The organism is Flagellimonas marinaquae, assembly GCF_023716465.1.
Lineage (GTDB): Bacteria > Bacteroidota > Bacteroidia > Flavobacteriales > Flavobacteriaceae > Flagellimonas > Flagellimonas alginolytica.
Genome location: NZ_CP092415.1, coordinates 1,714,902 through 1,772,572, shown reverse-complemented (window position 1 = coordinate 1,772,572; position 57,671 = coordinate 1,714,902). Strand labels below are relative to the sequence as shown.

Sequence of the window (57,671 nt, the reverse complement as noted above, 5' to 3'; positions counted from 1 at the left end):
GCTTGGTCAAATTATGATGCTCAAGGACGCTGACTCGAAACGCGTTATCGAGGCCGTAAAAGAAAGAGTAGCGGCCATATCCAAATCTTTGCCAGAAGGGGTTTACATTAATCCAGTAGTAGATCGCAGCGAACTAATTGGAAGAACAACCTTCACCGTTACCGAAAATTTAGTTTTAGGCTGTTTGATCGTGATTTTCGTCGTGGTTTTATTGTTGGGCAATTGGCGTTCCGGTCTGGTAGTAGCCTCTGTAATCCCACTCTGTTTACTGTTCGCTCTTATCTTAATGAACCTTTTTGGCGTTGATGCCAACTTATTGAGCCTGGGAGCCATCGATTTTGGAATCATAATAGACGGCGCAGTGATCATCGTAGAGTTTATTGCATTCCAGATTACCCAAAAGCAAACTGAAGTTTCCTCATTGGGCAAAGATCAAAGTCAGACCATGAAAGATAAAATTACAGTGGAAGGGGCTTCTAAAATGATGAACTCAGCTGTATTTGGCCAACTTATCATTCTTTTGGTTTTTATCCCCATACTTTCGTTAAGTGGTGTGGAAGGCAAAATGTTCAAACCCATGGCTATGACTTTTAGCTTTGCCCTTTTGGGAGCCATTTTGCTCTGTTTCACCTATGTCCCTGTAGCATCGGCCTTGTTTTTAAAACCTTCAAAAGCAAGCCCCAAGAATATTTCCGAGCGACTTATGCGGTTCATTAATAAAATATACGATCCTTTGATCGATTGGGCCATGAAAAGCAAAAAATTGGTATTGGGCGTTGCTGCCGCATTATTGATAGGGGCCATTTTACTGTTCTCCTCAATGGGCGGCGAATTTGTACCGACCTTGGATGAGGGGGATTTTGTAATTCAGCCTGTTTTAAAAACAGGTACCTCCTTGGCCAAAACCGTGGAAACCACCACCAAAATTGAACAAATATTATTAGATCGGTTTCCAGAAGTAAAGCAGGTGGTAAGCCGCATTGGTGCCGCAGAAGTGCCAACGGACCCCATGTCCATGGAAGAAAGTGATGTAATTATCACATTAAAGCCTAAAAAAGAGTGGGTGTCGGCTACATCTAAAGACGAACTGGCAGATAAATTCAAGGAGGCATTGTCCGTGGTTCCCGGCATGGAGGTTGAATTTACCCAACCTATTGAAATGCGTTTCAATGAACTGATCACAGGGGTACGTGCCGACATTGCAATTAAAATTTTCGGGCAAAATCTTGAAACCTTGAACCGAAAGGCCAATGAGATAAAGGACCTCATCAAAGAGGTAGAAGGCGCATCGGATATTGTAGTGGAAAAAGTTGAAGGCTTGCCACAGATGAACGTTGCCTTTGATCGCGCCAAAATTGCAAGGCACGGGCTCAACATTGCCGATCTCAACGAAATGATTTCCATGGGCTTTGCAGGTAAAATTGTGGGCAGTGTTTTCGAAGGGGAACGACAATTCGACCTGGCGGTTCGTTTGGATGCCGCTGACCGACAAGATATTTCCAACCTAAAAAATCTATATGTGGATATTCCCAAGGGCGGAAAAATTCCATTGAACGAACTGGCAGAAATCACCTATCAAAAAGGAGCGGCCAAAATATCAAGGGACGATACCAAACGTAGGATCGTTGTAGGAATAAATGTTCGGAACCGTGACCTACAATCCGTTGTGGACGATATACAATTGTTAGTGGATGAATATATCACCCTACCTCCTGGGTACACCATCACCTATGGTGGTCAGTTCGAAAACCTGCAAAATGCCAAAGACCGTTTAATGGTTGCGGTCCCCATCGCATTGTTGCTCATTTTTATAATGCTCTATTTTGCCTTTGGATCGGTAAAGGAGGCTTTGCTTATTTTCTCGGCCATTCCACTTGCTGCCGTTGGAGGCGTACTATTGTTGTGGCTTAGGGACATGCCCTTTAGCATTTCTGCCGGTGTTGGGTTTATTGCTCTTTTTGGGATTGCCGTCCTGAACGGAATTGTACTGATCGAACATTTTAAAGAATTGAAATCCAAAAAATTCAACACCATGGAAGAGCTGATCAAACAGGGCACCAAGGATAGGCTCCGCGCCGTTCTACTTACGGCATCTGCTGCAGCGCTGGGCTTTTTGCCCATGGCAGTTTCCACCAATGCAGGTGCGGAGGTACAAAGACCCCTGGCCACTGTTGTTATCGGTGGATTGGTATCGGCCACACTGCTCACCTTGGTAGTGCTGCCCGTTTTATATGCATACGTGAACAACGCTAAACTAGGTGTGATGAAAAGCAACCTTAGCATTAATAAAAAAGCATTAACAATTCTCCTACTTATTTCTTCCTTTAGTGGTTTTTCGCAAACCAAGTTAAATCTGGAAGACTTAATGGTTCTCTCCTTAGAAAACAACAAAGGAATCCAAGCGGGCGCTTTAATGGTTGAGCAGGCGGAAGCACTCAAGGGCACTGCATTTGAATTCGACAAAATGGATATTTATTATCTATACGACGAAAACAACCTTGCCATAAACGGGAATCCTTTACGGGTTTTTGGGGCACAGCAACAGTTCGAGTTCCCCACGGTGTACAGTGCAAAAAATAGATTGCAGAGAACCAACCATGAGCTTCAAAAGTCTTCTTTCGAAATCAAGAAAAAACAACTCTTCCAGTCGCTTAGCACTGCGTATTACGAATATCAAACCTTGCAACAAAAAGCTAAAATGTATGGTACTTTAGACAGTATCTACGAAAAATTTGCCCATGCGGCCAACCGACGATTTGAACTAGGCGAGACCAATTATCTCGAAAAGGTAACTGCCACAGCAAAACAACGACAGATTGCCAATGCATACGCCAAGTTAAAACAGGAAATTTTAACCACTCATGTCCAAATTATGAGCTTGGTGCAGTCTGGGGATACGCTATCGATCTTAACCGAAAAACCGGAAAAGCTCAAAGTGCTCAACCAACAAGGAATGATGTCCACCGAGGCTTCATTTTTGGACAACCGCCAGGCCATGAGCCATGCAGAAAAAAGCTTGGAGGAAAATAGGTTGCTTCCTGATCTAAGCCTTGAATATTTTCAGGGCACCAACAACAATCTGGGAACATCGCTCTACGGTATCCAATTTGGGGTTCGTATTCCTATTTTCTTTTTTGGACACAGCAGCAGGGTAAAGTCTTCTAAAATTCGCACCAAAATAACGGAGATGGAAAATACGGAAATTACCGTTGTCGTGAACCAACGCTACAAAACCTTATTGACCCAATTGGAACAGCAGACCAAGGAACTCTCCTACTACGAAGAAGAGGGCAGGCTGCTCTCCGACCAAATTCTGAAAGCGGCCATTGGAAATTTTCAGAATGGGGAAATCGATTTTTTCCAATACATCCAAAGCTTGGAAAACGCATACGACATCCAACTCAACTATCTGGATGTCCTCAACGAGTACAATAAAACTGTAATAGCCATTAATTATTTGACCATAACACTATAACCATGAAACATATATTTTCACTCGCCGTACTTTTCCTCCTTTTGATGGGATGCGGTAACAATAACAAACCTGAAACAGAATCCGAAACACAAGAGGGGACATCCGGAATTGTGGTAACACAGGCGCAGTTCCAATCCAATGGTTTTACATTGGGAAAACTGGAAAAAAGAGCGTTCCCAAAAATTGTGGAGACTTCCGGAACAATAGATGTTCCCCCGGAGAATCGTGCCAGTATCACTGCATTTATGGGCGGTTTTGTAAAAACCACCTCTTTACTGATCGGAGACCAAGTAAAAAAAGGGCAATTGGTGGTCACCTTGGAAAATCAGGAATTTGTGAAGATGCAACAAGAGTATCTGGAGGTTTTTAATCAATTGGATTTTTTAAGATCAGAATTTGAAAGGAACCAGACCCTTTTTGAAGAGAAAATCGCTTCACAAAAAAATTATCTTCTGGCCAAGAGCAATTACGAAACGGCGAAGGCCCGTTACCAAGGGCTAAAAGAGCAATTACAAATGCTGAACATTTCGCCCAGCAAGGTGGAACAGGGCAACATCACCTCCGTAACTCCTATTTACGCCCCAATTTCGGGCAGTGTTACCCAAATGAACGTGGCCAAAGGAAGCTATGTCTCCCCTGCTACGGAAATCTTGGAGATTATGGACAATGATCATATCCACTTGGAACTTACCGTTTTTGAAAAGGACATTTTAAGAGTAAAAAAGGACCAAAAAATACGTTTCCGAATTCCAGAAGCTTCGGAAAATGTATTCGATGCCAAGGTATATCTGGTCGGGAAATCCATAGATGATGATACACGAACCATCCAAGTGCACGGTCATTTAGAACACGAGGAAGATACCAACTTTCTGCCTGGGATGTTCGTAGAGGCCATGATTTTGACAGATACCGCACAAAATACATCGCTTCCCGAAGAAGCCGTAATCGAGTCGGAAGGCACCTTTTATGTACTCCGTTTAATCGAACAAAAAGATGGAAACTATGTTTTTGAACGTCTCCCGATAGAAAAAGGCAACACATTCGATGGCTACACCGAACTGAACTCTTCCGGACTAACGGAAACCGATCGGTTTTTGACCAAAGGTGTTTTTGATTTGATCGGTGGGTAACGATCAGCTCAACCCAACATCCAAGGTCATCATAATTATAAATCCACCGATAAAGCCCATGGTGGCAATATCGGTGTATTTGTCCTGCTGTGTTTCGGGAATAACTTCTTCCACGACCACAAAGATCATTGCTCCAGCGGCAAAAGCAAGGGCATAGGGCAAAATAGGCTCAAAGGTCAATACCGCCCATGCCCCCAATACACCAGCAATGGGTTCCACTATGGCAGAAGCCTGACCGTACATCCAACTTTTTCTTCGGCTAAGTCCATGCCTGCGCATGGGTACGGCTACGGCGAATCCTTCCGGGAAATTTTGCAATCCAATACCCAGTGCCAATGCGACGGCCCCGCCAATGGTAGCACCCTCAAAACCAGAAGCTACACCACCGAACAAAACCCCGACCGCCAATCCTTCGGGAATATTGTGCAATGTAATGGCCAAAACCAACAGCGTGGTGCGGTGCCAAGGGGTCTTCACACCCTCGGCCTCATCCATTTTAAAATTAATATGGATATGCGGCAATACCTTGTCCAATCCAAAAATAAAGAGCGCACCCATTAAAAAGCCCACAGCTGCGGGAATCACTTTAATAAAACCATCGCCAGGGCTCATTTCGATTCCCGGTGCCAAAAGGCTCCAAAAACTGGCTGCGACCATTACGCCACCGGTAAATCCCAACATTCCATCCATCAAAGCCCTGTTTGGGCTTTTAAACAAAAAAACAAGACCCGCTCCGGCAGCTGTCAGTCCCCAAGTGAACAATGTGGCGTAAAGGGCCGCCAAAATTGGGTCAATGCTTTTAAAGTATTCGATTACAACTTCCATTAACTATTCTTTTTTACAAATAAATTTGATGCTATTTGGTGCGATATACGCATTTCGTTCCCATCCATTAGAATACGTAGGGAATTATCAAAATCTTCTTTGTCCACTACTTGAATTGTATTTCCCAAAGCTATTTTGTTCTTGTCCAAAAACTTGAGAAACGGTACGGATGAATCCTTCACCCCTACACAAACTCCTTGGCCCCCTACAGGCAACTCACTCAACAATTGCTTGTCTCTTTCCTGAAATTCGCCATTTTTGGTAGGTATTGGGTCTCCGTGCGGGTCATACTTTGGAAAATCCAAGAGCTCATCTATTTTATCGATGAGCTTTTCGCTTTTAATATGCTCCAATTGTTCGGCCACTTCGTGTACCTCGTCCCAGGTAAAATCCAATTTCTCCACTAAAAAAACCTCCCATAACCGATGTTTTCTAATAATGGACAAGGCCGTTTTTACGCCAAAATCGGAGAGGGACACTCCTTGATACTTTACATAATCCACCAAACCTTTTTCGGCCAATTTCTTTGCCATATCGGTAACCGAAGAGGGTTTTGTATCCATTTGTTCGGCAATGGCATTGGTGCTGATGGATTTTGATCCTCCCCCTCCCAAATGGTAAATGGTCTTTATATAATTCTCTTCCGATCGGGTCATCAAAAAAATATTTTTTCAAAAATACATTTTTATTTGACAAAATCTATTTTTAGTTTTGTCTAAATTTATATTTATACAGCCATAAAACCATGTGCAAACACATTACTTTATTTATAATCGGATTACTTGGAATGCTAGGATTCTCTCAAACAGCATCCATAAGTGGAACTGTTTCGGATAGCGGAGAACCTTTGCCTTTGGCGAATATTATACTCAAGGGGACCAAAATGGGCACGGCCACCGATATTGACGGCCTATATGAGATTACAGCTATTCCGCCAGGAGACTATATATTGCTGGTTACTTCTTTAGGGTATTTGCCCTACGAAACCACGATCAGTTTGAGTCAAAACGAATCTAAAACCATCAACATACGGCTCGAAGCATCGGCACAGAATCTTGAAGAAACTGTGGTAACAGGCACCCTAAAACCCGTTAGCCGATTGGAAAGCCCTGTTCCAGTAGAGGTTTACTCCCCTACTTTTTTAAAAAAGAACCCAACAGCCAGTGTGTTCGATGCGCTTCAAAATGTGAACGGGGTTCGCCCACAGATCAATTGTAACGTATGCAACACGGGCGACATCCACATAAACGGATTGGAAGGGCCGTACACCCTTGTGCTTATCGATGGCATGCCCATTGTGAGCGGCTTGGGTACTGTGTACGGTTTAACAGGTATTCCCAACTCCCTTATTGAGCAAATTGAAATCGTAAAAGGCCCGGCTTCCTCACTTTATGGTAGTGAAGCGGTCGGTGGATTGATCAACATCATCACAAAAAATGCCTTGAGCGCTCCCGAATTTTTTGCCGATGCCTTTGCCACAGACTGGGGCGAGTACAACTTGGACATTGGAAGCAGAATCGGTATCGGTAAAAAAACAGACCTGCTTTTGGGCGTTAATTACTTTAATTATGATAACCCGATCGATAACAACAATGATAATTTTACAGATGTTACCCTTCAAGATCGTATTTCAATCTTTCAAAAATGGAACTTTAAGCGCGCAAACAACCGATTGTTTTCTTTAGCCGGACGTTTTTTCTATGAGGATCGCTGGGGCGGCGAAATGCAATGGACACCAGAGTTCCGAGGCGGCGACGAAATTTATGGGGAAAGTATTTACACGCGTAGGTGGGAAGTTTTGGGAAAATATCAGTTGCCTGTTGAGGAAAAATTTCTTTTATCGTTTTCCTACAACGACCACAACCAGAACTCGGTATATGGCGACACTGAATATTTAGCGGATCAACGCATAGGTTTTGCCCAGTTGACTTGGGACAAAACCTCCGGAAATCACGACCTATTGTTCGGCAGCGCCGTTAGATACAATTATTACGATGACAATACTCCGGCTACCATAAAAGCTGATAATATTTGGATTCCCAGTTTTTTTGCCCAGGATGAATACTCGTTTGCTCCCAAGCATTCATTTTTGGCTGGATTACGATATGATTACGATAGGCGACATGGAAATATTTTTACGCCGAGGGCCGCTTACAAATGGAAGATTTCCGATAACGATATATTTCGTGTAAACGCAGGCACTGGTTTTCGGGTTGTGAACCTATTTACCGAAGATCATGCTGCTCTTACCGGATCAAGGGAGGTTATAATAACCGAAGAACTAAAGCCCGAAAGATCCGTTAACCTGAACCTCAACTATTTAAAGAAAATTTATAGCAATAACGGAACTTTTGTGGGAATCGATGCCTCTGCATTCTACACCAGGTTTTCCAATGTAATCCTACCCGACTACGAAACCAATCCCAACCAGATTATATACGATAACCTTGATGGCAAATCCGTTTCGCAGGGAATCAGTGCCAATTTGGACATCGCTTTACCAAGTGGCCTTAAACTTATGGCCGGTGCAACGTGGCAAGATGTCAGCAGCACAGAAAACGGCATTAGCCAACAACAGATCCTTACCGAAAGCATTACCGCTACTTGGGGCATTACCTATAGCTTCCGCCAGCTCAATTTAACTGTAGACTATACAGGGAATTTATATGGCCCTATGCGATTACCGTTACTGGGGGAGTTGGATCCCAGGAATGAATATTCCCCGACTTGGAGCATTCAGAACATCCAATTTACCTACAAGGGTCTTTCCAATTTCGAGTTTTATGGAGGTATAAAAAATCTTTTGGATTGGACCCCGAACCGAGGCAATCCGTTTATTATTGCCCGTGCCAACGACCCATTCGATAAAGAAGTCACCTTTGATGGCAATGGTAATGCTGTGGCCACTCCCAACAACCCTTATGCCCTTACTTTTGATCCCAGTTATGTTTACGGTCCCAACCAGGGCATCCGTGGGTTCTTTGGTTTAAGGTATACTGTTTATTAGGGTGAAGAAAGTTTGGTTATCTTTAAACCCATGCCCCACTTCGACTACATTATTATAGGTGCAGGAGCCTCCGGCCTTTTGCTTGCAAATGCCCTGGGCAAAGATGCGTTCTTTGCTTCCAAATCCATCTTGGTATTGGACAAAGCGGACAAATCCAATAACGACAGAACATGGTGCTTTTGGGAACGTGGCAAAGGTGAATTCGACCATCTCATCCATAAAACATGGGATTCAATCCATGTGGGCGGGCAGCAGCTTCAAAAATCAACTTCAATTGCCCCGTACACATACAAAATGCTCCGCGGTATTGACTTCTACAATTACTTTTTACCAAAGGTAAAAGCCTTCCCCAACATTACTTGGATTCAGGAAGAAGTGCAACAGATCGAAGAGCAAGAGAATGAGGTCTTAGTGACCACTTCTTCTCAAAAATTTGGCGGACAAACGGTATTTTCCAGTCTTTATAATCCGTCCATTCCACTACAACAACAGAAATACCCAGTTTTACAACAACATTTTGTAGGGTGGCAAATTAAAACCAAACAGTCGGTATTTAATAGTGAAGAGGCGACTTTTATGGATTTTTCCGTGCCCCAAAAAGGGAATACCCGATTTATGTACCTGCTTCCCTTTTCAAAAAACGAGGCTTTATTGGAATACACACTTTTCTCTGCCAATCTATTGGAAAAATATGAGTATGAGGATGCCATAAAAGCATATATTAAAGATAATTTTGGTGATATTGACTACCGTGTAACAGAAACGGAATACGGAAGCATTCCCATGACCTGCTACCCGTTCCATCAAAACAACACCGATCGTGTTTATAATATCGGCATTGCTGGTGGATGGGCCAAACCCAGTACGGGCTATACTTTTTACAACACTGCAAAGCAAGTGCCCAAGTTGGTCGAATATTTGAAATCGGGAGAGCCATTGTCCGGTTTTTATCAAAAAAACAGATTTTTGTTTTACGACATGCTTCTGTTGGATATCTTATTCGAACACAACCATTGTGGACACGAGATTTTTGAATCCATGTTCAAAAGAAGAAAGGCATCCTTAATACTAAAATTTCTGGAAAATGAAACCAATATTTGGGAAGAACTGCAAATCGTAACGGCTCCTCGACCATTACCTTTTATAAGAGCTTTGTTTAAACGATTGTTTTAAACGGTCCTTTCCATTAAACTTTCCCCAAATTGTTGTAGCAGCTCCTTACTTTGTTCCGGCAGTTTGGTTTCGTCCAATGCACGGAATGCCATTTGTGTATACTTTTTTATGGCCTTTCCGGTTTCTTCGACCGCTCCACTTTCTTCAAATATGGTTTTCACTGCCTCTACTTTTGTCGAGGAATCCTCAGGTTTAATGGAATATAGGTGCAACAAGCCTTCTTTGTCATCTTTGGTGGCGCCTTGGAGGGCCTTTAGGTATAAATAGGTCTTCTTGTTTTCTATAATATCCCCGCCTATCTGTTTTCCAAAGGTCTCCGGGTTGCCAAAGGCATCCAAAAAATCGTCCTGTAACTGAAAAGCGATCCCCAAGTTTCTTCCGAACTCGTAAATGGCATCGGCGTCTTTTGGGTCCGCATCTGCAACGATTGCCCCCATCTTCATGGCCGCAGCGACCAAAACGGAGGTTTTATACTCGATCATTTTTAAGTATTCGGGGATGGTCACATCGTCCCGTGTCTCAAAATCAACATCGTATTGTTGGCCTTCGCATACTTCCAAAGCGGTTTTGCTGAATAATTTAGTGAGCTCGAAATAGGTTTTTACCGGGTAGCCCTCAAAAAACTGATAGGACAGTATCAACATAGCATCCCCAGAGAGAATTCCAGTATTTATATCCCATTTTTCGTGCACCGTGGTCTTTCCCCGTCGTAACGGGGCATCATCCATAATATCATCGTGAACCAAGGAGAAGTTATGGAACATCTCAATGGCCAAAGCAACATCCATTGCTTTTTCGGCCTTGCCCCCAAATGCTTCGGCCGTCATCAGCGCAAGTATTGGGCGTAATCGTTTACCGCCCAATCCCAGAATATACTGGATCGGTTCGTACAAATTCCGTGGGTCCGTAATTTGTGTTCTGGCTTGGAGATGCGTAACAAACTGCTCTCTATACTTACTAATGATATCGATATCTGACATGGGGCCAAAAATACGCTCAAAAAATTGATTTTGGCCAAAGGCCCAACCCAAAATCCGGTTTAGGGTAAACGCATTTGACATGAACAGGATTTAAAAAAATATAGAAATACTGCAATAGAAAACTTTTTCATCGTCTCTATAGATGCAGCGCAACCTGATTTGACCGAATGGCAGCCAAAAACGACAACCATAACAATTTGACCACCTTTTTTAACGAGGAGTATGGTTCGTTGCGGTCATATGTAAAATCCAGGATCAGGGATACATCGGAACAGGACGCAGAAGATATTGTACAGGATGTTGCCCTACGGATATTTTCCCGGCCCGAGGATGCCATTCCCATAACCAATGTGGGCGGGTTTGTTTACAATGCAATACGGAACAGGATCATTGATATTATGCGAGGCAAAAAAGAGAAAAAACTCCCCAGCGAAGAAATCGACAGGCAATGGAGGGAATTTGCGGAGTTTTTCTACGGAGATGCGGACAATAGTTATTCCACAGAAATGGAGCAGGCCCTAAAAAAGGCCGTGGAAGACCTTAAACCCGTGTACCGCGACATTGTGATCGCCATAGATTTTGAAGGTTACAATTATAGACAGATTGCAGAAAGAACCGGAATACCGGCAGGCACTTTAATGTCCAGAAGGCACAGGGCCATGTCGGAGCTATCAAAAAAATTAGAAAAAATAAAAGAACCTGAATATGGAAACTAATCAAGTGTTTGAAAAACAAGTAGAAAAAAAGGTGGAAAAATATGTCAAAAAAGGAGTGAAGATTTTGGCAATAATCGTTCTTGGAGGAATCCTCTTCCTTTTGGCCAATTATGTATTAATGCGTTTATGGAACTGGCTTATGCCCGACCTGTTCGGCGCGGGTACAGTAACCTACTGGCAAGCGTTGGGCATTTTTGTGTTGGCTAAACTTTTGTTCGGCTTTGGAGGTGGAGGCAGCAAAGGCAAAGGCAAATCCTCCCATAAAAAGAAATTAAGGTCTTCGCATAAATGTGCAACATGGAGAAGGGATTTTGATGAATGGAAGCATTACGATCAATACTGGAAAGAAGAAGGCGAAGTAGCTTTTAAAGCCTATGTAGAAAAAAACGAAAATCATGGTACAACAAAAGAAGAGTAAGGAAAAGAAAAAATACGTGTTACGGTTTAGCCCTTTTTTTTGGAGACTGGGACATATTGCTAGCGACAGTTCCAAAAAGAATACGCAACTGAGCCCATTGGTTATTGCCAGCAAGGACCCCGATTATAACAAATAGACAATCTCTCGTTAAAAAATTGTAAAACCAAGGAAACTTTTTTTGTTTTTAAAGTTTCCGTGTTTAACTTTGCCCCTGATTATGAGGGAAAAAATAATTCAGAAAGCGACCGAAATGTTCTTAAACCTAGGGTTTAAGAGCGTTACCATGGACGATTTGGCGCACGAAATGGGCATTTCCAAAAAAACGATCTATTCCCATTACAAAAACAAAACCGATCTGGTACAACAAACCGCAATGGCCATGTCCGATTTTATTGTCTGTGGCATAGACGATATCGTGAGCTTACAAAAGAACCCTATTGAAGAGCTGTATGAGATCAAGAGGTTTGTAATGACCCATTTAAAAGATGAAAAATCATCACCCTTGTACCAGCTCCAAAAATATTACCCAAAAATACACTCGGCCCTTAAAGAAATCCAATTCGAAAGCACCCATCGCTGTGTAGCCGACAATGTAAAACGTGGCATGGAACTGGGCATTTATAGAGACAACCTTAACGTGGAATTTGTTTCCAGAATTTACTTTATGGGCATTACCAGTATCAAGGACAACAGCATGTTTCCCACAGAAATATTTAGTAAAGCCGAAATACTAGATCTCTATTTAGAATATCACTTAAGGGGCATTGTAACCCCCGAGGGAAGAAAAATACTCAATTCAATCATCAATTCAAACAAAGAATAAATGCGAAAAACGTTATTCAGCCTGTTATTTATAATGTCTTGGCTGGCATCTGCTCAAGATGCACCGCCAAGCTTTAGCCTGGATCAGGCCATTGCACATGCATTGGAGCATAACTACAGTGCCCAGAATGCCGAAAGAGATGTCCTGGATGCGCAAAAACAAAAATGGGAAACCATTGCTACAGGACTTCCCCAGATCAATGGTGCCGTTAGCTATCAGAACCAGTTAAAACAACCCGTATCGCAGATTCCCGCCGAGTTTTTTGGTGGAGAACCCGGCACATTTCAAGAAGTGGTGTTTGGTCAGGCACAATCCATGTCGGCAACAGCTACCTTGACACAGCAAATTTTTGACGGATCATACATCGTAGGAGTACAAGCCACCAAAACATTTTTGGAGTATAGCCAGAACAACAAGGAGAAAACCGAACTGGAAGTAAGGAAGTCGGTAGTAGAGGCCTATGGCAACGTTCTATTGGCACAAGAAAGTGTATTGATCTCCGAAAGGAACAAAGCCACATTGGAGGAAAACCTCTACGAAACCAAACGTATTTATGAAAATGGTCTTGGTGACGAAGAAAGTGTGGATCAATTGCAGATTACACTATCCACAGTGGATAATCAACTCAAAAATGCCCGTCGAATGGAGAAGATAACACTCCAAATGCTCAACCTTGTATTGGGACTCCCGATAGATACCCCAACCATACTGAGCGAGAATTTGGACGACCTTACCCAAAAACAAATTGACCTTGCCCTGATCGATACCCCATTCGATATAGAAAACAATGTAGATTACAAAATGGCACAGAACCTTAACGAACAAAGAGAGTTGGAGCTAAAATTGGCCAAAAGTTATGCCTTGCCCACATTGAACGCCTTTGTAAACTATGGCGGAAACTCTTTTAGCGATAGTTTTAATTTTTTAAATAGCGGGCAGCAATGGTTCGGATCATCCATTTTAGGGATAGACCTCAATATTCCAATTTTTAGTTCTTTTAAAAGAAGTGCGGGCACTCAGCGTGCCAAAATTGCCTTGGACAAGGCCAAAACACAATTTACAGAAGCTCAAGCACAGATACGTCTACAATTGGAAAGTGCCAAAAGTGATTATATCCTTGCCATAGAGCAATACGGCACCTCCAAGGACAACCTGGAACTGGCCGAGCGTATCGAGAAAAAAAATCAAATAAAATATTCCGAAGGATTGGCCACCAGTTTTGAACTGAGACAGGCGCAGACACAATTATATTCCAGCCAACAGGAGTATTTGCAATCCATGGTCGATGTAATCAACAAAAAGACCGAATTGGAAAACATCATAAACAAATAATAAAGAAAACCATTCCATCATGAAAAAAGCAATATATATAACACTAACCGCAGCGGTTTTGGCTTCATGCGGGGGCAATGGCAACAAATCTTTGGAGAAAGCACTTAGCAGCCAAGATGTTGAGGTAATCCGTGCCAAGCATGCCGAAATTTCAATAGAAAAGAAAGCGTTGGAGAGCCAATTAAAATCCTTGGATTCCGCCATTGCACTGTTGGATGGTTCTGCCAAGTTACCATTGGTGACCACCATAGAAGTACATCCTCAAAGGTTTGATCATTACCTGGAATTACAAGGAGATGTAATGACCAAGCAAAATGTACTTATTTATCCAGAAATGTCCGGAACACTGAACAAAGTGTATGTAAAGGAAGGACAAAAAGTAACCAAGGGACAGCTATTGGCCACTATTGATGATGGAGGCTTATCCAGCCAATTGGCACAACTTAGAACACAGGCCGAATTGAGCAAAACCACTTTTGAACGCCAAAAAAGACTGTGGGAACAGAACATTGGTTCCGAAATACAATACCTACAGGCAAAAACCAATTACGAAGCGCAACAAAGTGCCGTAAAACAAATGGAAAGTCAGGTTGGCAAATCCAGTATACGGGCCCCTTTTACAGGAATTATAGACGACGTGATCAAAGATCAGGGCACAGTGGTAAGCCCAGGTCCAGGTTCCGAGGTATTCCGCATAGTAAATCTATCCAATATGTACATCGAAGTTGAAGTACCGGAAAGCCATTTGCAAAACGTAACCCCAGGAAAAGATGTAAAAGTATATTTCCCGGTACTGGGCGATAGCGTTAACACAAAAATTAGACAGACCGGTAATTTTATAAACCCCAGCAACCGTTCGTTTACCGCAGAAATCCCCGTGCCAAGTCACGATGGCAAAATAAAACCGAACCTTACCGCACGTGTAATGATCAACGATTATACCAGCGAAAATGCCATTTTGATCCCACAAAGTATATTATCCGAAAATGCGGATGGAGAACAATATGTGTTGTTGGTAGCCGCAGATTCCATTGAGAATAATCCAGTGGCCAAAAAAGTGGTCATAAAAACAGGAAAAACACAAGGCGATTACGTAGAAGTACTCTCCGGCATCAACGAAGGTGATGCCATAATAGACGAAGGTGCCAGAAGCGTAAAAGAAGGGCAACAAGTGAATATAAAAAATAGCTAGACAGCCAAAGTACAGACTATGAGCAAACAAAAGAAAAGCGTAGACAAGGAATTTGGGCTGTCGTCATGGGCCATAGATAACCAGACCACAATGTATGTGCTAATTTTGGTTATCCTTATTCTGGGCGGTATGGCATACTTTAGTATGCCCAGGGAAAGTTTTCCCGAAGTAAAGGAAACCAAGATTTACATTAGTTCCATATACCCGGGCAACACCGCAGAGGATATCGAAAAACTGATTACGGATCCTTTGGAGGACGAGCTCAAGACCGTAAGCAATCTTGTAGAAATCACCTCTACCTCGCAGGAGGATTATTCCATGATCATTGTTGAGTTTGATGAGAACATCTCCGTAGAAGCTGCCCTGCAAAAAGTAAAAGACGAAGTAGATTCCAAGACCGCCGGCGAAGATTGGCCCACATTTAACGGTGCCAAGGTCGAGCCAAACGTATTCGATCTTAGTCTTTCCGAAGAAATGCCCATCCTTAACATCAACATCTCCGGAGATTACCCCATTGAAAGACTAAAAGAATTTGGGGAATATCTGGAAGATGAGATAGAAGGTCTCCAAGAAATCAAACAAGTAGATATTCGAGGTGCCCAAGAAAAAGAGGTGGAGGTTGCCGTGGACATCTATAAAATGATGGCGGCAAAAGTGAGCTTTAACGATGTGATAAATAGCATCAACAACGAAAACCTAACCACATCCGCAGGTAACCTAATTGCCAGTGGACAACGCCGAACCATCAGAATTGTAGGGGAAATAGACAAACCCCAGGACCTACGGGACTTTGTGGTAAAATCGGAAAATGGAAACCCCATTTACCTAAAGGACATTGCCAAAATTTCGTTTAAAGAAGAGGATAAAACAACCTACGCACGTGAATTTGGCGAACCCGTGGTAATGCTAGATGTAAAAAAACGTTCCGGAAAAAACATGGTGGCCGCGGTTGACCAGATCAAAGTAATTGTAGAGGATGCCATAGAAAACGAATTTCCACAAGACCTTAAAGTTACCATCGCCAACGACCAGTCCTCCAAGACCATTGGTCAGGTGGACGATTTGGTGAACAACATCATCTTCGGGATCATATTGGTGGTAACGGTATTGATGTTCTTCTTAGGATTTAAAAATGCCCTGTTCGTAGGTTTTGCCATCCCAATGTCCATGTTTATGTCGCTAATGATCCTGGATGTAATGGGGTATACCATGAACACCATGATCCTTTTTGGTTTGATCATGGGACTAGGTATGTTGGTGGACAACGGTATTGTGGTCGTAGAGAACATTTACCGACTCATGGATGAGGAAAAAATGCCTCGGATAGAAGCGGCGAAAAAAGGAATAGGCGAGATCGCTTTTCCCATTATTATATCCACATTGACCACAGTAGCAGCATTTGTTCCGCTCGGCCTATGGCCAGGGATCATGGGGCAGTTTATGAAATATTTCCCCATAACGCTTTCCGTGGTTTTAGGTTCATCCCTTTTTGTGGCCATCTTCTTCAACTCGGTATTGGTATCCCGATACATGACCACCGAAGACAAGGAAATGCCATTAAAGCAGATTATTCGGATCACTTCTATCATCTCGGTGATCGGAATACTCATAATTATTTTTGGAGGGGCATATCGATCATTGGGGACTTTAATGGTGGTAACCGCCATTATGCTCTGGATCTATCGCCTGTTTCTTAGAAATTGGGCCAATACTTTTCAGAATAAGATCCTGCCCAATTGGGAAAGAATGTACGAAAAAACCTTGCGGTATGCCTTATCTGGGAGAAAACCTATCTTTATTTCGATCATCACTTTTGTATTGCTTTTGATAGCCTTTGCAGGATTTGGCGCATCGGTAGGAAGCCAACGGACCAAAGTAGAGTTCTTCCCGGACAATAAGCCCAACCAAATCATAGTGTATATTGAATATCCGGAGGGTACCGATATTGAAAAGACCAACAAAATAACCAAGGATATTGAAGGTAGGGTCTACGACATTATCAACTCCGAAGCTTATATGCACGGTGATTATAATTTTATGACAGAAAGTGCGGTATCTCAAGTAGGGGAAGGCGCCGGTAACCCACAAACCGATGGTGGTTCCAGTGCCGAAATGCCCAACAGGGGTAAAATTACCGCTACATTCCGAGAATTTAAGTACCGTGAAGGAGCAGATAGTGAGGAGTTGCTCAAAAAAGTGCAGACAGCGCTTAAAGATGTTTATCCAGGGGTTGCCATTTCTGTAGAAAAGGATGCGGTAGGACCTCCAGTAGGTTATCCCATCAACATAGAATTGGAAGGTGAGGATTATACGGAGCTGATCACCACAGCGGAACGCATGCGAAACTTTATCAACTCTCGAAATATTCCGGGTATAGATGAATTAAAAATCGACGTTAACAAATCCAAACCTTCCCTTTTGGTTCAAGTGGACCGCAAAAAAGCAGGTGAGTTAGGGGTTGCCACCGGGCAGGTGGGCCAACAACTGCGAAGCTCCATTTTTGGTTCCAAGGCAGGAATCTATAAAGAAGGTGGCGAGGATTATGATATTTATGTGCGGTTCAACAAAGATGACAGGTACAACACCAGTGCCCTGTTCAACCAACGAATAACTTTTAGAGACCCTTCCAGCGGGCAGATCAAGGAGGTTCCTATTTCAGCGGTCACCAAACAAACCAATAGCACCGGGTTCAGTGCCATTAAGCACCGCGATGTAAAACGCGTGGTTACCGTGTACTCGGCTTTGGCATCGGGGTATACAGATGCAGGAGCGATTGTTGGAAAAATACAAGAGGAAATGAACGATTTTGAGAATCTTCCAAGTGATATCAAAATAGATTATACCGGACAGATCGAGGAACAAAACAAGCAGATGGCTTTTTTAATGGGTGCTTTTTTCACCGGTCTTGGACTTATCTTTTTTATTCTGATTTTCCAGTTCAACTCCATAAGCAAGCCAGGTATTATTATGTTGGCCATATTCCTAAGCTTGATCGGGGTTTTTGGTGGAATTGTTGCCACAGGCAGCGCATTTGTTATTATGATGACCATGATGGGGATTATCTCCCTTGCGGGTATTGTAGTGAATAACGGTGTGGTGCTGTTGGACTACACCCAACTGTTGATCGACAGAAGAAAAGTAAACCTGGGACTTGAAGAAGAAGATTTATTGGAGTCCGAAGATTTAATGGAAGCGGTGATCAAAGGCGGAAAAGCAAGGCTTAGACCTGTATTACTTACGGCCATCACCACAATTTTAGGTCTAATACCATTGGCCACAGGATTCAACATTAACTTTTTTACCTTGATGAGCGAGTTCAATCCCAACATATATTTTGGTGGGGACAATGTAATATTCTGGGGACCTTTGGCATGGACGGTAATTTACGGTCTGTTGGTAGCTACCTTCTTAACATTGGTAGTGGTGCCTATCCTGTTCAGTTTGGTCTACAAACTTAAGATCAAAATTCGAAACGGCAGATTAAAAAAACAAGATCGTAAACAAACACCAATTCCCGAGCAAGCTTAAAGAGATATAATAAAAAAGCAGCGGCCAAATTTGGCCACCGCTTTTTTTAAACACTGATTTTAAATTATTGGTTCACCGTAACGGCATCGCCTTGGCTCCAATTCTTTACTTGGGCAATACGATTGTCCGTAAAATCGACCTCACTTAACACATCGTTCTGCCAAAAAAACCATTTTCCGGCCTTTTGTCCGTTTTCGTATTGGCCAGTGGCAATTTTTTTACCTTGAACATTGAACATTACCCAATCACCATGTAACTTTCCGTTCAACATATAACCGGTCTGGGCAATTTCGCCATTGTCATGAAAATAAGTGGCTTTCACCATTTTTCCCATTTTTTCAAAGGTCGGCTTTGTATCTTGAGCCGATACGCTAACCGCAAACATCACCGCCAAAAATAATACTGCTTTTTTCATATTTTATGGGATTTTAATATTGTTAGTACTTAATGATAACGATACAAAGTTACTTAAATTTTACTTTAAATACACTTTTACATAACTTTTTGTTTACGTTAAATTAACTTTAAAGTCTTTATTAGCTGTTTTTCAGTGTTTTATGATGTCGTCAATTACGGGTAACACCCCTGATTATCGAACATTTTAACCTTTAATCCCCTTAATATTACTCAAGAATTTATTCTAATGTTAATTTAATGTTACGTAAAATTGATCTGGTCAGCTCTATTTGGGTCCAAAAAAATACTTACGTCAGAAAATCCACATATCCCCTTTAAAATACGCACATTACTATTAAATTTGCGCTCTTATACTAGGTAACATGTACAGAAGTAATACTTGTGGTGCATTAAGGGCATCGGATATAGGTTCAGAAGTAATTTTAAGCGGTTGGGTCCACAAAGTACGCGACAAAGGCTTTGTTGCTTGGGTAGATCTTCGTGATAGATATGGTATCACCCAATTGGTTTTTGATGAAGAACGTTCGTCCAAAACACTTTTGGAACAAGCCCGCGAGCTGGGTCGTGAAACCGTAATCCAAGCAAAGGGCGAGGTAATCGAACGTGCCTCAAAAAACCCCAATATTCCAACAGGTGAAATTGAAGTGCTTGTCACCGAACTTACCGTGCTGAACCATTCCCTACTCCCTCCATTTACCATTGAAGATGAGACCGATGGCGGAGAGGACATCCGAATGAAATACCGATACTTGGATATTCGTAGAAACCCGGTAAAGAACAAACTTATTTTTAGGCATAAGGTTTCCATGGAAGTTCGAAAATACCTTTCCGACCAAGGTTTTATCGACATTGAAACCCCATATTTGATCAAGTCCACCCCAGAAGGCGCCAGGGATTTTTTGGTGCCCAGCCGTATGAACGAAGGACAGTTCTACGCCCTCCCCCAATCCCCACAAACATTTAAGCAGCTGCTCATGGTCGGGGGAATGGACAAGTATTTTCAGATTGTAAAATGTTTTAGGGACGAAGATTTACGTGCCGACCGTCAGCCTGAGTTCACACAAATAGACTGTGAAATGGCATTTGTGGAACAAGAAGATATCCTGAATACTTTTGAAGGACTAACGAAACATCTTTTAAAAGAGATCAAGGGTGTAGAAGTAGATGAGTTTCCTCGCATTTCCTATGACGATGCCATGCGATTATATGGTAACGACAAACCCGACATTCGATTTGGCATGCAGTTCGGAGAACTTAACAAAGTAGCACAACATAAGGATTTTAATGTATTCAATTCCGCAGAACTGGTGGTTGGTATCGCCGTTCCGGGAGCTGCTTCCTATACCCGAAAAGAAATAGACGGGCTAGTTGATTGGGTCAAACGCCCACAGGTAGGCGCCAAAGGGATGGTCTACGTTAAATGTAATGAAGATGGCACCTACAAATCTTCCGTGGACAAGTTCTATGACCAAGACGATCTTGCCAATTGGGCCCAAACGACCGGAGCAAAACCAGGAGACCTTATCTGTGTGCTATCTGGCAACACCAACGAAACCCGAGCTCAATTGAGCGCATTGCGAATGGAGCTCGCCGAACGATTGGGACTAAGAAAACCAGATGAGTTCGCTCCATTGTGGGTAATAGATTTTCCGTTATTGGAATTGGATAAAGAAACTGGGGACTACCACGCCATGCACCACCCATTTACCTCTCCAAAACCCGGACAATTGGAACTATTGGAAACAAATCCGGGCGAAGTAAAAGCCAATGCTTATGATTTGGTGCTTAACGGAAACGAAATAGGTGGTGGTTCCATTCGGATCTATGACAAAGAAATACAGGCAACCATGTTCAAACACTTGGGCTTTACCCAAGAAGAAGCCAAAGCACAATTTGGGTTCTTAATGGACGCCTTTCAATATGGAGCTCCACCCCATGGAGGTATCGCATTTGGCCTGGACAGATTGGTAGCTATTCTGGGTGGCCAAGAAACCATTCGCGATTTTATTGCTTTCCCCAAAAACAACAGTGGACGGGATGTAATGATCGATGCGCCAGCAAACATAGATGACGAGCAATTAAAAGAACTCCATTTAAAATTGGACCTATGATAAATCAAAATCCCGTTCCATGAGCGGGATTTTTTAATACTTTTAATAGTATTATATACCTCAATGCCCTACAGCAACAAAAAACTGTATACCAAATTTCTTAAATGGCGATATAGAAATATCTCCAACAGGACCTTCATTCAAATAATGAGCCTGATCGTAGGTTTTTTGGCCGGACTGGTAGCGGTAACTGTAAAAAACTCCACCTACTTTATAGAATCGCTCTTAGAAAAAGGGATTGTCTCATCAGAAAATCAGTTGTATTTTATCCTTCCTATAATTGGCTTGACCTTGGTCTACCTCTATGTAAAGTTTGTGCATAAAGAGCCGTTACAGCATGCTGTTTCCTCCATTATTTTTTCACTTTCCAAGAAAAAAGGACTACTTGGGATCAAGGACATTTACACTCCCTTGATCACCGCACCGCTTACCGTTGGTTTTGGTGGGTCCGTGGGTTTGTTGGGACCGGCCGTAAAATCTGGGTCTGCGGTAAGTTCCAATTTGAGCCGATTGTTTCACATCGATGCCAAGACCCGAACACTTTTGGTAGCATGCGCTTCGGCAGGGGCCATTGCCTCAATTTTTCAATCACCTATTGCTGCCATCATTTTTGCCGTGGAAATCTTTACTTTGGATTTGACCATGATGTCCATGTTACCTTTATTACTGGCATCGATTTCTGGGGTATTGACCTCCTATTTCTTTTTAGGTAACGAAGTCTTGTTCAATTTCTCCCTTTCCGAGGGTTTTGAACTAAACGATACGGCATTTTATGTTCTTTTAGGGGTTGGCACGGGTGTGGCCTCCATATATTTCACCAAAATGTACTTTGCCATTCTATCCCTTTTTAAAAAATTGAAAAGTCCAAAATACAAGCTCTTGGTCGGTGGAGTGGCTATTGGGGTCATGCTTTACGCCATCCCCCCGCTCTATGGCGAGGGTTTTGGATTTATTAACAACCTGTTGGACGGCAATCATCAAAAAGCCCTTGGCACTACTCCTTTTGATGGTTTTACCCAAAATATTTGGATTGTAATCGCCCTACTTTTTGGGATAACCATTTTTAAGGCCATAGCCATGACCACTACCATAGCAGCAGGGGGTGCGGGAGGAGTTTTTATTCCCACAATGGTAATGGGAAGTGCTTTGGGAAATGCCGTAGCCAAAGTAATCAACAATTTAGGCCTGGGCTTTTCTGTATCGGAAAGCAATTTTACCCTAATTGGAATGGCAGGTCTTATTTCCGGTGTAATCCATGCTCCATTGACCGCCATTTTCCTTATCGCCGAAATAACCGGGGGATACCAGCTCTTTGTTCCCCTGATGATTACCGCGGCCATATCTTACTTGATTACAAAAAACGCACTGGATTACACCATTTACACCAAAGAATTGGCCAAGATAGGAGCGCTGTTGTCGCACAATAAAGATCAGATGGTTCTCGGGCTTATGGAAATGAACAATGTGATCGAAAAAAACTTTAGGCCCGTACATGCAGAAATGTCGTTGGGAGAAATGTTGCATCAATCGGTGTCCAAGTCCAAAAGAAACTTGTTTCCAGTATTGAACGATGATAGAAAATTGATTGGAATCATAGTCTTGGACGATATCCGTCCCATGATGTTCGACACCGAGATGTACGACACTGTTTTTGTTAAAAATTTGATGCATGCCCCGCCAGAGGTTATCTTTTACGAAACGGACAGCATGAAACAGGTTATGCAAAAATTTCAGCTAAGTGGCGCATGGAACCTTCCTGTCATTAAAAATGGCAGATACGAAGGTTTTATCTCAAAATCCAAACTGTTGACGGCGTATCGCAGAAAATTGATCAATTATTCCCAATGAAAATCAAGTTAAAACACATTATTTTTTTGATTATGTTGACCTCTTTGAGTTCAATTGCCTTCGGTCTTTCCCTCGAAGAAGGACATCCACAAGCGGCAAAGTATATAGGTGGAGGTACCGTTGGGCTCTTTTTGGTGGCCATGCCCCTATTCCTTTTTAAAGAGAGTAAGGGGAAAAACATGCAAGATTACATGCTCACCAAAGAAAATATTAAGAAAATGCAAGAAAAAGAGCGCAAATCATCTGAAAATCAATAATTTTCCGAATATTTAAAGTTCTTTTTACCCATTCACTCATAAAAAAAGTTACTTTCGTGTTTTAACATTTTATTTTTATTTAATGACTGGTACAGTAAAATTTTTCAATGAATCCAAAGGTTATGGGTTCATTACAAACGACGACACAGGAAAAGACATCTTTGTTCATGTTACAGCATTGAACGGAGTGGAACTGAACGAAGGCGACAAAGTAGAATACATCGAAGAAGAAGGAAGAAAAGGAGTGGTTGCAGCACAAGTGCAGGTAATCGGATAACAATATTTTATTTTGATTAGAATGTAAAACCCGGCGATGCCGGGTTTTTTTATCAGTTCAAATTTCTCCGCTGTATAAAAAAACGCTTTAGAAGTTCTGCCGACTCTTTCTCCAACACACCCCCTGACACAGCAGTTTTGGGATGCAGGTTGCCGCCCATTACACTATATCCGCGCTCTAGATCCGGAGCTCCGTAAACAACCTTGGATATTTGGCTCCAATACAGTGCTCCCGCGCACATTTGGCATGGTTCCAAAGTAACATAAAGCGTGCAGCCATGTAAATACTTGCCGCCCAAAAAATTGGAAGCTGCGGTTATGGCCTGCATCTCGGCATGCGCTGTAACATCCTTTAAGCGTTCCGTAAGGTTGTGCGCCCTTCCAATAATTCTATTCTCGATTACCACTACTGCTCCTACCGGTACTTCGCCATTTTCAAAGGCAATCTCGGCCTCTTGTATGGCTTTCTTCATAAAATAAGTATCGTCAAACGGATTTTCCACGAAATTTTAAGTCATTTTCAATAGATTGCTAAGCTACACATAAAATAATTTTAGGGATAATCGATACTTTTGTTTTTTATTCTTTGGAAACATTACTATCACATATCGATTCCCCTGCAGATCTCAAAAAGTTAGCTTTGGAAGAGCTGCCTAAACTCGCTCAGGAATTGAGGGAGTTTATTATTGACATTGTATCTACAAAGGAAGGGCATTTGGGGGCAAGTTTGGGTGTAGTGGAACTTACCATTGCACTGCACTATGTGTTCAACACCCCTCAGGATAAACTGATCTGGGACGTTGGACACCAAGCATACGGACATAAAATCCTAACGGGCAGAAAAGAGTTATTCGATACCAACCGCCAACTTGGTGGCATTAGCGGATTTCCAAAACGGAGCGAAAGTGAATTTGATGATTTTGGAACAGGCCATAGTTCCACGGCCATATCTGCCATTTTAGGCATGGCCATGGCATCAAAATTACAAGGACATACAAGGAAACAGCACATTGCGGTGGTCGGAGATGCATCCATAGCCAGCGGAATGGCTTTTGAAGGTTTAAACCATCTCGGGGTGACCGATGTAAATGCATTGATCGTTCTCAACGACAATGCTATCGGCATAGACCCCAGTGTTGGGGCCCTAAAAAAATACCTTACCAATGTTAAGGCAGGAAAGGCAAAGGACGAGAACATTTTTGAGTGCCTCAACCTCAACTATTCCGGCCCTGTGGATGGACACGATTTGCAAAAACTTGTTAAAGAACTGGAAAGACTAAAGCATGTAGATGGCCCAAAGTTGCTCCACATCATCACAACCAAAGGAAAGGGTCTAAAAAAGGCAGAAGAAGATCAGGTGGTCTACCATGCCCCTGGCAAGTTTGATAAAATAACAGGGGAACGCATCAAAAAACCTGAGGTAATTCAACCTCCAAAATATCAAGATGTGTTTGGCCACACTATTGTGGAATTGGCCCAAAAGAACAACAAAATAGTTGGAATTACCCCTGCAATGCCCAGTGGGAGTTCCCTAAAGTTTATGATGGACCAAATACCCGACCGAGCTTTTGATGTGGGTATTGCCGAACAACATGCTGTTACTTTGGCGGCCGGTATGGCAACCCAAGGGTTGATCCCGTTCTGCAATATTTACTCTACTTTTTTACAACGGGCCTATGATCAAGTGATCCACGATGTAGCCCTTCAAAAACTTCCGGTGGTTTTTTGCCTGGACCGAGCAGGCTTGGTAGGCCAGGATGGACCTACCCATCATGGTGTTTTTGATATTGCATATTTACGCTGCATCCCAAACCTTGTTATTTTTGCACCGCTCAACGAGCACGAGCTACGGGATATTATGTACACCGCACAACAAGGGCTGGAGCTTCCCATTGCAATAAGGTACCCCAGGGGGCGAGGTGCCATGATCGATTGGAAAAACCCAATGAAATCCATAAAAATCGGTACTGGCAAACAACTAAAGAAGGGCACCAAAATGGCAATACTTAGCGTGGGCCATATTGGGAACCAAGTTTCCGAACTAATCAAAAAATCAGGGAAACCGGAAGAGATCGGACATTACGATATGCGCTTTATCAAACCATTGGACAAACCATTGCTACAACATATTTTTGAAAACCATGAACACATAATTACCCTAGAAAATGGTGTCAAAATTGGCGGCTTTGGTTCTGCTGTGCTGGAAATTGCCAATGAAGAAAAGTATACAGGATCAATTAAGATTTTCGGCATTCCGGATTCTTTTATCGATCATGGAACCATTCCCGAAACCCTTAAATTGGCTGGTATAGATTTTGATGCCATACTTTCTTATATACAATCAACCTTAAACCCATGCGAATAAATTGTTTTTTAATCCTGTTCTTTGCCGTTTTTGTTACTTCCAATGCTCAGATCACACGTTTAAAGGCCTTTGAGCCAGATAGTACGGACTCCAATTTTAGAGTAGTTCGCATAAAGGATGTAAAGCTCAAATATCTGACCAGAAACGCTAAGCTAACAGACCCCAGAACCGTACTGAACCGGGTAAAACCTCTGAGTATTTGGTACAAGCGGTTCAAACCAACTTCTTTCTGGAAAAAGGTGAACAAATTTGGACTTAACATTAGTGAAGTTGCTTTTGTGAACTGGAATGCCGGAGGGGACAACTCGGTGTCGGCCTTGGCAAGTGCAGATTTTGCCCGGAACTATAAGTTCCGTTATCTGGATTGGAACAATGAGGTCCAGCTGCGCTATGGCATCAATGCACAAGAGGGCAGGAAACTCCGAAAAACAGACGATCAAATCCGCTTGTCCACCACCCTGAGTTTTAGAAAGGACACCATAACCAATTGGTACTACTCGGTAAAAGCAAACATGAGAACACAATTCTCCAACGGATATAAGTACCCGAACCGAGAGAACCCTATTTCAAGATTTATGTCCCCCGGTTACTTGTTTGTGGGTGTCGGTACATCCTACATACCGCCTCAGGACAAATTCAACCTTTATATTTCGCCCGCCACCATGAAATCCACTTTTGTTCTGGACGAAGCTCTTTCCAACCAAGGGGCGTTTGGTGTGGAAGAGGGAGAACACATTTTTTTGGAACTTGGTTTTTTGATCACCAATACATGGGAGACACAAATAGCTGAAAATGTTTTAATGAACCATCGCCTAAACCTGTACACGGATTATGTAAGAAGTTTTGGCAATATCGATGTGGACTGGGAACTTAATTTTAACCTTAAGGTCAACCAATACCTCAATGCCAACATTGGAACCCACCTTATTTTTGATGATGATATCAAATTCGACGAACAAATTGCCGAAGATGGCACAACAATAGACCCGGGCATACCCCGAATCCAGTTTAAACAACTACTTGGGGTTGGCCTACTCTATTCGTTTTAAATATGTCGGCCTGTCAACTTATCGTGAATGTGCACCGCTGCACTGTCGGACAAACTTGCAACAAAACAGCTGGTATCCAATAGGATTTTATAAAGTGATGCATCCGTATTGCGGTATTTCTCGGGCAAACTTGTTAAGAGCAGTCGGTCATAATTCGTATCCTGGCCCTCTTTAACATTGATCAAAGCCGTTGTGTACGTATCCAGTAAATCGGAAATAATGCGATACCCGGCCAACTCTTTATCCACCACTTCTGTGGACTGATAGATTTTTTCGACGCTCAATTTAATAATATCGGTAACTTGAGCGGTATATTTTCCTTTATCGAGCAATGATACATTGAACTCCCCGTTCAATATTTTATCCTCATTTTTTACAAAAACATCCACGGCGTCCCCGATCAGTGTACTTATCGCAAGAGCCCTTAAATAACTCAAACGGTCGCTCGAGGTGGTCATTGCATTATATTTCTTCGTGTTGATGTTGTCCTTCACCAAATTGATAAGATACTCCAGGGCATACTCTTCCGGAATCAATCCTAAGTTAATGCCATCTTCAAAATCGATTATGGTATAGCAGATATCATCAGCCGCTTCTACCAAATAAGTCAAAGGGTGTCTTAAAAAACCTGTTTCCGGGTGGTCAGGGTTGGGCAAAAGGCCAATTTCTTCCACAAGTTCATGGAAAAAGGCTTTCTCCGATTGAAAAAAGCCAAATTTTTTGTCCACGATGTTCTTGGACGGTCTTTTGGGCAATGATCCTTTTGGGTATTTAATAAAGGCACCCAAAGTCGCATAACTCAAACGAAGCCCCCCGGGCACACCGTCCCTGGACTCTGTCAATAATTTAAAACCATTGGCATTTCCCTCAAAATCGATAAGATCTTGATACTCCTCTGCAGAAAGAACATCTCGAAATTGCTTCCCTTTGCCCTGTTTAAAATAATTGCCGATAGCTTTTTCCCCACTATGCCCAAATGGCGGATTCCCTATATCGTGGGCCAAGGCAGCTGCGGCAACAATTGCACCAAAATCATTAAATTGATAACCGTGGATTTCGGTCAAAAAAGGATACTTTGCCAAAATTTGCTGTCCAGCACTTCGGCCAAGACTTCTTCCCACAACAGAAACTTCCATACTGTGTGTAAGCCGGGTATGTACAAAGTTTTTTTGCGAACCAACGGCGATCGGCATCGGAAACACTTGTGTCTTATCCTGTAAACTTCTAAAAGCCGACGAAAAAATAATCCGATCGTAATCCACCTCGAACCCCAATCGGGTCTCATTCTGTTCCTTTCTAAGCCTTTTACCTTTGTCTCCGAATCGTTTTAAAGAGAGTAATTGCTCCCAATCCATTGGTCCATTATTTGTTAGCGAAGATAAATCAAAAGATGAACCTAGGCCCTACACTGGAAAAATATTGATATTTTTAGGAGCGTATTTGGTAACATTTTGTTAACCTCATTGCCGAATTATAATGGCATTTTTGCCATATTTCTTAAAGAATGGGAGAGAATATTTACATTTTCATGGTTGTGGCCCTTGGCATATTGGCCATAACCGATTTGGTAGTGGGCGTAAGCAACGATGCGGTTAACTTTTTGAACTCGGCAATCGGGTCCAAAGCGATATCTTTTAGGACCATTATGATCGTTGCCAGTGTTGGTATAGCGTTTGGCGCAATGTCTTCCAGTGGAATGATGGAAGTGGCCCGAAAGGGGATATTTAACCCCGGTGAGTTCGTTTTCGAAGAAATCATGTTCATTTTTATGGCCGTAATGATTACGGACATTCTACTATTGGATTTTTTCAACACCTTGGGAATGCCCACATCTACGACCGTTTCCATTGTATTTGAGCTTTTGGGGGCCTCTGTAGCCATCTCCTTGATAAAAATCGCCGATACCCAAGGAGGCTTTTCGGATTTGGCCACATATATAAACACAGATAAGGCGGCGGAAATTATTTTTGGGATTCTCCTTTCCGTTTTTATTGCATTTACCATAGGTGCCCTGGTTCAGTTTGTATCGAGAGCCTTGATTTCTTTTAAATTTCAGAACAAATCCAAGTGGGTAGAGTCTATATTTGGCGGCCTTGCGATTACGGCCATTGTATATTTTATTTTGGTAAAAGGACTGAAGAGCGCTGCCCTTTTTGACGGAGCAATTTCTGAGTTTGTGGCAACCCAGCCCCTTGCTTTCTTGGCCGGAAATTTTGCATTCTGGACGATTTTATCGTTCATCGTGGCAAGTTTTTTAAGATGGAACATATACCGCATCGTAATAGGTTTTGGAACATTTGCCCTGGCAATGGCCTTTGCTGGCAACGATTTGGTAAATTTTATCGGTGTACCTATTGCTGCACTTCAATCGTACCAAGATTGGCAGGCTTCTGGTATAACTGCAACGGAATTTAATATGCGCGGACTAGCCTCTGCCGTGCAGACCCCAACAATGCTATTGTTGTTATCCGGCGCTGTAATGGTAATTACGCTCTGGTTTTCCTCCAAAGCAAAAGGAGTTGTAAAAACCAGTGTCGACTTGGCCAGGCAAGATGAGGGCGACGAACGTTTTCAGCCCAATTATCTGTCTAGACAAATAGTGAAATTCAGTATCGTGGCTTTTGAAAACGTATCAAAAATTGTTCCTCCATCTCTTCAATCAAAATTGAACAAACAGTTTGTATTGCCACAAACCTATGTTCCAAAAAGCAAAACCCAGGAGCTGCCAGCATTCGATTTGGTAAGGGCTTCGGTCAACCTAATGGTGGCCAGTGTACTTATTTCCATCGCCACGTCCATGAAATTGCCCTTGTCCACCACCTATGTTACCTTTATGGTGGCCATGGGTACATCCTTGGCCGATAGGGCATGGGGTGCAGAAAGTGCCGTATATCGCGTTGCCGGAGTATTGAACGTTATCGGTGGTTGGTTTTTTACCGCCCTTAGTGCATTTACGGCCGCAGCGATAATCGCTTACCTGTTGTTTATAGGAAAATTTGTTTCGCTCGTTATTATGTTGATGTTGGCAGCGGTCATTTTACTGCGCAACTATATCTCGCACAACAAAAAGACCAAAGAAATAAAGGCCGAAGATAGTTTACGACGTGCCGAAAGCAGTTCCATCCAAGGAGTTATAGAGGAAAGTGCAACCAACATTGCCAACGTTGTAAAGCGCAGCAACCGTATTTACTCGAACTGTATTCGAGGGTTGTCCAAACATGATTTGGACTTTTTGAAAAAGAACAAAAAACAAAGTAACAAACTCTCTTCAGAAATAGACGGTCTTAGAAACGATACATTCTACTTTATCAAAAACCTGGATGAAGCGCATGTGGGCGCGAGTAACTTTTACATTAATGTGATGGATCTTCTAACGGATATGTCACAGTCCCTCGAATACATCGGCAAGGTGAGTTACAACCACGTTAACAACAACCACAAAAAATTAAAATACAACCAGATAAAGGAACTCAAAGAGATAGATAATTATCTGGAAAAAATATTCAACAGCACGGAAAAAGCATTTGTGGATCGCTCCTTTGAGCAAATTGGAGATGTGCTTCAATCCAAAAACGAGATCAATGAAATGGTTTCGCAAAAGATAAATAGGCAGGTTTCCCGAACAAGGACGGAAGAATCGAGCCCAAAGAACACCACACTATATTTTTCTTTGTTGCTGGAAAGCAGGGACCTGATCACTTCTATGATGGAATTACTGGAACTCTATTATGCAGAGCACGATAGTTCCGTAAAACCAGCAACTATACCAAAGAAATAAATTCGGTATCTTACAACATCTATAAATTGTAAAGATATGATCAAATATTTCTTTTCTCTTATGGCAGTTGGCCTATTGGGCCTTGCGCCATTGCACTCACAATCCCTTTCTGCAAAAGAAGTTTTGGAAAAGGCCATTTCATTTCATGATCCAGATGGTACCTGGGCCAACCTAAAAACATCGTTCAAAGTAGTTATGGAAACTCCGGAGCGACCTAAACGCACAAGTGTGATTTCCGTGGATTTCCCCAAACAGGAGTTTGTCTTGGATGTTACCCAAGATGGTGATCATTACTCATATATTTTAAAAAACGGGTCCTGCGAAATCATATTTAACGAGAGCAAAGAGTTTACCAAGAAAGAAGCCGAAAAGTATCGCCTGACCTGCGAACGGGGAACCATGATGAAGGATTACTACACTTACCTATACGGCCTTCCCATGAAGTTGAACGACCCAGGCACCCACCTAGATCCCGTGGTCCAACAAAAAACCTTCAAGAATAAAAAATATGTGGTTTTAAAGGCCACTTACGATGCCGAAGTTGGCAAAGACACTTGGTACTTTTATTTTGACCCTTCCACTTACGCCATGGAGGTATATCAATTTTTTCACGATGAAACCAAAAACGACGGAGAGTACATTCTTTTAGAAGGCCTAGCGGAAGTAAATGGCATCAAAATGCCAAAAACGAGGGCATGGTACATGAACAAGGACGATAAGTATTTAGGAACCGACACTTTGGAAAAAATACAATAAACAGTTCGTGTTTTTTTATCTGTAAAAGTTCATCTCGTCCATATATTTCCACACCGGTTCGGGCAGCATTGGACGAATATTTTTTCCCTGATTATGGGCCTTTCGAATAAAAGTGGACGATATTTCCATTATCGGCGCACTGACCTTGGTGATTTTGGGGTGATCCTCAAATTGATGGGCCATCTCGCCCGTAGAAATGCGCGGGTAAACATGGATCGAGTATTGCTCCAATATGGCTTCATAATTTTTCCATTTGTGGAAACTTTTCAGATTGTCTTCGCCCATGATCAATGAAAACGCATAATCCGGGCCATATTTGTCTTCCAGATGGGCCAAGGTATCGGAAGTATAGTTGGGCTGGGGCAAATCAAACTCAATTGTACTGGGTTTGAGCCTGGGATAATCCTGTACAGCTTCGTACACCATTTGGAACCGGTGATTGTTGTCCAAAAGCGATTGCTTTACCTTAAATGGACTTTGCGGGGTTATAACAAACCAAACCTCATCCAAATCGGAAAACTCCACTAAATGGTTGGCTATGATCAAATGACCAATATGTATCGGGTTAAAGGTTCCAAAAAAGAGCCCTACCTGTTTCATACGTCAATCTTATTTTGAATCGGGATTCTTGGCCCCAACAAAATCGGCGACCAATTTGTGGGCTTCGTCGAGAGCTACATCCAGATCATAGTTTTTAATAATCTTATCAAACTGAGGGGCGGTTGCCAATTCTACCGACGCTTTGGCAATTCTCATATTGATCTTATCGTCACTCTCCGTGCTGCGCTTTTTAAGTCTGATCTTTAGCTCATCCACACTGGGAGGCTTCACAAAAACGGCCAGGGTCTTGTCCGGAAATTTCTTTTTGATCCTTAGCCCGCCAGAAACATCGATATCAAATATTACATTCTTGCCTTCTGCCCACAAACGTTCCACTTCACTTTTTAAAGTCCCATAAAAATTGTCGCGGTACACTTCTTCCCATTCCAAAAAATCGCCATCCTTAATGTGTCGCTTAAATTGGGAAACGGACATAAAGTAGTAGTTGACCCCATTTTTTTCCTTGCCCCTGCGCGGGCGCGAGGTTGCGGAAATGGAAAAGGCCAAGTTGAGTTCCGGCTGATTCAACAAATGTTTTACAATGGTAGTTTTACCACTTCCCGATGGGGCCGAAAATATGATGAGTTTACCACCTTCTGTCATAGCACATTGAGCATTTGTTCTTTTATCTTTTCCAATTCGTCCTTCATTTGGACCACCAATTGTTGCATGGGTGCAAAATTGGCCTTGGATCCTATGGTATTGATTTCCCTTCCTATTTCTTGTGAGATGAACCCTAGTTTTTTGCCATTGGATTCTTTGGAATTCAGGGTGGTTTCAAAATATTTTAAATGGTTCGCCAAACGTACCTTTTCTTCGGTAATGTCGTACTTTTCCAAATAATAGATGAGTTCTTGTTCAAATCTATTCGCATCCAATTCCACCTTAAGGTCGGCCACAGCTTTCTCCAAACGTTCCCGTATCGTAGCCAACCTATCTGGGTCCATGCTTTTTACAGCATCCAAAAGTTCGTTAAGTTTTTTTAATCGCTCTACAAAATCCTGCTCCAAAACCTTGCCTTCCTCATTGCGGAACTCCACTATTTTGGATAAGGCCTCGTCCATTGCTTTTTTAATGGCCTCGTACTCTTCGGCATCGATGTCGTCTTTATCGGTTTTAAGGGTGTCGGGCATACGTAACGCCATTTCCAACAGTTTAATGTCATCTCCTTGGGCTATTGCGGCCAATTGCTCCATATACTTTTTAACCACACCCTTGTTAACTTCTGCCGTAGTCTCCTCACCGGTTATTTCCACATAAAGGCTAAAATCCACTTTACCCCTGTTTAGGGCACTGGCAATCATTTTACGTAATTCCAGCTCCTTTTCCCTATAAAACTGTGGAAGCCTGGCATTAATATCCAGATTTTTGCTGTTGAGCGATTTAAGCTCTATTGTAATTTTTTTTGAAGGAAGCTGAACTACGTGCTTCCCAAAGCCTGTCATGGATTGAATCATATACGTATGATTAAATTTTGCCAAAGGTAACCAAAATAGATTTTGACCTTTGAAGATTCTAAATTATGGCCCCTTGGAAACTACTCCAGTTCCCTGACCCAAATATTACGGTAGCTCACCCTGCTATTGTCCCCATGGTCCTGAAGCCTAAGAGGGCCCTTGCCATGTGGTGGATTCTTGGGCCAACCAATATATGGCGTTGTGCCTTTGATCTCCACATGGTCCTGGATCAACACACCATTGTGGATAACGGTAATGGTACCTGATTTTATTTTTTGTCCTTTTTCGAACACTGGTGCATGATAAATTATATCGTAGGTGTTCCATTCGCCAGATGGGACCGATGCCATGGCCAAGGGCACATGCTGTTTATAAATGGAGCCCACTTGACCATTTACATAGGTGTCGTTGTTATTGTTGTCCAATACTTGAACTTCATAGATTCCATTTAAGAAAACACCGCTATTACCTCGGTTTTGTCCATCCATTTGCACTACTGCTGGGGATTTCCACTCAATATGAAGTTGAATGCTCCCAAAATTTTGTTTGGTCTGAATATCTCCCGTCTTGTCCTTTACGGTCATGCTGCTATCTCCGTTCAAGAGCCATTTGGCATCCGTGCTATCCCTGGAACTTATCCAATTTTTAAAAGATGTCCCATCAAAAAGTACGATGGCATCACTTGGAGGAGCTCCTGCTTTGCCCGGAATTACCTTTGGCGGCACTGGTTCATATATCTCCGTTTCCTCGGGAGTGGTTGGCTCTATGTCCTGGGACCAAGTCCATCCACTAAACAAGATGGCCAAAAGCAATGGAACAATTTTTAATTTATACATATTATAATGCTTTGATCTTTATGTTTTTATAGGACACCCTGTCCCCATGATCTTGTAAACCGATTTTTCCAGTCCTGTAAGCGCCAAAACCTTCCCAATCTGCAAATTTTGAGGATGCGACCATTTTGTCCCAATCCGGCCCATGCACTGGAAACTCCACTATTTTTGTTCCATTCAATACTACATGTCCTTTATTGGTCTTATGGTTCACCATTAATTCAAACGTATTCCATTCACCGGCTGGCTTGGTTACATGCTGGGTAGGCGAAACCATATCGTACAAAGCTCCTGCCATACGATTTTCCCCATTTTGGGCATCAGGATGTCTTTCATTGTCCAACACTTGTATTTCTGGTCCTGTTAAATAGGGCTGGGCGTATTTTTCATCTTCTGAAACACCCCAAAAAATCCCACTATTTCCCCCTTCGGCAATTTTCCATTCCATAGTTAAAATAAAATCCGTAAACTCAGCATCACTAACCAGATTAAAAGACGCTCCTTCTTCCCTGTTTTCCGGTGGGTAGAACACCATGGCCCCATCTTCCAATTTCCATGGCTCGGTAACTGGTCCGCCATTATAGTAATGCCAACCTTCGAATGAACTTCCGTCGAATAGGGTAACCCACTCATTTTCGGCTTCTTTCACAATCTCGATCACTTCTTCTTTTTCTTCCTTATTTTCCTTTGGGTTTTCTTTACAGGCAACGCCAATGGCCAGTAATGCCAACATCAAAGCTCTTTTCATAGTCCAAGTATTTTTTTCAATTTTTCCTTATCCACATCTGCTCCGGCAAAATCATCAAAGGTTTTGGTTGTTGCCTCTATTATATGATCTTGAATAAATTTAGCGCCTTCGCGCGCTCCTTGTTCCGGGCTTTTAATACAGCATTCCCATTCCATAACGGCCCAAACATCGCAGCCATATTGGGTAAGTTTGGAGAAAATGGTCTTAAAATCGATCTGTCCATCCCCTAGGGACCTGTATCTCCCTGCTCTGTCTCCCCAATCGTTGAAACCGCCAAATGCTCCCTTTTTACCTGTTGGGTTAAATTCCGAATCCTTTACGTGAAAGGATTTGATGAACTCATGATAATGATCGATATACGCAATATAATCCAGTTGTTGCAAAACAAAGTGACTTGGATCATAAAGTATGTTTACGCGCTTATGGTTTCCCGTAGCTTCCAAAAATCTTTCAAAAGTATCCCCATCGTGAAGGTCTTCTCCGGGATGAATCTCGTAACAGACATCCACGCCCTCTTCATCAAAATGATCGAGGATGGGCTTCCATCGATTGGCGAGCTCTTCAAAACCCATTTCCACCAATCCGGCAGGACGCTGTGGCCACGGGTGGGCGGTATGCCAAAGCAATGAGCCCGAAAAAGTGGCATGGACGTTAAGTCCGAGCCTACGGCTTGCTGTTGCCGCTTTTTTAACCGTTTCAACTGCCCATTTGGTTCGTTCTTTCGGTTTTCCGTGCAGTTCCTTGGGAGCAAAATTATCGAACATAATATCGTATGCAGGATGAACAGCCACCAATTGTCCCTGCAAGTGGGTGGAAAGTTCGGTGATCTCCAATCCGTAGGAATTAATTTTTCCCTTGAGCTCATCGCAATAATCCTGACTTTCTGCTGCTTGGTCCAAATCTATAAGAAATGATTCCCAAGTTGGTATTTGAATGCCCTTGTAACCAAGGTCGGAGGCCCACTTGCACATTCCATCCAAGGTATTGAAAGGAGGTTGACTGTCCACAAATTGAGCCAAGAACACAGCTGGTCCTTTGATTGTCTTCATTGAATTTAATTTTAAGGAATTAGGAAGTCCCAATCAAATTGGGATTTATCTTCTATATTTAAGAAAAAAACTATGCTATTTTTACACCTCATGTAGCAAAACATAAATATAGGAATTCATATACAATTAAAATAGCTTACCGCTTATAAAAACCACATATGGAAAATGCTTCTGCCCGCAATTTATGGGGCGATTTTTTAGATGCCCATTTGGAGTTTGCCTCCCAAGATGCTCCAAAAGTGATACATTTTTGTGATAATGAACAAGATGCCAATACTTGTGCAGATCTTGTTTGCAAAGAAACCAAAAGAGCCACCTCACATTCCTTAATAGGTTTACAGCTCCGCAACGAAAATTTACCTAAAATCGGAGATTTTTATGTGGTTACGGATTGGGACGGGAATGCCAAATGTATTGTTCGCACCACTGGGGTAAAACTGCTCCCTTATTTTAGTATTAGAGAAGAACACGCCCGTTTGGAAGGTGAAGGGGATAAAAGTCTGGAACATTGGAAAAAGACCCATTGGGACTACTACACCCGCGAATTGGCCAAATTTGGCACAACTCCAAAGGAAAGCATGATCATTGTGTTCGAGCAATTTGAAATGCTATATAAAAAATAATGGCCGTCCATTGGACAGCCATTATATCTATTATTTTGGGTTCTGGATCAATCCATATCTACCCAAACATTTCCATTCTTGTGTGAAGCAACGGTGTTTTCTATAAAATTTAGGCCACGCACACCATCTATTATGGTCGGAAATTCTCCGTTGTTATAGGCTTCTCCACGAATTGCCTTGGCCACGCCCAAATATATGTTCGCCATGGCATCAAAAATTCCTTCTGGGTGGCCTGGTGGCAATTTTGTACCGCCCAAAGAGAGTTCGGAATTGTACCCATGTCCTGGCTTGTATACTTGCAAAGGTTCTGGATCATTTAATTTATATAGGTAGTTAGGGTTCTCCTGCTCCCATTTTAAACCTCCTTTTTCACCATAAACGGCAATAGTTAAGTTATTTTCTTCCCCAGTGGCCACCTGACTTGCCCTAATGACGCCTTTTACATTCTTATCCATTCGTATTAAAGCGGTTCCATCCATGTCCATTTGGTTATCGTCGTACAAATAATTGAAATCGCACAATAGAGATCTAACCCTTAATCCGGTGGTGTACTCGACCATATTAAAGGCATGTACTCCAATGTCTCCCATACAAGAACTAATCCCTGCCTTTTTAGGGTCCAAGCGCCAAACGGTGGCGCGCTTTTCTTTATCATGGATTATCGGGTTCATCCAGCCTTGATAATATTGGGCATCCACTTTGTGAACTTTTCCAATTACCCCTTCTTTGATCATCTCCCTCATTTGGCGCACCATTGGGTATCCGGTATAGGTATGGGTCACGGCAAATACGGTACCGGCCCTTACTTGGGTTTCCTGTAATATTTTGGCTTCTTCGTAAGTGGTGGTCATTGGTTTTTCACAGATTACGTTGAAACCATTGTCCAACAATTTCTTGGCCATTGGGAAATGTAAAAAATTTGGGGTTAGAATGGAACAGACCTGAATACGTTCGTCTTCCGGCAGTTTCATTTCCTCTTCCACCAAGGTATCGAAATCCTTATAAATTCGATTCGTTGGAATATCTATCTCTTTTGCGAACGCTAGACTATCTTCCAGTTCGGGGGTAAATACGGCCCCAACGATTTCATAATTATCATTTATAAAAGAGGCTACGCGGTGCAAAACTCCGATAAGGGAGTCGCCGCCCCCACCAAGAATTCCAAGTCTTATTTTTTTAGGCATGTTTTTTATTATGATTTATATTCTACTTTTTCATTTTTAAATACCAACGCAAACAGCACAAATACCACGGCTGCAAATATTGCTGGGTAAATCCAGATGTTTTGCCAAACATGGCTTCCGTCTTCCAATAAATAGGAGTCCGTAATTTTTCCTGCTATCCAAAACCCTATCAACATCCCCACTCCATAAGTGGCCAAGGTGATCAGGCCTTGAGCTGCACTCTTATATTTTTCGCCCGCTTTGGTATCGGTGTAGATCTGGCCGGACACAAAGAAAAAATCGTAACAAATTCCGTGAAGTGCTATCCCCAAAATCAACATAAATGCCAAATCGCCTGCATTACCATATGCAAAGAGCAAATAACGTACAGTCCAGGCCAACATTCCGACCAATATGGTCTTTTTAAAGCCAAATCTTGTAAAGAACAGTGGCAATAATAGCATGAAAAGCACTTCGGAAGCTTGCCCAATGGTCATTTTTCCGGTCGGATTGTCCAATCCGATCTCGGTGAGGAATGGATTGGCGTTTTGATAGTAAAAGGCCAATGGGATACAAATCAATACCGAGGCAATAAAGAAAACCAAAAAGTTTTTATCCTTCAACAATTTCAAGGCATCGAGCCCCAACACATCGGTTATGGTGACTTTTTCGGTCTTGTCCACTCTTGGCGGTGTTTTGGGCAAGGTAAAGCTGAACAACCCCAATATTGCCGATGCTATGGCTACCATTAAAAAAGTGTTTTTCAGCATTCCAGCGGACAAACTCTCGGGTGAATCCCACAGAAAAACATAACTGATCACCAATCCCGCAACTATCCAGCCAATGGTTCCAAACACCCTAATCGGCGAGAATTCCTTGGCAGGATCTTTCATTTGATTAAATGAAATGGAATTGACCAATGCCAAAGTCGGCATGTACAAGATCATATAGCCCAAAACATATGGATAGAACACGGAGAATTCCGTGGTCTGATACATTTGGTACATTAAAAATGCCCCTATTAGGTGCAAAATGCCCAAAATCCGTTCAGCATTAAAATATCGGTCTGCGATCAACCCAATAATAAAAGGAGCTATTATGGCACCCCAAGATTGAGTGGAAAACGCCTGGGCGATCTCCCCGCCGCTAGCTTTTAAATTGGTTCCCAAAAAAGTTCCCAGTGTTACAAACCATCCGCCCCAAATAAAAAATTCGAGGAACATCATAAAGGACAGTTGAAATTTGGTCTTAAAATTCATGTTGTGTAATTAGTTAGTTGTTATCGTTTGTAGTGTATATAATCCAAAGGTTCCGGAGCTATACCAGCCTTTCTCCATTCCATCATAATTTGACCGCGATGGTGGGTGGAATGATTGATAATATGAAAAAGAATATCCTTTACCTCGTTAGAAAAGTGAACTTGTTGGCTGTTCACATATTCAACACGTTTTTCAAAGGTATCCGTATTGGAAATAATTTCAAAAGAGGTCTTTTGATTTTCGTAATGGATTTCTTCCCATAGTACCATATCATGTTGATCCCAAACATCGAACTTTACTTCCGAACCAAGTAATCTCTGGTTCCAAATATGGTGCGCATTGAGTATGTGACTAAAAAGTCTAATGCAGTCGCCAGAAACTTTTTCCCGACCACTGCATTGCTCGATAATTTTTTTGTTACAATAAAAATTGTAATCGAAGAGCTGCTGTAAAAACCCCTTCATTTGATGCTATTGTGTTCGTTTTACTGCACTATTCTCTCCAAGAGCCTTTTGGTTGCCAAAATCCCTTCTTCTTCGCTCAGGTCGGAGCCTTCATATTCTACTCCAACAAAACCTTCGTATCCGGATTCCAGGACAATCTCCATGATCCGTGGATAATCCACTCTGGTCTCGTTGCCTTCTTCATCAAAACTATAGGATTTGGCGCTTACACCTTTTGCATAAGGCATGAGTTCTTTGGTTCCCTTATAACGATCGTATTCTTCCAAGCATTTGGACGAATAGTAGTCGCCGGCCTCTCTTTTGATACAAAAATTACCAAAATCTGGCAGTGTGCCGCAGTTTTCCATACCCACCTTCTCCATTACCTCGGCCAACAATGCACCGTTCGAAGATGGGCCGCCATGGTTTTCCACAATAATATTGATGTTCTTTTCCTTGGCATAGCCTGCCAATTGCTTAAGTCCTTCAACAGAGGCCGGAATCCAAACTTCGGGCTCCATGCTCCCATTTAGGTTAACACGAATGGAATGACAGCCCAATGCTGCGGCCGCATCTACCCATTTGTAATGGTTTTCCACAGCTTCTGTTCTTTTAGTTTCGTCTTCCACTGCAATATCCCCTTGGCCGTCCACCATGATCAAAAGGTTCCGAAGCCCATATTTTTCACTTTCTGCCTTGCTTTTTTCCACCCAATTGTTCATCGCTTCTTCCGAAAAATTGGCCGCCTGCAATTCTTTGTAATATAGGCCGCTTACATACTCCAGTCCTTCAAAGCCCCAGTTGCTCGCCTTTTCTGCAAAAGAGTATGGGTCCACTCCTTCTTCAAGAATCATTTTGTGCATGGACCATTGGGCCAATGAGAGTTTAATTTCCGGTTTGGACTCCTCTGCAACTTCTTGCTCTGTTACTTTTTCTGCTTCGGATTCTTTTTTTTGATTTTCCTTACAGGAAGAAAATCCTAAAAAAACAACAAAAATTAGGGTTACGATACTTTTTTGGGTTAATCTACGTCTGTTCATATTTTTATGTTGGTTAATTTCTTTCAGAATCCAAAAACTACAACGTTATAGTGCTGAATTCTCAATAAACATAGGGATTAAATGTAGAAAATTAATTTAATAATTAATACATTTAGCAAATAAACAATCCGAATAAATGAGTAAATTTTATTACAATCAGGAGCAGGAATCCTATGATGCCATCGTGGTAGGAACGGGTATCAGTGGTGGTTGGGCTGCCAAAGAATTGTGCGAAAATGGCCTCAAGACCTTGGTCTTGGAACGAGGTCCCATGGTAAAGCACCGTGAAGATTACCCAACAGCCAATATGGATCCTTGGGATTTCCCCCATGCCGGGAACGCAACCCGAGAAGATATCAAACAACAAGAAAAACAATCCAGAACAGGCTATACCACTGGGGCGGCCTCCAAGCACTGGTTTGTAAACGATTTAGATCACCCTTACAATGAAACCAAACGTTTTGATTGGATGCGTGGCTACCATGTGGGCGGACGTTCCATTATGTGGGGGAGACACAGCTACCGTTGGAGCGATATTGATTTCGCCGCCAATAAGAACGAAGGTATCGCCGTTGATTGGCCGGTAAGATACAAGGATATAGCCCCTTGGTACGATAAAGTTGAAAGTTATATAGGAGTTTCCGGGGAAAACCTGGGTCTACCACAATTGCCTGACGGCCAGTTTGAACCCATGATGGAACTTAACTGTGTGGAAGACCATGTTAGGGGTAAGGTTGCCGAGCATTTTAACGGACGGGTTATTACCGCCGGTAGGGTAGCTCACATTAACAGTGATAAAAAATTTGATGGCGATGGACGTGTACGTTGCCAGTTTAGAAACAGATGTATCAGAGGGTGTCCTTTCGGAGCATACTTTAGTAGTGTTTCCTCTACTTTGCCCGCAGCTGAACGCACAGGTAACATGACCTTAAGACCCGACTCCATAGTCCACGAGGTCATATATGATCCAAATACCCAAAAAGCAACAGGCGTTAAGGTTATAGACAGAGAGACCAAAGAAGAGTTCGAGTTCAAGGCCAAGGTTATATTCCTTTGTGCTTCGGCTGTTGCATCCACTTCTATTTTGATGCAATCCAAATCCGATAGATTCCCCAATGGATTAGGAAACGATTCTGGAGAATTGGGACATAACATTATGGACCACCACTTCTTGGTAGGAGCATCAGGAAAGTTTGAAGGATACGAAGACAAATACTACAAAGGAAGAAAGCCAAATGGAATTTATATCCCAAGGTTTAGAAACCTAGGAGGCGACTCCGACATGAAAAATTTCACCAGAGGTTACGGATACCAAGGTGGTGCCGGTAGAGGCAACTATGAAGAATTGATTGCCGAAGCTTCTTTTGGAAAAGATTACAAGGACGCCATGTTGACCCCAGGTGGTTGGACCATGAATATGCTTGCCTTTGGTGAGATACTACCTTACCACGATAACAAAATGACTTTGGATTACGACAAAAAGGATAAATGGGGACTACCAACCGTAACTTTTGATGCCGAAATCCGCGAGAACGAGATCAACATGCGCAAAGACATGCAGGACCAAGCGGTTCAAATGTTGGAAAAGGCCGGCGCCAAGGACATTACTCCATATGATCGGCCCTATGCCCTTGGACTTGGAATCCACGAAATGGGTACCGCCCGTATGGGCCGTGACCCAAAAACTTCTGTTGTAAACGGAAACAACCAGGTACACGGATGTAAGAATGTTTATGTAACCGATGGTGCGTTTATGACCTCGGCAAGCTGTGTGAATCCATCGTTAACGTATATGGCATTTACTGCAAGAGCGGCCAACCATGCAGCTCAAGAACTTAAAAAAGGAAATATATAATGGAAAGAAGATCAGCACTCAAAAATATGGGGTTGGCTTTTGGTTATGCCGTTGCCACTCCAACATTATTGTCGTTACTACAAAGTTGCAAGAACAAACCGGCATATGCGGAATGGACTCCAAATTTCCTTGATAAGGACAAAGGTTATGCCATGGCACAGACCCTGGATGTGATTCTTCCAAAAACAGATACCCCTTCTGCAACAGAGATGAACGTACATGCGTTTATCGATGCTTACTTGGATGAGGTAATGCCGTTGGAACAAAGAGACTTTGTTGTGATGAAGATGAACAAATTTTACGAAAAGGTTTTGGCAGATTCCGGTAAGGAATCCTTAATGGACATAGAACCTGCGGATATAGAACCAGCCCTTGCAACATATTTGAAAAAACGAACTGACGAGGAAGAGGATTTGCAGAACGAGGCCATTATGAGCTATATGCAAGCCATAATGGAAGGCGGAGAGGCAACTTTGGACGATGAGATTTCCAGAGTATCCTTTGCCCACGAACTAAGGGATTTGGCGACATGGGCCTACAAAAATTCCGAATATGTGGGAGAGGAAGTTTTGGCTTATCTTCCAATACCAGGAGAGTATATTGCCTGTGAGGATGTTACAACTTTGACCAATGGTAAAGCATGGTCACTCTAAGTTTTAGAAGCCTCCAATAAAAATAGAAGCCTCCTAAATAGGAGGCTTTTTTAGTTTCCTCACAAACAAAAATACCTCGGAACGTTCTAATGTGGGGTGAACTCATCCGAGGTATTAAAATCAATAAACACTATCACACGTACCGCATAAATACAGTACAGTAAAACTGTAACCTAACATTTTGTAAAATACATCAACCAGACTACAGTATTTCTTTTTCCCAATTAAATACACCATTGCCCTATGGAGAGCTATAGCGGAAACTTGTAAAAATACATTTGGGATGGTTGCAAATATTTAAAAATACTGCGGATTAAAGAAGCAATAGGGGCTGTAAATGCAGTAAAGTTTTTAACACAAAATGTTGACATCTGGCACTTCCAACATTTTGCACAGAATAGTAACTCTTAATAAACAAAAAGCCGGGCAAGAAACTTGCCCGGCCTATCTTTTATGATGAACTATTAGCTTAATATTACCAAGAGTACGGCCTCTTCAATCATGGCCGGTATAATCTTTATTTGTTCTAGGTAGTTCCCCCGAAACCTAAAATCAAATCCGGATTGCAGCCTAATTGAAGATTTAATCTTGCAAGCGGTTTTTACAATCATGTGATTGGTTGCTGTGGCCGTACATTCTATTGGTAATACAAAATTTTAAAGAGCTTGTAATGGGATGCCAAAATCATTTCTTGGCAACCACACTATTCCAATCCGAATTTAATTCGGCACTATTCTTTTCTGATACTGCGGCAAAAATAAGAGCCATTATCAAAATCAGGAACAATATTGCACATTTTCTCATCTGCTGGCTATTTGGTCTGTCCTTTGTTTTTTGACATGCCGAATATAGATAACAAAAGCCCTTGCTCAGGAGCTCTATGTATAAATTGCAGCTTTTTGTGTATAATCGGCTGTTGTATATTTTAGGTGTGTAGGCGAAATCCGTAGTATTGAACAAGGAAGTCCTTATAAATCACCAGATTTCCTTTGGTTTTGTTTTTTTTTACCAGTTATACGCACTAAATATCCATTAACACATAATTTTAGCAGTATTTGGGGAATAATTCTAAATTTGATTATACCTATATTATATTATGCTAGAAGCAGTAATTGTTGATGATGAGATTAAGGCCCTACAAAGTTTGAGTTGGGAACTTACCAATTTGAGCGATGAAGTGGATATTATTGCGTCCTTTACCGATGCCCGAGAAGCCTTGACCTATTTGGAACAAAACACTCCAGATTGTTTGTTCTTGGATATTGAAATGCCTGCAATGGACGGTTTTCAATTCATAAAGAACCTAAAGAACAAGGATTTCCCTGTTGTAATCACCACTGCCTACAACCAGTACGCACTGCAAGCCTTAAAAAACGAGGCCATCGATTATTTGCTAAAACCCATCGATTCGGATGATCTTGAGGAAACCATTACCAAAATAAAAAAGTTCAACGCCAAAAACCTGACCATAGAAAAGTTGGAGAAAATATTGCTCAACTTCAATGCGGACTCCCATAATAAAAAAATAACCATCAATACGGATGGCAAGTTGGTCTTCCTCAACAGTGACGATATACTTTATGCAGAATCGGACGGAAATTACAGTACCATTTTTTTAGCTGATGGGCAAAAAATCCTGCTTACCAAAAAACTCAAGGAAGTCAATGCCCTGTTGCCCCAAAACAGCTTCTTTAGAATCCATAATTCCTACATCATAAACCTGAACAAAATAAAGGAATTCCTTAAAACGGACGGTTATGTTGTTTTGGAATCCAACCATAAAATCCCTGTTTCCCGACAAAAAAAATCCGACTTTTTGGATATGCTTTAATCCCGCAATGTTCCCGTGCCTATAGAAAACTTTACACAAGTCGAATACCTGAATCGAGTGAAAAGAAACACAGTGCTTTTTCTTTCGCTCTTTTTTGTTTTTAACCTATCAAGTGCACAGGAAATTCCCGAAGAGTTTATAGAAAAAGTGGAAACCTTGGTGCAGCTTCGGCCCAAGACTTACGAGGAATTGGACAAAGAGTTGTACCCGGACAAAAGAGACACTACCTTACTTCGGTTTTTTGACAATTTGAGCAGGGAAAATGCATATTCTGAAGGCAGGGCATATGCACTGAACTTATTGGGAATGAAATACAGGAACATTTCCCAGTATGAAAAAGCTGTAAAACTGCACGAGCAGGCCCTTGAAATTTCGGAGGAGGCCAATAGTATAGATTTTAGAGTGCTCAGCTTAAATATGTTAGGGGTCGTATACCGCCGAACAGACGCCATAAAAACAGCATTGGACTACAACCAGAGGGCATTGGAACTGGCAGAACAGGTAGAGAATCCATCCAACCACATCAAAAGAAGTATCAATGTAGCCTTAAATGGTATTGGTAACCTCTACCAATCGTTGGAACAGTACGATTTGGCCATTCTGCAGTTTGAACGAGCCCTAAAACTGGAAGAAGAGATGGGCAATCAACTCGGATTGGCGATCAACCATCAAAACATAGGACACTGTTTGGAGGAAAAAGGAGATTTGGAGGGAGCTCTCGAAAACTACAGAAAGTCTTTGGCCTATAACGAAGAAATAGACTCCGACATAGGCCGTGTGATCTGCAAGAACAGTTTGGCACAGATTTATTTAAAACAGAACATGCCCTATCTGGCATTGGTTCTATTGGAACCTTTACAGAACGAATCCAAAAATATCGGGGACTTTTCCATTACCTCCTTGGTTTATATCAATACCGGATGGGCCCACACAAAATTGGCCAATTACGATAAAGCGGAGAATTATATCTTCGAAGGCCTGGAAATGGCCCAAACCAGGAATATCCCCAGTAATATCCTATATGCCTACGAAAAATTGTCCGATCTGGAGAATGGCAGAGGAAATTTTAAACAGGCCTACGAGTATTACAAAAAAGCCGGTGAGTACGATAAACAGATTTCGAGTGCCACCAACCTACGGTACATGAACGATGTTATCGTAAAATACGAAAACGATAAGAAAAACAATCAAATTGCAGTATTGGCCAAAGAAAATGAGATTGTTAGGTTAAGATTGAAAAAAAACCAGACCACATTATTGGTAAGCGCCTTGATCGTGGGGCTTATTTCTTCTATTCTTTACATTTTGTACAGGCAATACCAAAGCAAGAACGAGAAAAGAGTGCTCACCTTGGAACAAAAAATGTTGCGCAGCCAAATGAACCCGCACTTTTTGTTCAACTCATTGAATTCCATTAAACTGTACATTATAAACAACGAGCAGAAAAATGCCGTTCATTATCTGAACAAATTTTCCAAACTCGTCCGCAAAATTCTTGAAGCCTCATCCCAAAAAGAAATTTCCTTATCGGAAGAATTGGGCACCATGGAGCTTTACATGAATATAGAAAATATCAGGTTTTCCAATGAGATAGATTTTAAGATACAGGTGGAGAAAGATATCAATGTGGACAATATCAAAATCCCATCCCTTACATTACAACCATTTTTGGAAAACTCACTTTGGCACGGCCTATCCCCAAAAGAAGGGGACAAAAAAATACAGATCAATGTGAAGCATAAGGACAAGGGCCATGTAACCATCGAGATAGTGGACAACGGAGTAGGCCGAACTATGGCGGAGCTCAACAAAGAAAACAGGGTTCTTAAAAGAAAGTCATTGGGCATACATATTACCAAAGAAAGGTTGGCCAATTTTGCCAAGGATTATCAAAATAAATTTGATGTGGCAATTATGGACCTTTTTGATGAAAATGGCAATCCGAACGGAACCAAGGTAGTGTTGGATATCCCTACTATTTAGCGCTTTCCTTGACTACAGTCTCCAATTCCCGGTACCAATCCTCTCCAAACTTTTGGATCAAGGCATCCTTTACAAATTTATAAATGGGCACCTTTAAATCTGCTCCCAAAGAGCAAGCGGGATCACAGATTTCCCATTTATGGTAGTTTACCGCGGTAAATTCGGTGTATTCCCTGGTCCTTACCGGATATAAATAGCACGATATGGGCTTTTTCCATTTGGTAACTCCAGCTTCGTAAGCAGCTTCCAACCCACATTTTGCAACCCCGTCTTCCGAAAAAACAACATAGGCACACTCATTATTGTTTACCAACGGAGTTTCCCACTCACCATCTTCCCCTTTCACAAAGGCACCTTGTTCCTCTATGGCACTAATTCCTTCCGGACGTAAAAAAGGTTTTACATCTTGATAAATGTCCACAAGCCTATCGGTCTCGGAATCTTCCAAGGGAGCGCCATATTCACCCCCTACACAACAGGCCCCTTTACAAGCATTGAGGTTGCAAACAAAATCGTTCTGCAAAATCTCTTCGGACACAATGGTTTTACCAATTTGGAACATAAAGAATCAACTTTTATCGCAAAGGTAATCCAAAACAAAAAATTGATGATTTATAAACACTTTTATGTAGTCCAAAAGTAATTTTTAACCGTAAATTTGCCGTCCGAAAAAATTAACGCCATGAATTTTGACCTTAAGGAAATTGCGACCGCAGGAATGGTATTGTTCGCCGTAATCGATATATTGGGCAGTATTCCCATTATTTTGTCCTTGCGGAACAAGGTAGGCCATGTACAATCGGAAAAAGCTTCGATTGTGGCAACTTGTATTATGATCGCGTTTTTATTTGTTGGCGAGAGTATACTATCCTTGATCGGTATAGATGTAAACTCGTTCGCCGTGGCAGGTGCATTTATTATATTTTTCCTTGCCATAGAAATGATCTTGGGAATTACCCTTTACAAAGATGATGAGCCGGAAACAGCTTCCATTGTACCCATTGCGTTCCCCTTAATTGCCGGCGCCGGTACATTGACCTCCATATTGTCCCTACGGGCGGAATATCATGTAGAGAACATAATAATTGCCATTGTTATAAACGTTATCTTTGTGTACATCGTTTTAAAATCGAGTGCAAAAATAGAACGCATATTGGGCAAAAATGGCCTTAATATTATCCGAAAGGTGTTCGGTGTTATTCTAATGGCCATTGCAGTAAAGCTATTCGCTGCCAATATTAACGAGTTGATGACCCACAGTGCGTAAAATATTGATATGAACAGGACTTTTGCTATTGTTATAATAATAATCGCGTTGGGGCTTATTGCCTACAACGTGACCATGGTAGATTTTGAGAACCCACTAAAGGGTGACAGCACTGTTGCCCTGATCGGTATTGTGGCTTCTTTGTGCGCAATAATTCTAATGTTGATCTTTATGACCTCCAAAAAGATTGATAACAAGCTAAAAAAATAAGTTAGGGCTTAACCCCTACCGCTCCGATTTGCGATGGACCTATTGAAGTAGCTTCGTCCAAAGCCCTTACTTTTAGTAGCATTGCGTCGTGTTCGCCCTTGATCTGTGCGGAAAGATTAGGAGAGTACAATTGCTCGGCAATATTGGCCTTTAAATACGATTTTATCTTATCCTCGTAAGCGTAAAAATCTAGTTTGATCTTGCGATCGAGCACAAATTGGATAAACTTGTCGAACAAGATATCATCTACTTTAAATTCATCCAAGAAACTATTTTGGGTATAATCATCATAAATTGTTCTATCCTCTTCCAAATGCTCGAACACAAAACGGGCAAAAAACTGATAGGTATCGTCCATACTTTCTATAGCCTCTTCCTGGTTGGTCCCAATTGGAACAAAAACATCTGGGATTATACCGCCTCCCCCATAGACCACTTTCCCTTTTGGGGTAACAAATTTTAAAGAATCGGCCACTTTTATGCTATCCGCAGATACGAGTTCTCCACTGGAGTAGCGGTCCATGAATGTTTTATAGTAGTCGTGATTACCCTTTTTGTATGATTTTTGAATAGATCTTCCCGTGGGGGTATAATAGCGAGAAACAGTTAACCTAACGGCCGAACCATCACCTAAATCCATTTCCCGTTGCACCAGCCCCTTTCCGAACGAACGCCGCCCCACTATGGTGCCTATGTCGTTATCCTGCAGGGCACCGGCAATAATTTCACTGGCAGATGCCGAACGCTCATTGATGAGCACATACACTTGTCTATCCTGAAACTCTCCTTTTTTTGTGGCATACGCTTTCTTGACCTTTCCTTTTTTGTTCTTGGTGAACAGGATCAGTTTATCCTCTCCCAGAAATTCATCGGCCAATTTTTCGGCTATCCCCAAATATCCTCCGGGATTGTCCCTAAGGTCCAAGGTCAACTTTTCGGCTCCTCGTAGTTTTAATTTTCTAAGGGCATCTTTAAACTCATCGAACGTGGATTCTGCAAAACGATTGATCTTAATATAACCCATGTCCTTGGTGAGCATATAATAGGCATCTACACTTCGTATAGGCACACGATCCCGAACTACCGGGACCTCCAACATTTTATTTTCTGTTTTTCGAAAGACCTTTAAGTTCACTTTGGTGCCAATTTTTCCCTTTAGGGTGGACACCACATCATCGTTGGCAATTCTTCTACCGTAAAGTGTATCCATGTCCGCCATTAAAATACGGTCACCTGGTTTTATGCCACTTATATAACTTGGTCCATTTTTTATAGTCCTGATAACTGTGATGGTATCCCGAAACATATAAAAGCTTACTCCTATTCCCGCGAAGTCTCCCTTCATGCTTTCGGCAACGTCTTTCATTTCGTCCTTTGGAATGTAAACGGAATGTGGGTCCAATTTCCCCAAAATATTGTTTACGGTTACATCTACAATACTATCGGTATCCACATCGTCCACATATTCGTAATCGATATAGTCGATAAGTCGATTGAGCTTGTCTTTTTTGGAGTTTGTGGAAAATAGTTTTTCCGGGGAGTCGTTAAAATGCAGTTTGCCGCCTATAAAAATGCCAATGGCAACTGCCAAGGCAAGTAAGGTAGGCCAAATATATCCTTTGATCTTTTTCATATAGCTATTATGGTATTAAACCATTTCTTCCAGGATGGGCAAATGAACAATTTCTACGCCTGCCCTTTCCAGAAATTTTAATCCAGAATCGTCTTTGTAGGCATTCTGGTATACCACACGTTTTATGCCAGCCTGGTGCACAAGCTTACTACATTCCCTGCAAGGTGAGAGTGTAATGTACAATGTGGCGCCCTCGCAAGACTGTGTAGAAGAGGCTACTTTAAGTATGGCGTTGGCCTCGGCATGGAGCACGTACCATTTTGTGTACCCTTCATCGTCTTCGCAAAAATTTTCAAATCCAGTAGGTGTACCGTTGTAACCGTCGGAAATGATCATCCTGTCCTTAACGATTATGGCACCTACCTGCCTTCTTTTACAGTAAGACAATTTGCCCCATTCTTGGGCCATCCGTAAATAGGCCTTATCGTATTTTTCTTGCTTGCTCGCCTTCATTTATCCAAAAAACGCTGATAATTAATTAAATATACCTGCTTTAAAAGACCTTTACAACCTTATTCGATTAAATTTAACTTTGGCCCTACATGGGGAACGTAGCAATCAACAAAGGTATTGTGATGGCTATGATCAAAATTGACGCAATGGCAATATATATGCGCCTTTTTACTTTGAAGAGATTTAAAACAGCATATGCAATGGCCAGTACCACTAAAATTATGGTTATCTGCGAAAGTTCTATACCTGTGGCAAACCCCAACAATGGTGTAATTTTGTCCTCTTCCTCTGCCATTAGCATTTTAAAGTAGTTGGAAAACCCGAACCCATGGATCAAACCAAAGAATGCCGTTGCCAAAACGTGAAGAAAAATACCTACATCGAGTGCTTCGCGATACACATAGGCAAAATTGAAGAGGGCTGTTAGCAAAATCGTAACCGGAATCAAAAATTCGATAAGACCAACATCCACGGTCATAACCTCATACACCGATAAAGCCAAAGATGTACAGTGCGCAATGGTAAAAATGGTAGCCAAAATCAATACGCGTTTCCAATATTTGAATGTGAACGGCACTGCTAGGGCCGATAGAAACAAAATATGGTCGTATGCCCCAAAATCCAAGACGTGCTCAAGACCTAATTTGGTATAAAATAAAAATTCGTCCATGTTTATAATTGATTAAGATAGTCCTCTTTCCTTTTGGATGGTTTCGTAGGCTTTTTGTACTTCTTTAAATTTTTCTTCGGCGCCTTTTCGTATGGCCTCATTTTCCGTGACCACCCGGTCCGGATGATATTTTTTCGCCATCGTCCGGTAAGCTTTCTTTACCTCATCATCGGTGGCGGTTTTTTCAATTTCCAAAATTTTGTATGCGGTATCGGCCGATTTAATGAACATGGCCATTATACTTTCAAAATCGTGTTGGCCGACACGCAAATACCTTGCAATCTCTTTAAGTTTTTGTGCCTCTGCCTTACTTACCTGCCCATCGGATTGGGCTATACCGAACAAAAAATGCAGCAGTTGCAACCGCACTTCATATCTGGTACGCTGTGCCATAAAGCTGCAAATGCGCTCAGCGGATATCTCCCTTTTTTTAATTACTTGGTTGAACGTTCTAAAGATAGCATTTGCTTTCTCTTTTCCGTACGTGCTCAAAAAATACTGCCTTACGTAATCCAACTCTCTCTGGTTTACCTGTCCATCGGCTTTAATTATAATGGAACAAAGAGATAATAGGTTCAGTTCAAAATCGGCAGGAGAAACCGATTGTCTGGTCACATTTTCAAAAACTGTGCGTGTTCTATTGCCAGAACCACCAAAGTTGTCCAAAAAGCTCCCTACTATAAACCCCAATACCGCACCGGGAAATCTGAATAAAAAATAACCAAGAAAAGCGGCTATCCACTTGATCATACTTCAAAAATTAAAGCGCAAAGATAGGGGTTTGATAAGTAAACAAAGCTTTAAGCAATGTTAAGGGTGATGAAAAAAACCTGACAATACCGTATCTTTGTACCGTAATTAAAAAGAAGTCTATGTATCCAGAAGAATTGGTAAAACCTATGCGCGAAGACTTGGCAGGAGCCGGGTTCGAAGAACTACATACCAGCGAAGCTGTTGAAAATGCCCTAAAAAAGGATGGCACCACCTTGGTCGTGGTAAACTCGGTTTGTGGTTGTGCCGCGGCCAACGCAAGACCTGCGGCCAAGTTGAGCCTTCAAAACAGCAAAACACCGAATAATTTGGTCACTGTTTTTGCCGGGGTCGATATGGAGGCAGTTGCTACGGCAAGAAACCACATGGTCCCGTTTCCTCCCTCTTCACCCAGCATGGCCCTTTTCAAAGATGGTGAATTGGTACACATGATCGAAAGACACCATATTGAAGGAAGACCTGCAGAACTTATTGCCGAAAATTTGATGGAAGCCTATAACGAATTTTGCTAAAATCAAGTAAATAAGATATCGAAAGACCACCCTTTTAGGGTGGTTTCTTATTTTTACATCAACCAATACCTGTGCAAACGTGCTAAAACTGTTATCGTACCCCCTAACCATTGTTTTCTTTGTCCTTTTTGGTCTGGTCCTTGCTATTTTTCATCCCATACAATGGGTATGTTTAAATATTTTCGGATATAATGCCCATAAGGGCAGCGTTTCCATATTAAATTGGTTTATAATGCGTTGCACAAATGTTCTGGGCACGCGTTATAGTTTTAGGAACAAACAAGATCTTCCTAAAAGCAGACCCCTGATCATTGTTACCAATCATCAGAGCATGTACGATATTCCTCCTATTATCTGGTACATGCGTAAATTCCACCCCAAGTTTGTGAGCAAGATTGAATTGGGAAAAGGAATCCCCAGTGTATCCTATAACTTAAGGCACGGTGGTTCGGCACTTATAGATAGAAAAGACCCTAAGCAGTCCATTGCCGAGCTTCAAAAGTTGGCCAAGTATATCGAGGAAAATAACCGAAGTGCTGTTATTTTTCCTGAAGGGACCCGAAGTAGAAACGGGGTGCCAAAACCTTTTAGGACCACTGGGCTCAAGGTAATGTTGAAGAACGCACCTTCCGCATTGATCGTGCCCGTGAGCATAAACAATTCTTGGAAACTGTTGCGATACGGAAAATTTCCGATGGGACTGGGCTCTCATCTTACGTTTGATGTACACCCGCTAATGGAGAACAAAGGGAATGCCGATGAACTGATCGCCCAAATAGAAAAACAAATTGTTTCGGGAGTAAATACACATTAGATGAAGAATGACCAACTAGTTCAAAGCACCATTGATTTTGTAAAAAAAGAGCTTCAAAATGCAGAAGGAGGTCACGATTGGTTCCATATTGAACGTGTTTTCAATACATCAAAATCGATTTTAAAACAGGAAAGTGCCAATTCGCTTGTGGTTCAACTAGCTGCACTACTCCATGATATTGCCGACCCAAAGTTCCATAACGGCAATGAAAATATTGGCCCCTCCAAGGCGAGAGAGTTCTTGGAATCCCAATCTGTTGATAAAGAAATTATTGAGCATGTGGTCAACATTATAAAGCATATGTCCTTTAAGAACAGTTTAGATAACAATGGGGCTTCGTTTACATCCAAAGAGCTCCAAATTGTACAAGATGCAGACAGGTTGGACGCTATTGGTGCCATAGGTATTGCCAGGGCTTTTAATTATGGTGGATTTAAAAACCGTGAACTTTATAATCCAGAGATTCCCCCCAATTTACAAATGAGCAAAGAGGAGTACAAAAATTCCAATGCCCCAACAATTAACCATTTTTACGAAAAATTACTGTTGCTAAAGGATACAATGAATACTACAACAGGCAAAAAAATAGCTCAAGAAAGACACCGATTTATGGAATGTTTTCTTGAGCAATTTTATAGAGAAGTTGGTATTTTTAAATAAATTTTATTTTTTATTGGATAGTCCACGTGTTAACCAACCCCTTTTGTTAGCGGTAGCGATGGCATAGGGTGTAATCCAAAATAGACCAAAGGTGTATAGTATGCTATAGGAATAAGCCCAGAACGATTCGGAAAGCTCGTAGCGTTTGGCATAGAAAAATACGGGAAACGAGGTCAATACCATAATACTTACCAATGTTGAACTAATAAATAATAGCGGATGGGTTAGTATAAAGAATAACATAAAGATCAAGAACGGATAACTCATTATGATCCTTAAAAACTGACTTGTAAACAACAACCTTGTACCTGTTTTAGGCCCTTTTCGGAAATTTTTGAACACGTACTTGGACATTTCTATATTTTCCCTAACATTGCTCCTTCCCCACCTAATGAACATTTTGTACAGTCCTTTATATTGTTCTGGAACATTGGTGTAACAGTATGCATTCCTTTGGAACAACACATGGTGTCCTTGTTTCAGGATCATGTTTGTCATAGCTCGATCTTCCCCAATATCGGAAGGTTTTCCCATAAAGGTTTGGTTGATCCAATCGGGCAAACAGGCAAATACTGCTGAACTTCTGTAGGCGGCCAACGCCCCAGGAGTACACAAAACCGAATTTAGGCTGCTCTCCGCTGAGCGTACAAACTCAAAACTCAAAACAAAACTTACGTCCAACATTTTTGGCAACAATGCTTTTTCGTTGTTCAGCACTCGGATGTTACCTGCGACAGCGCCACACTCGGGATTGGTTACGAATGGACTCACTAAATTTCGAAGCGTATCCGATTTTACAATCGAATCACTGTCCACAGTCACAAAAATCTCTCCCTTACCCTCATTAAACCCACGATAGAGTGCATGCCTTTTTCCTTTGTTTTTTGGCTGTTTATAAATGGACACACTGTTCCCAAGCTCTTTTTTTGCTTCTTGTATCCATTCCCATGTATCGTCCTGACTACCATCATCTATGGCCAAAAGCTCGAGTTTCTCCATAGGGAAATCACTTTCGGCAAGACTTATCAAAGTGTGATAGACCTGCTTGCCTTCGTTGTAAGCGGGCACAATTACGGTACAGGTAGGCAGCTCCTCATCCGAAACGGAAGAAATCGGTTTATACTTAAAATATCTATAAACGGTATACAAAAAGAAACTTGTCTTGAAAACAAACAATGCCGCAGCAATGATCATAAAGGTCAGTCCTAAGCTATTTTCCATCCGCTCCATGTTGAACTGTTCAAAGTCACCTTGTAAAATATATACTAGATAGGCAGACCCGAGCATTAGCACAAAAGTGCTTCCCATTACAAAAACACCCCATGCGTCCGCAGTATGGAAGAATTTACGTATGCTAGAGAAAAGGTTGATCTGTTTTAGGGTGTTCAAGGTAGTTTTAAAAAAGGAACTTTTTTTCTGTTGATTCGAGGTAGTGTTCTTCATAAAATTTGAATTGTATGCAGTGTTTTAATCATTTACGAATCAAATGTGTTTTTAGATCGGATTTAAAAATACTTTAACGTAATCGTGTCTTAATCCTAACAAAAGGGAGCATCGACCCAAAAGAAATTTGAGATTGTGCTCCACGAGTTTTTTGTATCTTGGAATTTCATAAAATCAAACTAAACAAAATGCAAAGAAGAAAGTTCATAAAAAATGCTGCAGCTGCTTCGGCCGCTTTTTCCATTGTACCCAGCCATGTCTTGGGGAAAACACATGTTGCCCCTAGTGACACTCTGTATGTTGCCGGTTTTGGTGTTGGAGGAAGGGGTAATGGCGTAATCAACGGGTTACACAATACCGGCCGTGTAAAATTTGTGGCTTTTTGTGATGTTGACGACCGCCGTGCCGCGCAAACCTACGAACAGTTCCCGGATGTAAAGCGCTTTAAAGATTTTCGCAAAGTTTTTGACAAGCACCTTAACGACATTGATGCCATTATGGTCGCTACCCCCGACCATACACATGCCAGCATTGCATTGCCCTTTATGCGCGAAAAAAAGCATGCCTATGTAGAAAAACCTTTAACGCACAATATTCACGAAGCCAGGTTAATGACCCAAGTTGCCAAGGAAAATGGCATTGTTACCCAAATGGGAAACCAAGGTGCTTCCAGCGACGATAGCCGGATTGCCCGGGAATGGGTAGAATCCGGTATTATTGGAAAGGTACATACTATTGATTGTTGGACCAACCGTCCTGTTTGGCCGCAAGGGGTGCCCATGCCCACAAAAAAAGACCGCATTCCCAAAGAATTGGATTGGGACCTCTGGTTAGGCCCAGCGGCTATGCGGGATTATAACAATGCTTACCTCCCATTTAAATGGAGAGGTTTTTGGGATTTTGGAACTGGTGCTTTGGGCGATATGGGCTGCCATATTATGGAAACCCCTTTCAGTGTTCTGGACCTTGGTTATCCGATTGAAGCAGAAGCTAGTTGCACCACTGTTTGGGTGGATGATTTTGTGGAAGCGGATTACAGTCATTCTTGCCCTCCATCATCCAAAATACATCTTAAGTTTGAGCACGAAGAGCATGGTGATATCGCGTTAAACTGGTACGATGGCGGACTTAAACCAAATCTACCGGACGAATTAAAAGATGGTGAAACCATCGGAGATAGCGGAGGCGGTACCGTAATGTATGGTGAAAAAGGTATTTTGGTATGTGATACATATTCACGAAATGCCCGATTATTGCCTTCGAATATGATGGATCTATACAAAGCCCCATCTCCTAAATACCCTAGGGTTCCAGGTGGAATGGATGGACATATTGCCAATTTTGTGGATGGGTGCCAAAATGGTACGCCCACCTCATCCAACTTTGATAAGGCCGGCAAGTTGACAGAAACAGTTTTAATGGGCAACTTGGCCGTTAAAGCATATCAATACAAAGAGCTGCAGGAAGGAAAAACGCCCAGGGACTGGAATCCATATAACTCACCAGGAAGAAGGAAATTGAAATGGGATGGGGAGAATATGAGAATCACCAACTATGACAAAGCCAACGAGTGGGTCACCAGAGAGTACCGCGAAGGCTGGGAATTAAAATAAGCTTTATTTATATTGAAAATGGCCCTAAATGGGCCATTTCTTTTTTTCATATTCTTGCATGCTCATGCACTATACTATCTTTCAAATTCTTATTCATTTTGAGCCGAACGTAGAATGCGCGATAAATCTTAGGCAGAATGGGTTTCTCAATCTTCACGTTGTTCCTCTTATCAAAATGGCAAATATGTCTTGCTAATCGGTGATATTCCAATTGAAGCTAAAACAATTTCATTTGCCCATCTTTATACTGCTCATGAAGTTCCATATTCAATTTTGGAAAAGTTCTTCCATTAAAATAACGCCGTCTGGCCAAATGTGCCATTTCGTGGATTTGATGAGCAATTTTACCTTCCCCTTTCATTCTAGAACCAAAACGGCTATCATTCAACGATCCCCCATGACAATCTTTTATCTGGTGCAGCACTTTTTCCGCTCGATCGGGCATGGTCTTTCTGATCCAATCCTCAAATATTTGTCCAATGGCTCCATTGAGCCGCACCACTGTTAAACCAAAAGAAAGTGCACCATGCTCCGCCACAGTCTTCGCCAAGGGCAAGAGTTCATGTGAATTTATTCCGGGAATAATTGGTGCCAACATCGCATTAACCGGGATATTGTTTTTCGATAAAGCT

52 protein-coding genes (2 of these 52 cut by a window edge) are annotated in these 57,671 nt (G+C 41.9%); 29 read left to right on the top strand and 23 right to left on the bottom strand.

What is annotated here, in order from left to right:
• Both MJO53_RS07995 and MJO53_RS07990 read left to right on the top strand, forming a co-directional pair.
• Positions 1–3,475, top strand: the 3' portion of a protein-coding gene (locus MJO53_RS07995; RefSeq protein WP_252081138.1) for a CusA/CzcA family heavy metal efflux RND transporter. Its footprint begins 863 nt before the window's first position; 3,475 of the gene's 4,338 nt are visible here — the last part of the coding sequence; the start codon falls outside the window, past its left edge; the stop codon is at positions 3,473–3,475.
• Between the two features lie 2 nt (positions 3,476–3,477).
• Positions 3,478–4,605, top strand: a complete 1,128-nt coding sequence (locus tag MJO53_RS07990; protein WP_252081137.1) for an efflux RND transporter periplasmic adaptor subunit — start codon at positions 3,478–3,480, stop codon at positions 4,603–4,605.
• 3 nt (positions 4,606–4,608) lie between these two features.
• Here the strand turns inward: MJO53_RS07990 and MJO53_RS07985 are convergent, their stop codons facing one another.
• Both MJO53_RS07985 and MJO53_RS07980 read right to left on the bottom strand, forming a co-directional pair.
• Positions 4,609–5,430 (bottom strand): ZIP family metal transporter, encoded by an 822-nt coding sequence (locus MJO53_RS07985; protein ID WP_224835788.1) that lies wholly within the window; start codon positions 5,428–5,430, stop codon positions 4,609–4,611.
• Positions 5,430–6,086, bottom strand: a complete 657-nt coding sequence (locus MJO53_RS07980) for a metal-dependent transcriptional regulator (protein WP_224835789.1) — start codon at positions 6,084–6,086, stop codon at positions 5,430–5,432. Before MJO53_RS07980 ends, MJO53_RS07985 begins: the two co-directional genes overlap by 1 nt.
• Before the next feature lie 89 nt (positions 6,087–6,175).
• Between MJO53_RS07980 and MJO53_RS07975 the strand changes: the two genes are divergently transcribed.
• Together MJO53_RS07975 and MJO53_RS07970 are read left to right on the top strand one after the other, a co-directional pair.
• Positions 6,176–8,437: a TonB-dependent receptor gene (locus MJO53_RS07975; protein ID WP_252081136.1), complete on the top strand. Its 2,262-nt coding sequence runs from the start codon at positions 6,176–6,178 to the stop codon at positions 8,435–8,437.
• Between the two features lie 30 nt (positions 8,438–8,467).
• Positions 8,468–9,610 (top strand): lycopene cyclase family protein, encoded by a 1,143-nt coding sequence (locus MJO53_RS07970; RefSeq protein ID WP_252081135.1) that lies wholly within the window; start codon positions 8,468–8,470, stop codon positions 9,608–9,610.
• Here MJO53_RS07970 and MJO53_RS07965 read toward each other — a convergent pair.
• Complete coding sequence (locus MJO53_RS07965; protein WP_252081231.1) at positions 9,607–10,590, bottom strand: polyprenyl synthetase family protein; 984 nt, start codon at positions 10,588–10,590, stop codon at positions 9,607–9,609. The two genes, MJO53_RS07970 and MJO53_RS07965, sit on opposite strands and share 4 nt — an antisense overlap.
• A gap of 167 nt (positions 10,591–10,757) precedes the next feature.
• On the opposite strand from MJO53_RS07965, the gene MJO53_RS07960 reads away from it, so the two are divergent.
• From MJO53_RS07960 to MJO53_RS07935, 6 genes are all read left to right on the top strand, one after another.
• On the top strand, positions 10,758–11,306 hold the full coding sequence (locus MJO53_RS07960; protein ID WP_252081134.1) for an RNA polymerase sigma factor: 549 nt from the start codon (positions 10,758–10,760) through the stop codon (positions 11,304–11,306).
• Positions 11,296–11,724: a hypothetical protein gene (locus tag MJO53_RS07955; protein ID WP_252081133.1), complete on the top strand. Its 429-nt coding sequence runs from the start codon at positions 11,296–11,298 to the stop codon at positions 11,722–11,724. Before MJO53_RS07960 ends, MJO53_RS07955 begins: the two co-directional genes overlap by 11 nt.
• Before the next feature lie 217 nt (positions 11,725–11,941).
• Positions 11,942–12,547 carry a TetR/AcrR family transcriptional regulator gene (locus MJO53_RS07950; RefSeq protein WP_224835794.1) on the top strand — a complete coding sequence of 202 codons (606 nt, stop codon included), beginning with the start codon at positions 11,942–11,944 and terminating at the stop codon, positions 12,545–12,547.
• Positions 12,548–13,879: a TolC family protein gene (locus tag MJO53_RS07945; RefSeq protein ID WP_224835795.1), complete on the top strand. Its 1,332-nt coding sequence runs from the start codon at positions 12,548–12,550 to the stop codon at positions 13,877–13,879. It begins immediately after the preceding gene.
• A gap of 19 nt (positions 13,880–13,898) precedes the next feature.
• A complete protein-coding gene (locus MJO53_RS07940; protein WP_224835796.1) occupies positions 13,899–15,071 on the top strand; it encodes an efflux RND transporter periplasmic adaptor subunit in 1,173 nt (390 codons plus the stop codon).
• 18 nt (positions 15,072–15,089) lie between these two features.
• A complete protein-coding gene (locus MJO53_RS07935; protein ID WP_252081132.1) occupies positions 15,090–18,599 on the top strand; it encodes an efflux RND transporter permease subunit in 3,510 nt (1,169 codons plus the stop codon).
• Between the two features lie 64 nt (positions 18,600–18,663).
• On the opposite strand, the gene MJO53_RS07930 is transcribed toward MJO53_RS07935, so the two are convergent.
• Entirely contained in the window at positions 18,664–19,014 is a 351-nt protein-coding gene (locus tag MJO53_RS07930; protein WP_252081131.1) for a toxin-antitoxin system YwqK family antitoxin, read from the bottom strand.
• A gap of 364 nt (positions 19,015–19,378) precedes the next feature.
• Between MJO53_RS07930 and aspS the strand changes: the two genes are divergently transcribed.
• From aspS to MJO53_RS07910, 4 genes are all read left to right on the top strand, one after another.
• Positions 19,379–21,127, top strand: coding sequence for an aspartate--tRNA ligase (gene aspS, locus MJO53_RS07925; RefSeq protein WP_252081130.1), 1,749 nt, complete (start codon positions 19,379–19,381; stop codon positions 21,125–21,127).
• 63 nt (positions 21,128–21,190) lie between these two features.
• Positions 21,191–22,975 (top strand): chloride channel protein, encoded by a 1,785-nt coding sequence (locus tag MJO53_RS07920; RefSeq protein WP_252081129.1) that lies wholly within the window; start codon positions 21,191–21,193, stop codon positions 22,973–22,975.
• Entirely contained in the window at positions 22,972–23,232 is a 261-nt protein-coding gene (locus MJO53_RS07915; RefSeq protein WP_224835801.1) for a hypothetical protein, read from the top strand. Before MJO53_RS07920 ends, MJO53_RS07915 begins: the two co-directional genes overlap by 4 nt.
• An 82-nt stretch (positions 23,233–23,314) precedes the next feature.
• A complete protein-coding gene (locus MJO53_RS07910) occupies positions 23,315–23,509 on the top strand; it encodes a cold-shock protein (protein ID WP_163624136.1) in 195 nt (64 codons plus the stop codon).
• Between the two features lie 52 nt (positions 23,510–23,561).
• Here MJO53_RS07910 and MJO53_RS07905 read toward each other — a convergent pair whose 3' ends face one another.
• On the bottom strand, positions 23,562–24,011 hold the full coding sequence (locus MJO53_RS07905; RefSeq protein ID WP_252081128.1) for a nucleoside deaminase: 450 nt from the start codon (positions 24,009–24,011) through the stop codon (positions 23,562–23,564).
• A gap of 83 nt (positions 24,012–24,094) precedes the next feature.
• Here MJO53_RS07905 and MJO53_RS07900 point away from each other — a divergent pair, with 83 nt between their 5' ends.
• Positions 24,095–25,873 (top strand): 1-deoxy-D-xylulose-5-phosphate synthase, encoded by a 1,779-nt coding sequence (locus tag MJO53_RS07900; protein WP_252081127.1) that lies wholly within the window; start codon positions 24,095–24,097, stop codon positions 25,871–25,873.
• Positions 25,864–26,922 carry a DUF3078 domain-containing protein gene (locus MJO53_RS07895; protein WP_224835804.1) on the top strand — a complete coding sequence of 353 codons (1,059 nt, stop codon included), beginning with the start codon at positions 25,864–25,866 and terminating at the stop codon, positions 26,920–26,922. The genes MJO53_RS07900 and MJO53_RS07895 overlap by 10 nt, the downstream gene beginning before the upstream one ends.
• Here the strand turns inward: MJO53_RS07895 and dgt are convergent.
• Positions 26,919–28,277 carry a dGTP triphosphohydrolase gene (dgt, locus tag MJO53_RS07890; RefSeq protein ID WP_252081126.1) on the bottom strand — a complete coding sequence of 453 codons (1,359 nt, stop codon included), beginning with the start codon at positions 28,275–28,277 and terminating at the stop codon, positions 26,919–26,921. The two genes, MJO53_RS07895 and dgt, sit on opposite strands and share 4 nt — an antisense overlap.
• A 149-nt stretch (positions 28,278–28,426) precedes the next feature.
• Between dgt and MJO53_RS07885 the strand changes: the two genes are divergently transcribed.
• Both MJO53_RS07885 and MJO53_RS07880 read left to right on the top strand, forming a co-directional pair.
• Positions 28,427–30,700 (top strand): inorganic phosphate transporter, encoded by a 2,274-nt coding sequence (locus MJO53_RS07885; RefSeq protein ID WP_252081125.1) that lies wholly within the window; start codon positions 28,427–28,429, stop codon positions 30,698–30,700.
• 36 nt (positions 30,701–30,736) lie between these two features.
• Positions 30,737–31,456: a DUF6503 family protein gene (locus tag MJO53_RS07880; protein WP_252081124.1), complete on the top strand. Its 720-nt coding sequence runs from the start codon at positions 30,737–30,739 to the stop codon at positions 31,454–31,456.
• A 15-nt stretch (positions 31,457–31,471) separates the two neighbouring features.
• Here the strand turns inward: MJO53_RS07880 and nadD are convergent, their stop codons facing one another.
• From nadD to MJO53_RS07850, 6 genes are all read right to left on the bottom strand, one after another.
• Positions 31,472–32,056 carry a nicotinate (nicotinamide) nucleotide adenylyltransferase gene (nadD, locus tag MJO53_RS07875; protein WP_224835808.1) on the bottom strand — a complete coding sequence of 195 codons (585 nt, stop codon included), beginning with the start codon at positions 32,054–32,056 and terminating at the stop codon, positions 31,472–31,474.
• Positions 32,057–32,065: 9 nt separating this feature from the next.
• Positions 32,066–32,659, bottom strand: a complete 594-nt coding sequence (gene gmk / locus MJO53_RS07870; protein WP_224835809.1) for a guanylate kinase — start codon at positions 32,657–32,659, stop codon at positions 32,066–32,068.
• On the bottom strand, positions 32,656–33,513 hold the full coding sequence (locus tag MJO53_RS07865; protein WP_224835810.1) for a YicC/YloC family endoribonuclease: 858 nt from the start codon (positions 33,511–33,513) through the stop codon (positions 32,656–32,658). Before MJO53_RS07865 ends, gmk begins: the two co-directional genes overlap by 4 nt.
• Positions 33,514–33,593: 80 nt before the next feature.
• A complete protein-coding gene (locus MJO53_RS07860) occupies positions 33,594–34,349 on the bottom strand; it encodes a 3-keto-disaccharide hydrolase (RefSeq protein ID WP_252081123.1) in 756 nt (251 codons plus the stop codon).
• Between the two features lies 1 nt (position 34,350).
• Entirely contained in the window at positions 34,351–35,094 is a 744-nt protein-coding gene (locus tag MJO53_RS07855; protein ID WP_252081122.1) for a 3-keto-disaccharide hydrolase, read from the bottom strand.
• Complete coding sequence (locus MJO53_RS07850; RefSeq protein ID WP_252081121.1) at positions 35,091–36,143, bottom strand: sugar phosphate isomerase/epimerase family protein; 1,053 nt, start codon at positions 36,141–36,143, stop codon at positions 35,091–35,093. Before MJO53_RS07850 ends, MJO53_RS07855 begins: the two co-directional genes overlap by 4 nt.
• 158 nt (positions 36,144–36,301) lie before the next feature.
• Here MJO53_RS07850 and MJO53_RS07845 point away from each other — a divergent pair, with 158 nt between their 5' ends.
• Entirely contained in the window at positions 36,302–36,766 is a 465-nt protein-coding gene (locus MJO53_RS07845; protein ID WP_252081120.1) for an ASCH domain-containing protein, read from the top strand.
• Positions 36,767–36,813: 47 nt separating this feature from the next.
• Here the strand turns inward: MJO53_RS07845 and MJO53_RS07840 are convergent, their stop codons facing one another.
• The 4 genes from MJO53_RS07840 to MJO53_RS07825 are packed head-to-tail and all read right to left on the bottom strand — an operon-like array spanning position 36,814 to position 40,671.
• On the bottom strand, positions 36,814–37,950 hold the full coding sequence (locus tag MJO53_RS07840) for a Gfo/Idh/MocA family protein (RefSeq protein ID WP_224835815.1): 1,137 nt from the start codon (positions 37,948–37,950) through the stop codon (positions 36,814–36,816).
• Between the two features lie 8 nt (positions 37,951–37,958).
• Positions 37,959–39,188, bottom strand: a complete 1,230-nt coding sequence (locus tag MJO53_RS07835) for a nucleoside permease (RefSeq protein WP_224835816.1) — start codon at positions 39,186–39,188, stop codon at positions 37,959–37,961.
• Between the two features lie 20 nt (positions 39,189–39,208).
• Positions 39,209–39,652 (bottom strand): DinB family protein, encoded by a 444-nt coding sequence (locus MJO53_RS07830; protein ID WP_224835817.1) that lies wholly within the window; start codon positions 39,650–39,652, stop codon positions 39,209–39,211.
• A 20-nt stretch (positions 39,653–39,672) separates the two neighbouring features.
• Positions 39,673–40,671: a sugar phosphate isomerase/epimerase family protein gene (locus MJO53_RS07825; RefSeq protein ID WP_224835818.1), complete on the bottom strand. Its 999-nt coding sequence runs from the start codon at positions 40,669–40,671 to the stop codon at positions 39,673–39,675.
• A gap of 136 nt (positions 40,672–40,807) precedes the next feature.
• Between MJO53_RS07825 and MJO53_RS07820 the strand changes: the two genes are divergently transcribed.
• The 4 genes from MJO53_RS07820 to MJO53_RS07805 all read left to right on the top strand — a co-directional run bounded on the left by MJO53_RS07820 (position 40,808) and on the right by MJO53_RS07805 (position 46,993).
• Positions 40,808–42,526, top strand: a complete 1,719-nt coding sequence (locus tag MJO53_RS07820; protein WP_224835819.1) for a GMC oxidoreductase — start codon at positions 40,808–40,810, stop codon at positions 42,524–42,526.
• Positions 42,526–43,179, top strand: coding sequence for a gluconate 2-dehydrogenase subunit 3 family protein (locus MJO53_RS07815; protein WP_224835820.1), 654 nt, complete (start codon positions 42,526–42,528; stop codon positions 43,177–43,179). The genes MJO53_RS07820 and MJO53_RS07815 overlap by 1 nt, the downstream gene beginning before the upstream one ends.
• Positions 43,180–44,275: 1,096 nt before the next feature.
• The gene (locus MJO53_RS07810) at positions 44,276–45,010 is read left to right on the top strand and encodes a LytR/AlgR family response regulator transcription factor (RefSeq protein WP_252081119.1); all 735 of its coding nucleotides are present in this window, start codon (positions 44,276–44,278) and stop codon (positions 45,008–45,010) included.
• Between the two features lie 57 nt (positions 45,011–45,067).
• The gene (locus MJO53_RS07805) at positions 45,068–46,993 is read left to right on the top strand and encodes a tetratricopeptide repeat protein (protein WP_252081118.1); all 1,926 of its coding nucleotides are present in this window, start codon (positions 45,068–45,070) and stop codon (positions 46,991–46,993) included.
• On the opposite strand, the gene MJO53_RS07800 is transcribed toward MJO53_RS07805, so the two are convergent.
• Positions 46,986–47,555 carry a DUF3109 family protein gene (locus MJO53_RS07800; protein ID WP_252081117.1) on the bottom strand — a complete coding sequence of 190 codons (570 nt, stop codon included), beginning with the start codon at positions 47,553–47,555 and terminating at the stop codon, positions 46,986–46,988. The genes MJO53_RS07805 and MJO53_RS07800 overlap by 8 nt on opposite strands.
• A 120-nt stretch (positions 47,556–47,675) precedes the next feature.
• Here MJO53_RS07800 and MJO53_RS07795 point away from each other — a divergent pair, with 120 nt between their 5' ends.
• A complete protein-coding gene (locus MJO53_RS07795) occupies positions 47,676–48,260 on the top strand; it encodes a MarC family protein (protein ID WP_224835824.1) in 585 nt (194 codons plus the stop codon).
• Positions 48,261–48,269: 9 nt separating this feature from the next.
• Entirely contained in the window at positions 48,270–48,470 is a 201-nt protein-coding gene (locus MJO53_RS07790) for a hypothetical protein (protein ID WP_224835825.1), read from the top strand.
• Between the two features lies 1 nt (position 48,471).
• Here MJO53_RS07790 and MJO53_RS07785 read toward each other — a convergent pair whose 3' ends face one another.
• From MJO53_RS07785 to MJO53_RS07770, 4 genes are all read right to left on the bottom strand, one after another.
• Positions 48,472–50,103: a S41 family peptidase gene (locus MJO53_RS07785; RefSeq protein ID WP_252081116.1), complete on the bottom strand. Its 1,632-nt coding sequence runs from the start codon at positions 50,101–50,103 to the stop codon at positions 48,472–48,474.
• Between the two features lie 15 nt (positions 50,104–50,118).
• Positions 50,119–50,556: a deoxycytidylate deaminase gene (locus MJO53_RS07780; protein ID WP_224835827.1), complete on the bottom strand. Its 438-nt coding sequence runs from the start codon at positions 50,554–50,556 to the stop codon at positions 50,119–50,121.
• 85 nt (positions 50,557–50,641) lie between these two features.
• On the bottom strand, positions 50,642–51,226 hold the full coding sequence (locus MJO53_RS07775) for a HupE/UreJ family protein (RefSeq protein ID WP_252081115.1): 585 nt from the start codon (positions 51,224–51,226) through the stop codon (positions 50,642–50,644).
• A gap of 12 nt (positions 51,227–51,238) precedes the next feature.
• Complete coding sequence (locus MJO53_RS07770; RefSeq protein ID WP_252081114.1) at positions 51,239–51,976, bottom strand: TerB family tellurite resistance protein; 738 nt, start codon at positions 51,974–51,976, stop codon at positions 51,239–51,241.
• A gap of 122 nt (positions 51,977–52,098) precedes the next feature.
• Between MJO53_RS07770 and MJO53_RS07765 the strand changes: the two genes are divergently transcribed.
• From MJO53_RS07765 to MJO53_RS07755, 3 genes are all read left to right on the top strand, one after another.
• Positions 52,099–52,509: a BrxA/BrxB family bacilliredoxin gene (locus tag MJO53_RS07765; RefSeq protein ID WP_224835830.1), complete on the top strand. Its 411-nt coding sequence runs from the start codon at positions 52,099–52,101 to the stop codon at positions 52,507–52,509.
• A 79-nt stretch (positions 52,510–52,588) separates the two neighbouring features.
• Positions 52,589–53,323, top strand: a complete 735-nt coding sequence (locus MJO53_RS07760; protein ID WP_252081113.1) for a lysophospholipid acyltransferase family protein — start codon at positions 52,589–52,591, stop codon at positions 53,321–53,323.
• Positions 53,324–53,983: an HD domain-containing protein gene (locus MJO53_RS07755; RefSeq protein WP_252081112.1), complete on the top strand. Its 660-nt coding sequence runs from the start codon at positions 53,324–53,326 to the stop codon at positions 53,981–53,983.
• 3 nt (positions 53,984–53,986) lie between these two features.
• On the opposite strand, the gene MJO53_RS07750 is transcribed toward MJO53_RS07755, so the two are convergent.
• The gene (locus tag MJO53_RS07750) at positions 53,987–55,426 is read right to left on the bottom strand and encodes a glycosyltransferase (RefSeq protein ID WP_224835833.1); all 1,440 of its coding nucleotides are present in this window, start codon (positions 55,424–55,426) and stop codon (positions 53,987–53,989) included.
• A gap of 188 nt (positions 55,427–55,614) precedes the next feature.
• Between MJO53_RS07750 and MJO53_RS07745 the strand changes: the two genes are divergently transcribed.
• A complete protein-coding gene (locus MJO53_RS07745) occupies positions 55,615–57,039 on the top strand; it encodes a Gfo/Idh/MocA family protein (protein WP_252081111.1) in 1,425 nt (474 codons plus the stop codon).
• A gap of 217 nt (positions 57,040–57,256) precedes the next feature.
• Here the strand turns inward: MJO53_RS07745 and MJO53_RS07740 are convergent, their stop codons facing one another.
• Positions 57,257–57,671 carry the end of a PA0069 family radical SAM protein gene (locus tag MJO53_RS07740; protein WP_252081110.1) on the bottom strand. 653 nt of this gene lie beyond the right edge of the window, so 415 of the gene's 1,068 nt are visible here — the last part of the coding sequence; its start codon lies beyond the right edge, outside the window; its stop codon occupies positions 57,257–57,259.

What these genes read in the sequence shown, in the direction of transcription:
- MJO53_RS07960 (WP_252081134.1), top strand. Translation starts at nt 10,758, where the DNA reads ATGGCAGCCAAAAACGACAACCATAACAATTTGACCACCTTTTTTAAC.
- MJO53_RS07795 (WP_224835824.1), top strand. Translation starts at nt 47,676, where the DNA reads ATGAATTTTGACCTTAAGGAAATTGCGACCGCAGGAATGGTATTGTTC.
- MJO53_RS07895 (WP_224835804.1), top strand. Translation starts at nt 25,864, where the DNA reads ATGCGAATAAATTGTTTTTTAATCCTGTTCTTTGCCGTTTTTGTTACT.
- MJO53_RS07810 (WP_252081119.1), top strand. Translation starts at nt 44,276, where the DNA reads ATGCTAGAAGCAGTAATTGTTGATGATGAGATTAAGGCCCTACAAAGT.
- MJO53_RS07800 (WP_252081117.1), bottom strand. Translation starts at nt 47,555, where the DNA reads ATGTTCCAAATTGGTAAAACCATTGTGTCCGAAGAGATTTTGCAGAAC.
- MJO53_RS07825 (WP_224835818.1), bottom strand. Translation starts at nt 40,671, where the DNA reads ATGAACAGACGTAGATTAACCCAAAAAAGTATCGTAACCCTAATTTTT.
- MJO53_RS07930 (WP_252081131.1), bottom strand. Translation starts at nt 19,014, where the DNA reads ATGAAAAAAGCAGTATTATTTTTGGCGGTGATGTTTGCGGTTAGCGTA.
- MJO53_RS07785 (WP_252081116.1), bottom strand. Translation starts at nt 50,103, where the DNA reads ATGAAAAAGATCAAAGGATATATTTGGCCTACCTTACTTGCCTTGGCA.
- MJO53_RS07970 (WP_252081135.1), top strand. Translation starts at nt 8,468, where the DNA reads ATGCCCCACTTCGACTACATTATTATAGGTGCAGGAGCCTCCGGCCTT.
- MJO53_RS07920 (WP_252081129.1), top strand. Translation starts at nt 21,191, where the DNA reads ATGCCCTACAGCAACAAAAAACTGTATACCAAATTTCTTAAATGGCGA.
- gmk (WP_224835809.1), bottom strand. Translation starts at nt 32,659, where the DNA reads ATGACAGAAGGTGGTAAACTCATCATATTTTCGGCCCCATCGGGAAGT.
- dgt (WP_252081126.1), bottom strand. Translation starts at nt 28,277, where the DNA reads ATGGATTGGGAGCAATTACTCTCTTTAAAACGATTCGGAGACAAAGGT.
- MJO53_RS07985 (WP_224835788.1), bottom strand. Translation starts at nt 5,430, where the DNA reads ATGGAAGTTGTAATCGAATACTTTAAAAGCATTGACCCAATTTTGGCG.
- MJO53_RS07980 (WP_224835789.1), bottom strand. Translation starts at nt 6,086, where the DNA reads ATGACCCGATCGGAAGAGAATTATATAAAGACCATTTACCATTTGGGA.
- MJO53_RS07765 (WP_224835830.1), top strand. Translation starts at nt 52,099, where the DNA reads ATGTATCCAGAAGAATTGGTAAAACCTATGCGCGAAGACTTGGCAGGA.
- MJO53_RS07830 (WP_224835817.1), bottom strand. Translation starts at nt 39,652, where the DNA reads ATGAAGGGGTTTTTACAGCAGCTCTTCGATTACAATTTTTATTGTAAC.
- MJO53_RS07820 (WP_224835819.1), top strand. Translation starts at nt 40,808, where the DNA reads ATGAGTAAATTTTATTACAATCAGGAGCAGGAATCCTATGATGCCATC.
- MJO53_RS07815 (WP_224835820.1), top strand. Translation starts at nt 42,526, where the DNA reads ATGGAAAGAAGATCAGCACTCAAAAATATGGGGTTGGCTTTTGGTTAT.
- MJO53_RS07940 (WP_224835796.1), top strand. Translation starts at nt 13,899, where the DNA reads ATGAAAAAAGCAATATATATAACACTAACCGCAGCGGTTTTGGCTTCA.
- MJO53_RS07775 (WP_252081115.1), bottom strand. Translation starts at nt 51,226, where the DNA reads ATGGACGAATTTTTATTTTATACCAAATTAGGTCTTGAGCACGTCTTG.
- MJO53_RS07880 (WP_252081124.1), top strand. Translation starts at nt 30,737, where the DNA reads ATGATCAAATATTTCTTTTCTCTTATGGCAGTTGGCCTATTGGGCCTT.
- MJO53_RS07850 (WP_252081121.1), bottom strand. Translation starts at nt 36,143, where the DNA reads ATGAAGACAATCAAAGGACCAGCTGTGTTCTTGGCTCAATTTGTGGAC.
- MJO53_RS07965 (WP_252081231.1), bottom strand. Translation starts at nt 10,590, where the DNA reads ATGTCAGATATCGATATCATTAGTAAGTATAGAGAGCAGTTTGTTACG.
- MJO53_RS07845 (WP_252081120.1), top strand. Translation starts at nt 36,302, where the DNA reads ATGGAAAATGCTTCTGCCCGCAATTTATGGGGCGATTTTTTAGATGCC.
- MJO53_RS07855 (WP_252081122.1), bottom strand. Translation starts at nt 35,094, where the DNA reads ATGAAAAGAGCTTTGATGTTGGCATTACTGGCCATTGGCGTTGCCTGT.
- MJO53_RS07935 (WP_252081132.1), top strand. Translation starts at nt 15,090, where the DNA reads ATGAGCAAACAAAAGAAAAGCGTAGACAAGGAATTTGGGCTGTCGTCA.
- MJO53_RS07750 (WP_224835833.1), bottom strand. Translation starts at nt 55,426, where the DNA reads ATGAAGAACACTACCTCGAATCAACAGAAAAAAAGTTCCTTTTTTAAA.
- MJO53_RS07790 (WP_224835825.1), top strand. Translation starts at nt 48,270, where the DNA reads ATGAACAGGACTTTTGCTATTGTTATAATAATAATCGCGTTGGGGCTT.
- MJO53_RS07885 (WP_252081125.1), top strand. Translation starts at nt 28,427, where the DNA reads ATGGGAGAGAATATTTACATTTTCATGGTTGTGGCCCTTGGCATATTG.
- MJO53_RS07945 (WP_224835795.1), top strand. Translation starts at nt 12,548, where the DNA reads ATGCGAAAAACGTTATTCAGCCTGTTATTTATAATGTCTTGGCTGGCA.
- MJO53_RS07770 (WP_252081114.1), bottom strand. Translation starts at nt 51,976, where the DNA reads ATGATCAAGTGGATAGCCGCTTTTCTTGGTTATTTTTTATTCAGATTT.
- MJO53_RS07955 (WP_252081133.1), top strand. Translation starts at nt 11,296, where the DNA reads ATGGAAACTAATCAAGTGTTTGAAAAACAAGTAGAAAAAAAGGTGGAA.
- aspS (WP_252081130.1), top strand. Translation starts at nt 19,379, where the DNA reads ATGTACAGAAGTAATACTTGTGGTGCATTAAGGGCATCGGATATAGGT.
- MJO53_RS07915 (WP_224835801.1), top strand. Translation starts at nt 22,972, where the DNA reads ATGAAAATCAAGTTAAAACACATTATTTTTTTGATTATGTTGACCTCT.
- MJO53_RS07950 (WP_224835794.1), top strand. Translation starts at nt 11,942, where the DNA reads ATGAGGGAAAAAATAATTCAGAAAGCGACCGAAATGTTCTTAAACCTA.
- MJO53_RS07910 (WP_163624136.1), top strand. Translation starts at nt 23,315, where the DNA reads ATGACTGGTACAGTAAAATTTTTCAATGAATCCAAAGGTTATGGGTTC.
- MJO53_RS07755 (WP_252081112.1), top strand. Translation starts at nt 53,324, where the DNA reads ATGAAGAATGACCAACTAGTTCAAAGCACCATTGATTTTGTAAAAAAA.
- MJO53_RS07990 (WP_252081137.1), top strand. Translation starts at nt 3,478, where the DNA reads ATGAAACATATATTTTCACTCGCCGTACTTTTCCTCCTTTTGATGGGA.
- MJO53_RS07865 (WP_224835810.1), bottom strand. Translation starts at nt 33,513, where the DNA reads ATGATTCAATCCATGACAGGCTTTGGGAAGCACGTAGTTCAGCTTCCT.
- MJO53_RS07835 (WP_224835816.1), bottom strand. Translation starts at nt 39,188, where the DNA reads ATGAATTTTAAGACCAAATTTCAACTGTCCTTTATGATGTTCCTCGAA.
- MJO53_RS07860 (WP_252081123.1), bottom strand. Translation starts at nt 34,349, where the DNA reads ATGTATAAATTAAAAATTGTTCCATTGCTTTTGGCCATCTTGTTTAGT.
- MJO53_RS07745 (WP_252081111.1), top strand. Translation starts at nt 55,615, where the DNA reads ATGCAAAGAAGAAAGTTCATAAAAAATGCTGCAGCTGCTTCGGCCGCT.
- MJO53_RS07975 (WP_252081136.1), top strand. Translation starts at nt 6,176, where the DNA reads ATGTGCAAACACATTACTTTATTTATAATCGGATTACTTGGAATGCTA.
- MJO53_RS07840 (WP_224835815.1), bottom strand. Translation starts at nt 37,950, where the DNA reads ATGCCTAAAAAAATAAGACTTGGAATTCTTGGTGGGGGCGGCGACTCC.
- nadD (WP_224835808.1), bottom strand. Translation starts at nt 32,056, where the DNA reads ATGAAACAGGTAGGGCTCTTTTTTGGAACCTTTAACCCGATACATATT.
- MJO53_RS07780 (WP_224835827.1), bottom strand. Translation starts at nt 50,556, where the DNA reads ATGAAGGCGAGCAAGCAAGAAAAATACGATAAGGCCTATTTACGGATG.